Source organism: Pseudomonas sp. EA_65y_Pfl1_P113 (genome assembly GCF_963970525.1).
GTDB classification, from domain to species: domain Bacteria; phylum Pseudomonadota; class Gammaproteobacteria; order Pseudomonadales; family Pseudomonadaceae; genus Aquipseudomonas; species Aquipseudomonas tritici.
The window spans coordinates 1-56,763 of the sequence record NZ_CAXAQM010000005.1; the positions used below are offsets into that span (position 1 = coordinate 1).

At 60.2% G+C, this 56,763-nt stretch carries 50 protein-coding genes, 8 tRNA genes, 3 pseudogenes and 1 riboswitch (1 of these 62 only partly in view); of the genes and pseudogenes, 17 read left to right on the forward strand and 44 right to left on the reverse strand.

The window, feature by feature from the left end; translation table 11 throughout:
• Positions 1-124 precede the first annotated feature (124 nt).
• Positions 125-628 (reverse strand): annotated as a pseudogene (locus AACY52_RS06555) (5-oxoproline transporter, DUF969 family subunit); the annotation flags it as partial.
• A gap of 338 nt (positions 629-966) precedes the next feature.
• Here AACY52_RS06555 and AACY52_RS06560 point away from each other — a divergent pair.
• Positions 967-1,512 carry a hypothetical protein gene (locus AACY52_RS06560; RefSeq protein WP_339420615.1) on the forward strand — a complete coding sequence of 182 codons (546 nt, stop codon included), beginning with the start codon at positions 967-969 and terminating at the stop codon, positions 1,510-1,512.
• A gap of 9 nt (positions 1,513-1,521) precedes the next feature.
• Positions 1,522-1,707, forward strand: a complete 186-nt coding sequence (locus AACY52_RS06565) for a hypothetical protein (RefSeq protein ID WP_339437348.1) — start codon at positions 1,522-1,524, stop codon at positions 1,705-1,707.
• 625 nt (positions 1,708-2,332) lie between these two features.
• On the opposite strand, the gene AACY52_RS06570 is transcribed toward AACY52_RS06565, so the two are convergent.
• Positions 2,333-2,409 (reverse strand) — tRNA-Val (locus AACY52_RS06570).
• Positions 2,410-2,593: 184 nt separating this feature from the next.
• Here AACY52_RS06570 and AACY52_RS06575 point away from each other — a divergent pair.
• The gene (locus AACY52_RS06575) at positions 2,594-3,877 is read left to right on the forward strand and encodes an FAD-binding oxidoreductase (RefSeq protein ID WP_339560361.1); all 1,284 of its coding nucleotides are present in this window, start codon (positions 2,594-2,596) and stop codon (positions 3,875-3,877) included.
• Between the two features lie 221 nt (positions 3,878-4,098).
• On the opposite strand, the gene AACY52_RS06580 is transcribed toward AACY52_RS06575, so the two are convergent.
• The 19 genes from AACY52_RS06580 to leuC all read right to left on the reverse strand — a co-directional run bounded on the left by AACY52_RS06580 (position 4,099) and on the right by leuC (position 23,088).
• Positions 4,099-4,175, reverse strand: a tRNA-Asp gene (locus tag AACY52_RS06580).
• 105 nt (positions 4,176-4,280) lie between these two features.
• Positions 4,281-4,357: transfer RNA gene (locus AACY52_RS06585), tRNA-Asp, on the reverse strand.
• Positions 4,358-4,412: 55 nt separating this feature from the next.
• A tRNA-Val gene (locus AACY52_RS06590) sits at positions 4,413-4,488 on the reverse strand.
• A 162-nt stretch (positions 4,489-4,650) separates the two neighbouring features.
• Complete coding sequence (locus tag AACY52_RS06595) at positions 4,651-5,415, reverse strand: SDR family oxidoreductase (protein WP_339420613.1); 765 nt, start codon at positions 5,413-5,415, stop codon at positions 4,651-4,653.
• A gap of 11 nt (positions 5,416-5,426) precedes the next feature.
• Positions 5,427-6,638, reverse strand: a complete 1,212-nt coding sequence (locus tag AACY52_RS06600; RefSeq protein ID WP_339437350.1) for an O-succinylhomoserine sulfhydrylase — start codon at positions 6,636-6,638, stop codon at positions 5,427-5,429.
• 65 nt (positions 6,639-6,703) lie between these two features.
• Positions 6,704-8,209 carry an amidophosphoribosyltransferase gene (gene purF / locus AACY52_RS06605; RefSeq protein ID WP_339420611.1) on the reverse strand — a complete coding sequence of 502 codons (1,506 nt, stop codon included), beginning with the start codon at positions 8,207-8,209 and terminating at the stop codon, positions 6,704-6,706.
• Positions 8,210-8,250: 41 nt separating this feature from the next.
• Positions 8,251-8,808, reverse strand: a complete 558-nt coding sequence (locus AACY52_RS06610) for a CvpA family protein (RefSeq protein ID WP_003192538.1) — start codon at positions 8,806-8,808, stop codon at positions 8,251-8,253.
• A 257-nt stretch (positions 8,809-9,065) separates the two neighbouring features.
• Positions 9,066-9,728 carry an SPOR domain-containing protein gene (locus AACY52_RS06615; protein ID WP_339420610.1) on the reverse strand — a complete coding sequence of 221 codons (663 nt, stop codon included), beginning with the start codon at positions 9,726-9,728 and terminating at the stop codon, positions 9,066-9,068.
• Complete coding sequence (gene folC, locus AACY52_RS06620; RefSeq protein WP_339437351.1) at positions 9,712-11,019, reverse strand: bifunctional tetrahydrofolate synthase/dihydrofolate synthase; 1,308 nt, start codon at positions 11,017-11,019, stop codon at positions 9,712-9,714. Before folC ends, AACY52_RS06615 begins: the two co-directional genes overlap by 17 nt.
• The gene (gene accD, locus AACY52_RS06625; RefSeq protein ID WP_339420608.1) at positions 11,016-11,936 is read right to left on the reverse strand and encodes an acetyl-CoA carboxylase, carboxyltransferase subunit beta; all 921 of its coding nucleotides are present in this window, start codon (positions 11,934-11,936) and stop codon (positions 11,016-11,018) included. The genes folC and accD overlap by 4 nt, the downstream gene beginning before the upstream one ends.
• Before the next feature lie 244 nt (positions 11,937-12,180).
• A complete protein-coding gene (locus AACY52_RS06630; RefSeq protein WP_339439314.1) occupies positions 12,181-12,813 on the reverse strand; it encodes a phosphoribosylanthranilate isomerase in 633 nt (210 codons plus the stop codon).
• A 63-nt stretch (positions 12,814-12,876) separates the two neighbouring features.
• On the reverse strand, positions 12,877-13,701 hold the full coding sequence (gene truA, locus AACY52_RS06635) for a tRNA pseudouridine(38-40) synthase TruA (RefSeq protein ID WP_065874106.1): 825 nt from the start codon (positions 13,699-13,701) through the stop codon (positions 12,877-12,879).
• A gap of 141 nt (positions 13,702-13,842) precedes the next feature.
• A complete protein-coding gene (locus AACY52_RS06640) occupies positions 13,843-16,386 on the reverse strand; it encodes a FimV/HubP family polar landmark protein (protein WP_339560362.1) in 2,544 nt (847 codons plus the stop codon).
• Between the two features lie 161 nt (positions 16,387-16,547).
• Positions 16,548-17,558, reverse strand: coding sequence for an aspartate-semialdehyde dehydrogenase (locus tag AACY52_RS06645; protein ID WP_339420605.1), 1,011 nt, complete (start codon positions 17,556-17,558; stop codon positions 16,548-16,550).
• A 231-nt stretch (positions 17,559-17,789) separates the two neighbouring features.
• Positions 17,790-18,902 (reverse strand): aspartate-semialdehyde dehydrogenase, encoded by a 1,113-nt coding sequence (gene asd, locus AACY52_RS06650; protein WP_339420604.1) that lies wholly within the window; start codon positions 18,900-18,902, stop codon positions 17,790-17,792.
• 64 nt (positions 18,903-18,966) lie between these two features.
• Positions 18,967-20,049 carry a 3-isopropylmalate dehydrogenase gene (gene leuB, locus AACY52_RS06655; protein ID WP_017530190.1) on the reverse strand — a complete coding sequence of 361 codons (1,083 nt, stop codon included), beginning with the start codon at positions 20,047-20,049 and terminating at the stop codon, positions 18,967-18,969.
• A 53-nt stretch (positions 20,050-20,102) separates the two neighbouring features.
• Positions 20,103-20,867: a class I SAM-dependent methyltransferase gene (locus AACY52_RS06660; protein WP_339439312.1), complete on the reverse strand. Its 765-nt coding sequence runs from the start codon at positions 20,865-20,867 to the stop codon at positions 20,103-20,105.
• A gap of 147 nt (positions 20,868-21,014) precedes the next feature.
• Entirely contained in the window at positions 21,015-21,659 is a 645-nt protein-coding gene (gene leuD, locus AACY52_RS06665) for a 3-isopropylmalate dehydratase small subunit (RefSeq protein ID WP_339439311.1), read from the reverse strand.
• 10 nt (positions 21,660-21,669) lie between these two features.
• Positions 21,670-23,088: a 3-isopropylmalate dehydratase large subunit gene (gene leuC / locus AACY52_RS06670; protein WP_339420602.1), complete on the reverse strand. Its 1,419-nt coding sequence runs from the start codon at positions 23,086-23,088 to the stop codon at positions 21,670-21,672.
• Between the two features lie 140 nt (positions 23,089-23,228).
• On the opposite strand from leuC, the gene AACY52_RS06675 reads away from it, so the two are divergent.
• The gene (locus tag AACY52_RS06675; protein WP_339437354.1) at positions 23,229-24,119 is read left to right on the forward strand and encodes a LysR family transcriptional regulator; all 891 of its coding nucleotides are present in this window, start codon (positions 23,229-23,231) and stop codon (positions 24,117-24,119) included.
• Positions 24,120-24,185: 66 nt separating this feature from the next.
• On the forward strand, positions 24,186-27,482 hold the full coding sequence (locus AACY52_RS06680) for an EAL domain-containing protein (protein ID WP_339560363.1): 3,297 nt from the start codon (positions 24,186-24,188) through the stop codon (positions 27,480-27,482).
• On the opposite strand, the gene AACY52_RS06685 is transcribed toward AACY52_RS06680, so the two are convergent.
• The 3 genes from AACY52_RS06685 to AACY52_RS06695 all read right to left on the reverse strand — a co-directional run bounded on the left by AACY52_RS06685 (position 27,479) and on the right by AACY52_RS06695 (position 31,615).
• Entirely contained in the window at positions 27,479-29,410 is a 1,932-nt protein-coding gene (locus tag AACY52_RS06685) for a hypothetical protein (protein WP_339437356.1), read from the reverse strand. The two genes, AACY52_RS06680 and AACY52_RS06685, sit on opposite strands and share 4 nt — an antisense overlap.
• 68 nt (positions 29,411-29,478) lie before the next feature.
• The gene (locus AACY52_RS06690) at positions 29,479-30,156 is read right to left on the reverse strand and encodes a hypothetical protein (RefSeq protein ID WP_339427457.1); all 678 of its coding nucleotides are present in this window, start codon (positions 30,154-30,156) and stop codon (positions 29,479-29,481) included.
• A gap of 418 nt (positions 30,157-30,574) precedes the next feature.
• Positions 30,575-31,615 (reverse strand): hypothetical protein, encoded by a 1,041-nt coding sequence (locus tag AACY52_RS06695; RefSeq protein WP_339560364.1) that lies wholly within the window; start codon positions 31,613-31,615, stop codon positions 30,575-30,577.
• A 164-nt stretch (positions 31,616-31,779) separates the two neighbouring features.
• On the opposite strand from AACY52_RS06695, the gene AACY52_RS06700 reads away from it, so the two are divergent.
• Positions 31,780-32,136: a hypothetical protein gene (locus AACY52_RS06700; protein WP_339456968.1), complete on the forward strand. Its 357-nt coding sequence runs from the start codon at positions 31,780-31,782 to the stop codon at positions 32,134-32,136.
• Positions 32,137-32,154: 18 nt separating this feature from the next.
• Here the strand turns inward: AACY52_RS06700 and AACY52_RS06705 are convergent, their stop codons facing one another.
• From AACY52_RS06705 to uvrB, 10 genes are all read right to left on the reverse strand, one after another.
• Positions 32,155-33,114: a tRNA-dihydrouridine synthase family protein gene (locus AACY52_RS06705; RefSeq protein WP_339560365.1), complete on the reverse strand. Its 960-nt coding sequence runs from the start codon at positions 33,112-33,114 to the stop codon at positions 32,155-32,157.
• Between the two features lie 55 nt (positions 33,115-33,169).
• Entirely contained in the window at positions 33,170-33,604 is a 435-nt protein-coding gene (locus tag AACY52_RS06710; RefSeq protein WP_339416350.1) for a thioesterase family protein, read from the reverse strand.
• Between the two features lie 39 nt (positions 33,605-33,643).
• Positions 33,644-34,477 carry an alpha/beta fold hydrolase gene (locus tag AACY52_RS06715; protein WP_339560393.1) on the reverse strand — a complete coding sequence of 278 codons (834 nt, stop codon included), beginning with the start codon at positions 34,475-34,477 and terminating at the stop codon, positions 33,644-33,646.
• Between the two features lie 15 nt (positions 34,478-34,492).
• On the reverse strand, positions 34,493-35,032 hold the full coding sequence (locus tag AACY52_RS06720; RefSeq protein WP_339416351.1) for a TetR/AcrR family transcriptional regulator: 540 nt from the start codon (positions 35,030-35,032) through the stop codon (positions 34,493-34,495).
• A 182-nt stretch (positions 35,033-35,214) separates the two neighbouring features.
• A tRNA-Glu gene (locus AACY52_RS06725) sits at positions 35,215-35,290 on the reverse strand.
• A gap of 80 nt (positions 35,291-35,370) precedes the next feature.
• Positions 35,371-35,446 (reverse strand) — tRNA-Ala (locus AACY52_RS06730).
• 50 nt (positions 35,447-35,496) lie between these two features.
• A tRNA-Glu gene (locus AACY52_RS06735) sits at positions 35,497-35,572 on the reverse strand.
• Between the two features lie 56 nt (positions 35,573-35,628).
• A tRNA-Ala gene (locus AACY52_RS06740) sits at positions 35,629-35,704 on the reverse strand.
• 147 nt (positions 35,705-35,851) lie between these two features.
• A complete protein-coding gene (gltX, locus tag AACY52_RS06745) occupies positions 35,852-37,333 on the reverse strand; it encodes a glutamate--tRNA ligase (RefSeq protein WP_339560366.1) in 1,482 nt (493 codons plus the stop codon).
• Between the two features lie 739 nt (positions 37,334-38,072).
• Positions 38,073-40,088, reverse strand: coding sequence for an excinuclease ABC subunit UvrB (gene uvrB, locus AACY52_RS06750; RefSeq protein ID WP_065880879.1), 2,016 nt, complete (start codon positions 40,086-40,088; stop codon positions 38,073-38,075).
• A gap of 341 nt (positions 40,089-40,429) precedes the next feature.
• Here uvrB and AACY52_RS06755 point away from each other — a divergent pair, with 341 nt between their 5' ends.
• Positions 40,430-41,626: an amino acid aminotransferase gene (locus AACY52_RS06755; protein WP_339416357.1), complete on the forward strand. Its 1,197-nt coding sequence runs from the start codon at positions 40,430-40,432 to the stop codon at positions 41,624-41,626.
• Between the two features lie 110 nt (positions 41,627-41,736).
• Positions 41,737-41,946, forward strand: a complete 210-nt coding sequence (locus AACY52_RS06760; RefSeq protein ID WP_038442076.1) for a hypothetical protein — start codon at positions 41,737-41,739, stop codon at positions 41,944-41,946.
• Positions 41,947-42,048: 102 nt separating this feature from the next.
• Here the strand turns inward: AACY52_RS06760 and AACY52_RS06765 are convergent, their stop codons facing one another.
• Positions 42,049-42,921, reverse strand: coding sequence for a LysR family transcriptional regulator (locus tag AACY52_RS06765; RefSeq protein WP_339416359.1), 873 nt, complete (start codon positions 42,919-42,921; stop codon positions 42,049-42,051).
• A gap of 103 nt (positions 42,922-43,024) precedes the next feature.
• Between AACY52_RS06765 and AACY52_RS06770 the strand changes: the two genes are divergently transcribed.
• Positions 43,025-44,407 carry an aldehyde dehydrogenase family protein gene (locus AACY52_RS06770; protein ID WP_339560367.1) on the forward strand — a complete coding sequence of 461 codons (1,383 nt, stop codon included), beginning with the start codon at positions 43,025-43,027 and terminating at the stop codon, positions 44,405-44,407.
• A gap of 73 nt (positions 44,408-44,480) precedes the next feature.
• On the opposite strand, the gene AACY52_RS06775 is transcribed toward AACY52_RS06770, so the two are convergent.
• A complete protein-coding gene (locus AACY52_RS06775; protein ID WP_339560368.1) occupies positions 44,481-44,786 on the reverse strand; it encodes a protealysin inhibitor emfourin in 306 nt (101 codons plus the stop codon).
• Between the two features lie 14 nt (positions 44,787-44,800).
• Positions 44,801-45,865, reverse strand: a complete 1,065-nt coding sequence (locus AACY52_RS06780; protein ID WP_339427453.1) for a M4 family metallopeptidase — start codon at positions 45,863-45,865, stop codon at positions 44,801-44,803.
• A gap of 127 nt (positions 45,866-45,992) precedes the next feature.
• Here AACY52_RS06780 and AACY52_RS06785 point away from each other — a divergent pair, with 127 nt between their 5' ends.
• From AACY52_RS06785 to AACY52_RS06800, 4 genes are all read left to right on the forward strand, one after another.
• The gene (locus tag AACY52_RS06785; protein ID WP_339416364.1) at positions 45,993-46,937 is read left to right on the forward strand and encodes a DNA/RNA non-specific endonuclease; all 945 of its coding nucleotides are present in this window, start codon (positions 45,993-45,995) and stop codon (positions 46,935-46,937) included.
• 360 nt (positions 46,938-47,297) lie between these two features.
• A riboswitch (cobalamin riboswitch) is annotated at positions 47,298-47,493 on the forward strand.
• A 114-nt stretch (positions 47,494-47,607) separates the two neighbouring features.
• Positions 47,608-48,618, forward strand: a complete 1,011-nt coding sequence (locus AACY52_RS06790) for an ABC transporter substrate-binding protein (protein ID WP_339416365.1) — start codon at positions 47,608-47,610, stop codon at positions 48,616-48,618.
• An 8-nt stretch (positions 48,619-48,626) separates the two neighbouring features.
• Positions 48,627-49,631, forward strand: coding sequence for an iron ABC transporter permease (locus AACY52_RS06795; RefSeq protein WP_339416751.1), 1,005 nt, complete (start codon positions 48,627-48,629; stop codon positions 49,629-49,631).
• Entirely contained in the window at positions 49,628-50,392 is a 765-nt protein-coding gene (locus AACY52_RS06800) for an ABC transporter ATP-binding protein (RefSeq protein WP_339560369.1), read from the forward strand. Before AACY52_RS06795 ends, AACY52_RS06800 begins: the two co-directional genes overlap by 4 nt.
• Before the next feature lie 96 nt (positions 50,393-50,488).
• On the opposite strand, the gene AACY52_RS06805 is transcribed toward AACY52_RS06800, so the two are convergent.
• From AACY52_RS06805 to AACY52_RS06820, 4 genes are all read right to left on the reverse strand, one after another.
• On the reverse strand, positions 50,489-50,713 hold the full coding sequence (locus tag AACY52_RS06805) for a hypothetical protein (protein WP_065874145.1): 225 nt from the start codon (positions 50,711-50,713) through the stop codon (positions 50,489-50,491).
• 107 nt (positions 50,714-50,820) lie between these two features.
• Entirely contained in the window at positions 50,821-51,360 is a 540-nt protein-coding gene (locus AACY52_RS06810) for a hypothetical protein (RefSeq protein ID WP_339416368.1), read from the reverse strand.
• A gap of 34 nt (positions 51,361-51,394) precedes the next feature.
• Positions 51,395-52,339: an alpha/beta hydrolase fold domain-containing protein gene (locus tag AACY52_RS06815; RefSeq protein ID WP_339560370.1), complete on the reverse strand. Its 945-nt coding sequence runs from the start codon at positions 52,337-52,339 to the stop codon at positions 51,395-51,397.
• Complete coding sequence (locus AACY52_RS06820) at positions 52,339-52,779, reverse strand: TspO/MBR family protein (RefSeq protein WP_339495120.1); 441 nt, start codon at positions 52,777-52,779, stop codon at positions 52,339-52,341. The genes AACY52_RS06815 and AACY52_RS06820 overlap by 1 nt, the downstream gene beginning before the upstream one ends.
• Positions 52,780-52,942: 163 nt before the next feature.
• On the opposite strand from AACY52_RS06820, the gene chrA reads away from it, so the two are divergent.
• The gene (chrA, locus tag AACY52_RS06825) at positions 52,943-54,157 is read left to right on the forward strand and encodes a chromate efflux transporter (RefSeq protein ID WP_339427450.1); all 1,215 of its coding nucleotides are present in this window, start codon (positions 52,943-52,945) and stop codon (positions 54,155-54,157) included.
• Here chrA and AACY52_RS06830 read toward each other — a convergent pair.
• Positions 54,146-54,718 (reverse strand): nucleotidyltransferase family protein, encoded by a 573-nt coding sequence (locus AACY52_RS06830; protein WP_339560371.1) that lies wholly within the window; start codon positions 54,716-54,718, stop codon positions 54,146-54,148. The two genes, chrA and AACY52_RS06830, sit on opposite strands and share 12 nt — an antisense overlap.
• A gap of 50 nt (positions 54,719-54,768) precedes the next feature.
• Between AACY52_RS06830 and AACY52_RS06835 the strand changes: the two genes are divergently transcribed.
• Entirely contained in the window at positions 54,769-55,005 is a 237-nt protein-coding gene (locus tag AACY52_RS06835; protein WP_339560372.1) for a hypothetical protein, read from the forward strand.
• Positions 55,006-55,354: 349 nt separating this feature from the next.
• Positions 55,355-55,441: pseudogene (locus AACY52_RS06840) on the forward strand (DUF6124 family protein); the annotation flags it as partial.
• A gap of 3 nt (positions 55,442-55,444) precedes the next feature.
• Here the strand turns inward: AACY52_RS06840 and AACY52_RS06845 are convergent.
• Positions 55,445-55,678: a hypothetical protein gene (locus AACY52_RS06845; RefSeq protein ID WP_339416375.1), complete on the reverse strand. Its 234-nt coding sequence runs from the start codon at positions 55,676-55,678 to the stop codon at positions 55,445-55,447.
• 115 nt (positions 55,679-55,793) lie between these two features.
• Here AACY52_RS06845 and AACY52_RS06850 point away from each other — a divergent pair.
• Positions 55,794-56,186 (forward strand): annotated as a pseudogene (locus tag AACY52_RS06850) (FAD-dependent oxidoreductase); the annotation flags it as partial.
• A 39-nt stretch (positions 56,187-56,225) separates the two neighbouring features.
• Here AACY52_RS06850 and AACY52_RS06855 read toward each other — a convergent pair.
• On the reverse strand, positions 56,226-56,763 hold the 3' portion of the coding sequence (locus AACY52_RS06855; RefSeq protein WP_339437382.1) for a glutathione S-transferase. The gene runs 89 nt beyond the window's last position; 538 of the gene's 627 nt are visible here — the last part of the coding sequence; the start codon falls outside the window, past its right edge; it ends in the stop codon at positions 56,226-56,228.

Genomic DNA, 56,763 nt, shown 5'->3' on the forward strand with positions numbered 1-56,763 from the left:
AAAAGGGAAGAAAAGTATTAATATCACGCATAAGAACGCCGGTTTTTTAGATGTGTTTGCTCGCACGAACATCATCCATCAAATCGGCGTTCTTGTTTCTGTCTTTCCCGTGATTCCGTGAAGAACCAAAAAAAAGCCCGACGTTGTCTGTCGCGGCGCACATGGCCAACACCTTGTGACGCAATTTGTCTGGCAGCTTGCCGTAGCGTTTTTCCGCCGCACCCTCGGCCATTGGCGCCAGTAACGGGCGCACCATCTGCGGGTGCCCGCCCAGACTGGTCAAGCCCATGGCGGCCGTGGATTCGCGCACAAACAGGTAAATGATCAACAAGCGCCCGACCGTGGCGCGCTCGAACCGTGCAATCCAGTTCTGCGCATGCAGGCGCAGCCCATGGCGCTCCAATAGGCCGATGACCGCCAGGGGCAACAACAGAATCAACTGCAGAGCTCGGGTCTGAAGGAAGCCATCGCCCATGGTGGCAAGGATTTTCTCCAGTGGAAAATGGGCGGCAAAACCGGTGGCGATAGCGGCGGCGGTGACCACCAGCAGAGGGTTGATGCGCAAGACAAAGCCAACCACGATCACAAGTACGCCGATCAACGGCCATAAGTTCACAACAGTTTGCATGGCGGAGAGGTCCTTTAGTGCGCGCTGCGGCGCCATTACAGCAGGATGTGAACAAAGGGTTCACAGCAAGAAGTGGCGTGCAGTCGGCTCGGTTTTTATTGTTGACCCGGAAGGTCGAGCGTCAGTGGCGGCAACTTTGCTGGCTGGGGCGGGAGGTGTCCAACAAGAAAAATTGTTGCTGCAAACCAATAAATTTTGTGGGTGATTGAGTCGCGCGTACGTAGCAAGGTGTGGACAGACCGGGAAGGATTCGCGCATCTTAGCGCCGCCCGTTTATCAGCCGTGTGCTGGCAACCCGCGCACGCTTCACTCAATACTGCTGTGGATATGGAAATTCAATGAAAGCCCAAAAAATCCTGATCGCCCTCTCCTGCGCCGTTGCTTTATCCATGCTGGGTGGCTGCGCCGCCAAGGTAAAAAGCGGTGGTAGCGCCGCGCTGACCCTCTCGGATTCCGCCAAACACAACCTCGTGGTGAGCATCAAGGGCGAAGGCCCGGTCGAGCAAAATCCGGACTGGAACCTACTCAAGCGCGACTGGAACAACGCGCTCCAGGTAGAAGCCCGCCAGGCCGGTTTCAATGTCACGGAAAGCCCTGCTGTAGCACCGAGTGATGAGGAAGGTGTCGCCATCAGCATCAACGTGAGCAAGTTCCGCTACATCGAGCCGGGTTCGCGGTATGTCGCCGGGGTGTTGGTCGGTAACGCCTGGGTCTTCTCCCGCGCCGACTACTCCGACCTGAAATCCGGCGCACCGATTGGTTCGCGCACCTACGACACCTCATCGTCCGCCTGGGAAGGCATTGCCTCGGCCATGACGCAGAAGCAGGTGCAGGCGATTGCCAAGCAGATGATCAGCGATATCAAGAGTGCCAAGGCGAAGTAAGCCGTCCTTGTGAGCGAATTTTTCGAGCTGACCTGGAAGCTGATCGACCTGGTGCTCAGATATCTAGATATCGCAAGCGACCGCACCCCGCCACGGCGAAAACGCGTGTTCTCATTCGGATTCGTAATGTTTTTACTGTTGGTCGCGGTGGTTGAACTGGTGGTGCTGCAGGCATTTCTTGGAGGGAACGGCTGAGGCTGTCGCTTCGGTTTCCAGCGGCGCGACTGACCTCAAAAACCCTGTTTATAGTGGCGGGACACTTGCGGGGTTCAACATGCAAAAAGCCCAGCGATTAGCTGGGCCTGCATTGAAACACCTACGCTGCAGGTGACTCAGAGGCTGGCGAAACCACCTTGAGTGTGAGCTTTGGATCAGCCACCTCCACCCAGCCCTTCTTCAAAGACTCATCCGCCACAATTTTACGCATCAAAAAGCAGTAGATGATTGGCAAACCGGCACTTAGGATTGCCATCCAAGGCGGGCCTGCGATAAAACTCAGCCCTATGACGACCATCCAGATAAACAAATGCCGCCAGAGTCCGGCCAAGCGGAGATCAGGGAAACCCAGAAACTATATCGCCAGAACCTGAAACGAATCGACGTCTTCAATCTGGTCACTGCCTGGACGTTTGAAGTAGCGGGCCACTGCACTGCCCTTTTGGGTTTAACCCAGCGAATCCAGCACTGTAAGCCCGGGACGAACAAGGCTGCGCGAGACGGGAGCTCGGTGTATAGAGCACGCCGAAATGCGACACAAAAACAAAAAAGGGCCCACCTTTCGGTGAGCCCTTCTAGACCGCCCAGCAGAGCGGATTTTGTTTGGTAGGCGCGATTGGACTCGAACCAACGACCCCCACCATGTCAAGGTGGTGCTCTAACCAACTGAGCTACGTGCCTGCTGTGAGGCGGCATTTTACGGAATTCCGGAGGGGTGTCAACATCTTTTTTGCAGCTAACCCTATGAATATGCGAATTTTTTATTGGCGTGGAGCCCACGCGTGAATTTCGGGTGGCTGGCAGGCAATTTTCAACTCAGGTAGGATCAGCGCACTCGTAAAAAATATAAAACAGAGGTTCCAGGATGGCGAACACCCCCTACCCCCAGTCGTATTACGCCGCTTCCGCGAATACCGTTCCACCTCGCCCGGCACTGCAAGGCGAGGTCGAAACCGACGTGTGCGTGATTGGCGCCGGCTATACCGGTCTTTCCAGCGCGCTGTTTCTGCTGGAGAACGGTTTTCGCGTGACGGTACTGGAAGCCGCCAAGGTGGGGTTTGGCGCCTCGGGCCGAAACGGCGGGCAGATCGTTAACAGCTACAGCCGTGATATCGACGTGATCGAGCGCAGCGTCGGGCCGCAGCAGGCGCAGTTGCTGGGGCAGATGGCGTTTGAGGGCGGCAGGATCATTCGTGAACGCGTCGCCAAGTATCAGATCCAGTGCGACCTGAAGGACGGCGGGGTATTCGCCGCACTTAACAGCAAGCACATGGGCCACCTGGAGTCGCAAAAGCGCCTGTGGGAACGCTACGGCCACACGCAGCTTGAGTTACTGGACGAACGCCGCCTCCGCGAAGTGGTGGCCTGTGACAACTACGTCGGCGGTTTGCTGGACATGAGTGGCGGGCACATCCACCCGCTCAACCTGGCCTTGGGCGAAGCAGCAGCGGTTGAATCGCTGGGCGGAACGATCTACGAGCAATCGGCAGCTGTGCGCATCGAGCGCGGCGCCAACCCAGTGGTGCACACCGCCGAGGGTAAGGTCAGGGCCAAGTTCATCATCGTCGCGGGCAATGCCTACCTGGGCAACCTGGTACCGGAACTGGCCGCCAAATCAATGCCGTGTGGCACGCAAGTAATCACCACGGCGCCGCTGGGCGATGAGTTGGCGATGACGTTGCTGCCGCAGGATTACTGCGTCGAAGACTGTAACTATCTGCTCGACTACTACCGCCTCACCAGCGACAAGCGCCTGATCTTCGGCGGTGGCGTGGTGTATGGCGCACGCGACCCGGCAAACATCGAGGCAATCATCCGCCCGAAGATGCTCAAGGCCTTTCCGCAGCTCAAAGACGTGAAAATTGACTACGCCTGGACCGGCAATTTCCTGCTGACCTTGTCGCGCTTGCCGCAAGTCGGTCGGCTGGGCGACAACATTTACTACTCGCAAGGCTGCAGCGGCCATGGTGTGACGTACACGCACCTGGCGGGCAAGGTACTGGCGGAGGCGCTGAGAGGCCAGGCAGAGCGTTTTGATGCGTTTGCGGACCTGCCGCACTACCCGTTCCCGGGTGGGCAACTGCTGCGCACGCCGTTTGCGGCGCTTGGGGCCTGGTATTACGGGCTGCGCGACAAGTTGGGCTTCTAACGCTATCCAACTGTGGGAGCGGGCTTGCTCGCGAATGCGGTGGTTCAGTCACTGGAAATATTGACTGACGAACCGCCTTCGCGAGCAAGCCCGCTTCCCACATAAGCCAAATCCCAGACACAAAAAACCCCGGTCTTTCGACCAGGGTCTTTGCTATCGAATCAAAGTAGCCAAAGGCTTTCTTTGTGCTTCAAGGCGTTCAGTGGGCCTTAAAGCAGATATGGCGCAGCGGACGGGACTCGAACCCGCGACCCCCGGCGTGACAGGCCGGTATTCTAACCGACTGAACTACCGCTGCGTATCGCTTGACCAGTTGAACGTAAACCCTCAACTGTCTTTAAACATCTGATCGATCAGCCTTGGCTGTTCAATCTCAAGCCTGACAGATCAAGCCTGGAAAATATGGCGCAGCGGACGGGACTCGAACCCGCGACCCCCGGCGTGACAGGCCGGTATTCTAACCGACTGAACTACCGCTGCGCGTCGGTGCAACCTTTAACGTTGCGTCTTGCCCTGGAGCAAAACTCTCAAGAAGTGGTGGGTGATGACGGGATCGAACCGCCGACCCTCTGCTTGTAAGGCAGATGCTCTCCCAGCTGAGCTAATCACCCTTTGCTTCGTTGAGGCCGCGAAATTTACGCAGGTAGCGGACCTAAGTCAATAGCAGGATTGAGTTTTTTTCAAAAACAGCTGTAAGTTGCAAGCTTCAAGCTGCAAGTTAAAAGCTACCGAAAACCGGCTTTCACTTACAGCCTGAAGCTTGCAGCTGCCACTCACTGCTCATAGACCATCTTCTTGCTCATGCCACCGTCCACCACAAACTCTTGCCCGGTGACAAACCCCGCTTGGCGCGACAGCAACCACGCCACCATCGCCGCCACGTCCTCGACCGTACCCACCCTGCCCGCCGGATGCTGGGCGTGATCGGTATCACTCAGCGGCTCGGCGCGACGGGCTGCGGGATCACGCGCATCGATCCAGCCAGGGCTGACCGCATTGACCCGCACTTCCGGCCCAAGGCTCATGGCCAAGGCGTGAGTCAGCGCCAGCAGGCCACCCTTGCTCGCCGCATAGGCTTCGGTGTCCGGCTCCGACTGGCGAGCCCGCGTCGACGCCAGGTTGACGATGGCACCGCCATGGGCACGAAGATACGGCGCACAGTGCTTGGCCAATAACATCGGCCCACTGAGATTCACAGCCAGCACCCGATTCCAGTAAGCCAGATCCAGGCTTTCCAGGGTAATGTTGCGCGGGTCAGCGACCGCCGCATTGCACACCAGCGCGTCCAGGCGCCCGAACTGCCCGAGCACTTCGGCGACGCCCTGGGCCACTTGCTTCTCGTCGGCCACGTCCATGGTGATAAACCAGGCGTTTTCGCCCAGCACCTTGGACACCCTGGAACCGCGCTCGCGGTCCAGGTCGGTCAACACGACTTGCCAGCCTTCGCTGATCAGCCACGCGGCAATCCCGAGGCCAATGCCCCGCGCCGCGCCTGTCACCAGCGCGACACGCCCGTTACTGGCTGCCGCCGTATCCATGGACCACTCGATCACAAGGCCGCCAGCCCGCGAGCCAGGTCAGCCTGCAAGTCGGCAACGTCTTCCAGGCCCACCGCAACGCGGATCAGGCTGTCACGGATACCCGCCGCCTCGCGCTCCTGTGGCGCCAGGCGCCCGTGGGAGGTGGTGCTCGGGTGAGTAATGGTGGTCTTGCTGTCACCCAGGTTGGCAGTGATGGAGATCAGGCGAGTGGCATCGATAAAGCGCCAGGCGCCGTCTTTGCCGCCCTTCACTTCGAAGCTCACCACGGCACCGAAACCACGCTGCTGGCGCTGGGCTAACGCGTGTTGCGGGTGGCTCTTGAGACCGGCGTAGTGCACTTTCTCGATACCGTCCTGTTGCTCCAGCCACTCGGCCAGGGCCTGGGCGTTGGCGCAATGGGCCTTCATGCGCAGGCTGAGGGTTTCCAGGCCTTTGAGGAAGATCCAGGCATTGAACGGGCTCAAGGTCGGGCCAGCGGTGCGCAGGAAGCCGACGACCTCTTTCATCTGCTCACTGCGACCGGCGACCACACCGCCCATGCAACGACCCTGGCCGTCGATGAACTTGGTGGCCGAGTGCACAACAATGTCCGCGCCCAGCTTCAACGGCTGCTGCAGCGCCGGGGTGCAGAAGCAATTGTCGACCACCAGCATCGCGCCCTTGGCGTGAGCGACTTCGGCCAACGCGGCGATATCCACCAGCTCAGCCAAAGGGTTGGATGGCGACTCGACGAATAGCAACTTGGTGTTGGCTTTGATCGCAACGTCCCAGCCGGACAGGTCTGCCAGGGGCACGTAGTCCACTTCAATGCCAAAGCGCTTGAAGTACTTTTCGAACAGACTGATGGTCGAGCCGAACACGCTGCGCGACACCAGCACATGGTCGCCGGCGCTGCACAGGCTCATCACCACCGCCAGGATTGCCGCCATGCCGGTAGCGGTGGCCACCGCTTGCTCAGCACCTTCAAGCGCGGCGATACGTTCCTCGAACGCGCGCACGGTCGGGTTGGTGTAACGCGAATAGACGTTACCCGGCACTTCGCCAGCAAAGCGCGCAGCGGCGTCGGCCGCCGTGCGGAACACGTAGCTGGACGTGAAAAACATCGGATCACCGTGCTCACCTTCCGGCGTGCGGTGTTGGCCGGCGCGCACAGCCAGGGTATCGAAAGCTACGCCATCGAGGTCGCTGTCCAACCGACCGGCATCCCATTCCTGACTCATGCTGCCACTCCTTACTCAATTCTTTATTTAAGATACAAAACCGGCCCCTCAGGGCCGGTTGTCACTCAGTTGTTGTACAGGTCGATGATCGCGCTGACCGCCTGGGTCTTGATCTTCGACGAGTCATTACGCGCCTGCTCGATCTTGTTCAGGTAGGCATCGTCGACATCCCCGGTCACGTACTTGCCGTCGAACACGGCGCAGTCGAACTGGTCGATCTTGATCTTGCCACCGCCGACCGCTTCGATCAGGTCCGGGAGGTCCTGGTAGATCAGCCAATCCGCGCCGATCAGGTCGGCAACATCCTGGGTCGAACGGTTGTGGGCGATCAGTTCATGGGCGCTCGGCATATCGATACCGTACACGTTCGGGTAACGCACGGCAGGCGCGGCAGAACAGAAGTACACGTTCTTAGCACCGGCTTCGCGGGCCATCTGGATGATCTGCTTGCAGGTGGTGCCACGCACGATGGAGTCATCCACCAGCATCACGTTCTTGCCGCGGAACTCCAGCTCGATCGCGTTGAGCTTCTGGCGAACCGACTTCTTGCGCGCCGCCTGGCCCGGCATGATGAAGGTACGGCCGATGTAGCGGTTTTTCACGAAGCCTTCGCGAAACTTGACACCCAGGTGGTTGGCCAATTCCAGCGCAGCGGTACGGCTAGTGTCCGGAATCGGGATTACCACGTCGATGTCATGCTCAGGACGCTCGCGCAGGATCTTCTCAGCCAGCTTCTCGCCCATGCGCAGGCGTGCCTTGTACACCGAAACGCCGTCGATGATCGAATCCGGACGCGCCAGGTAGACGTGTTCGAAGATGCACGGGGTGAGTTTCGGCGCCACGGCGCACTGGCGGGTGTGCAGCTTGCCGTCTTCGGTGATGTACACCGCTTCGCCCGGCGCAAGGTCGCGAATCAAGGTGAAGCCCAGCACGTCCAGGGACACGCTTTCGGAAGCGATCATGTACTCGACGCCTTCGTCGGTGTGGCGCTGGCCGAACACGATCGGGCGGATGCCGTGCGGGTCGCGGAAGCCAACGATGCCATAACCTGTGATCATGGCGACAACGGCGTAACCACCGACGCAACGGTTGTGCACGTCAGTCACGGCAGCGAACACATCCTCTTCGGTCGGCTGCAGCTTGCCGCGCTGGGCCAGCTCGTGGGCGAACACGTTGAGCAGCACTTCCGAGTCAGAGTTAGTGTTGACGTGGCGCAGGTCAGATTCGTAAATCTCCTTGGCCAGCTGTTCAACGTTGGTCAGGTTACCGTTGTGCGCCAGCGTGATGCCGTAAGGCGAGTTGACGTAAAACGGCTGAGCTTCGGCCGACGTCGAGCTGCCGGCAGTCGGGTAACGCACATGGCCAATGCCCATGTGCCCGACCAGGCGCTGCATGTGACGCTGGTGGAACACGTCACGCACCAGGCCATTGTCCTTGCGCAGGAATAACCGGCCGTCGTGGCTGGTCACAATACCGGCAGCGTCCTGGCCGCGGTGCTGGAGGACGGTTAGCGCGTCATACAGCGCCTGATTGACGTTCGACTTACCGACGATACCGACGATGCCACACATGCGACGCAACCCCTACTTAATGAATCTTGACTGAACCCAGCTTACTGAGGCGTTTTGGCCGGTAAGAGGTGTTCCTTGAACGGAAGATCAGCGGGTACGCTGATTCCGCTGGCCAGCCACTGACTGCTCCACCCCAAAATGAGGTTCTTGGACCAATCTGCAACCAATAGAAATTTTGGCACGAGTACCGACTCCTGCCACCACGAATCCTGCTGTACCGGCCCCAGGCTCAACAGCCCGACTGCCACGACCACCAGCAACGCACCACGCGCAGCGCCAAAGGCCATGCCGAGAAATCGATCGGTCCCGGAGAGGCCGGTGACACGTATCAACTCGCCAATAAGATAATTGACCATTGCCCCCACCAGCAGCGTGGCGATGAACATGATGGCGCAGCCCGCGATGACACGGGCCGAAGGTGTCTCGATGTATCCAGCCAGGTAGACCGACAATGAACCGCCGAACATCCAGGCTACGACTCCTGCGATGATCCAGGTCAGCAACGACAGTGCTTCTTTTACGAAGCCGCGGCTTAGACTGATCAAAGCGGAGATGGCGACAATTGCAACAATCGCCCAATCAACCCAAGTAAATGGCACAGTGCAGCCTACGGACAGATGAGGCGGCGCATTTTAGCAGAGCGCTGGGCTGTCGGTAAGCTGTGATTGCGGCTGCTTTGCAAATCAATAGTTTGTGGCGAGCCAACGTGATTTCAAGCCAACCACAAAACGAATGCGGGAGCTGACTTGCCTTCGATGGGGCCGGCACATTCAACATCACTGTTGATTGATCCGGCGTCATCGCCGGCAAGCCAGCTCCCACGTTTGGCTTGCATCCCTACCAAGTGCTGCTGGTATCAGCCGCGCTCAGGCTGGAAGCGAGTCACAAAACCCTTGAGGTTCTGCTGGCGATCCAGCAAGTCCCGCAGGCGATCCGCTTCGGCACGCTCGATCAACGGCCCGACAAACACGCGGTTCTTGCCGTCGGCGCTACGGATATAGGCGTTATACCCCTGGCTACGCAGCTTCTTTTGCAAGGCGTCGGCGCCCTCGCGACTGCCCAGGCTGGCCACTTGAATCGACCAACTGATCGGCAAGCCATTCGGATCGATACGACTCTGGCCCACATCCGGCTTGCCCGGTGCGGCGGGCTGCGGTGCTACCGGCTTGGGCGCAGGTGCAGGCGCGACGGGCTTGGCAGCGGCGACCGGCGCAGCGGGTGCCGGCTTGACCACTGGCACGCTTGGCTGCACCGGCATCGACGGTGCTTGCTGCGCAGCCACTTCATCATCCGTCGGCACAGGCTCCTCTTCCGGCAAGGCCTGGGGCTCAGGCACGACCACAGGCTCGACCTGAACCTGCGGCACCGCCGGGGCTTGTGGCGCGGCCGGAGCCTCAACCACGACCTGGCGCTCTTCGTCCTGACGAGAAAACAGCATCGGCAGGAAAATCACCGCCAGCGCTACCAGAACCAAGGCTCCGACCATTCGCTGCTTGTACGCGCTATCCAGTAATGCCATGTGCAGCTTCCTCCGTGGAGCGCCGGGCTAACCACTCAAGCGCCTCGGCAACGCAATAAAATGACCCGAACAATAGAATTTCATCGTCGGGCGTAGCAACGGCGCACTGCGCTTCAAGGGCCTCGGTGACGCTTGTATACGACGCCACAGGTGCACCAAGGTTCTGCAACGCCAGTTCCAGCTCAGCAGCCGGGCGACTACGCGAAGTATCCAGCGGCGCCACAGCCCAGGCCTGGACACTGCCCAACAAGGGCGCGACCACGCCATCCAGGTCCTTGTCCGCCAGCAGACCGAATACGGCAAGGCGACGACCGACCGACGGCGTGCGTGAAAGGCGCTGAGCCAGGTACTCGGCCGCATGGGGGTTGTGCCCCACATCCAACAGCAAGTTCAGGCGCTTGCCCTGCCATTCGAACGCACGACGATCCAGACGCCCTACCACGCGAGTCGCCAGCAATGTGGCAGCAATCTGCTCGGCATTCCACGGCAGATCCAGCAGCAGATAGGCTTGCAGCGCGAGCGCGGCGTTTTCCAATGGCAGGTTCAATAGCGGCAGGTCACGCAGTTCCACCGCCTGGCCACGGGCATCGAGCCCACGCCATTGCCAGTGCTGCTCAACGATCTCAAGATTGAATTCGCGGCCGCGCAGGAAGAACGGGCAACCCAGCTCGCGCACCCTGTCCAGCAAGGTGTGCGGCGGATTTAGGTCACCACACAGCGCAGGCTTGCCCTGGCGGAAGATACCGGCTTTTTCATAAGCCACGGACTCACGGGTGTTACCCAGATAGTCGGCGTGGTCCACGCCAATGCTGGTGACCAGCGCAAGGTCGGCATCCACCACGTTGACCGTGTCCAGACGCCCGCCCAGACCGACTTCCAGCACCACCACATCCAGTTGCGCACGCTCAAACAGCCAGAACGCCGCCAGGGTGCCCATCTCGAAATAAGTCAGGGAAATCTCGCCTCGGCCCGCATCGAGTGCGGCGAAGGCTTCGCAGAGTTGCGTATCAGTGGCTTCGACGCCATTGAGTTGCACCCGCTCGTTGTAACGCAGCAGGTGCGGGGAATTGTAGACGCCGACTTTCAGCCCTTGGGCCTGGAGCAGCGCCGCGACAAAGGCACAGGTAGAGCCTTTGCCGTTGGTACCGGTTACCGTGATCACGCGCGGCGCCGGACGACCCAACCCGAGGCGGGCCGCTACCTGTTGCGAACGCTCCAGGCCCATGTCGATGGCGGAAGGATGCAACTGCTCAAGGTAGGCAAGCCATTCGCCCAGGGTGCGCTGGGTCATAGGTTTGCAGGCACCGGCGGCACCACAATCGGCTCGACTTTAGGCGCGACGTAGACAGGCGTCGGCAGGCCCATCATTTGCGCCAGCAGGTTGCCCAGGCGCGGGCGCAGCTCACTGCGCGGGATAATCAGGTCGATAGCACCGTGCTCCAGCAGGAACTCGCTGCGCTGGAAACCTTCGGGCAGCTTTTCGCGTACGGTCTGCTCGATCACGCGCGGGCCGGCAAAGCCGATCAGGGCCTTTGGCTCGCCGACGATCACATCACCCAGCATTGCCAGGCTGGCGGAAACACCGCCGTAGACCGGATCAGTGAGCACGGAGATGAACGGGATGCCTTCTTCGCGAAGACGCGCCAGTACCGCGGAGGTCTTGGCCATTTGCATCAGGGAAATCAGGGCTTCTTGCATACGAGCCCCACCGGAGGCGGCGAAGCAGATCATCGGGCAACGGTTTTCCAGGGCATAGTTGGCCGCGCGGACAAAGCGCTCACCGACGATGGCCCCCATGGACCCCCCCATGAAGGAGAATTCAAACGCCGACGCCACAACTGGCATGCCGAGCAATTTGCCGCTGACGGAAATCAGCGCGTCTTTCTCGCCGGTCTGCTTCTGCGCACCGACCAAGCGGTCCTTGTACTTCTTGCTGTCACGGAACTTGAGACGGTCAACCGGCTCCAGGTCAGCGCCCAGCTCGTTGCGGCCGTCAGCATCCAGGAAAATGTCGATGCGGGCGCGCGCGCCAATACGCATGTGGTGGTTGCACTTGGGGCAAACGTCCAGGGTCTTTTCAAGCTCGGGGCGATACAGCACCGCGTCACAGGATGGGCACTTGTGCCACAGACCTTCAGGAACCGAGCTTTTCTTCACCTCGGAACGCATGATCGAAGGGATCAGTTTGTCTACTAACCAGTTGCTCATGCTTTCTTTCTCCAGTACCGGTGGCTTGAACACAGCCCCGCGTATGCCCTTGAGCTAAATTCATATGTGGCGATGACACATACTGGACGGGGTCAGACGTTCGACCGGCCATTTCCTGCATGCACCCTCAGCCTTCCAGACAACCTGCCAGCGCAGGGTTGCCACTTCATTTCCGGGCCACCCTGAGGCGGCGCCGGGCTGTTTTACACAGTGGTAGTTATGGACGGCGGCAGACTGCCAGCCGTCACATCCCACCACCGCTGTTGCGCACGGCCCGCATGAATGCGCGAATCTTGCTGTGGTCCTTGATGCCCTTGCCCTGCTCTACCCCACCACTGACATCCACGGCATACGGCCGAACCTGTTCGATCGCGGCCGCGATATTCGCAGGGTTGAGCCCGCCAGCCAGGATGATCGGCTTGCTCAAACCTTCGGGAATCAGCGACCAATCAAACGCTTCGCCGGTGCCGCCGGGCACGCCTTCGACGTACGTGTCGAGCAGAATCCCGCGAGCGCCACCATAGGCGGCACACGCCGCCGCGATGTCATCCCCGGCCTTGACGCGCAACGCCTTGATATACGGGCGCTGATAGCTTTCACATTCTTCCGCCGTTTCGTCGCCATGGAACTGCAGCATGTCCAACGGTACGGCATCCAGGGTTTCGTTGAGCTCACACCGGCTGGCGTTGACGAACAGACCCACGGTGGTCACGAACGGCGGCAATGCGGCAATGATCGCCCGCGCCTGCAACACACTCACCGCCCGCGGGCTCTTGGCGTAAAACACGAAACCGATGGCATCCGCGCCCGCCTCGACCGCCGCCAGCGCGTCTTCTATGCGGGTAATCCCGCAAATCTTGCTGCGAACGGCTGACATGTCGTGAAAACCTCGGGGTTGGAACCAGAAAGTCCCGGATGGTAACAAAAGCTTTTCCGGGCGTCAGCCGCCAAGTTCGCTGAAACCTGTGAGGAAGTGTGGCCCGATGAAACGTTCCGGCAATTCGAACTCGTCGCGGTACTCCACATCCACCAGGTACAGGCCGAACGGATGTGCCGTGACCCCGCCCGTGCGGCGAATGCGGCTTTCCAGTACTTCCTTGGCCCACTCCACCGGGCGCTCGCCCGTGCCGATAGTCATCAGCACCCCGGCAATGTTTCGAACCATATGGTGCAGGAAGGCCCCGGCGCGAATATCCAGCACAATCATCTTGCCGTGACGGGTCACCCGCAAGTGGTGGACCTCCTTGATCGGCGACTTGGCCTGGCACTGGCCGGCACGAAAGGCGCTGAAATCATGCACGCCCACCAGGTGCTGCGCCGCTTCGGCCATGCGTTCGGCATCCAGCGGGCGGTGGTTCCAGGTAATTTCTTCGTTGAGGTGCGCCGGGCGGATCTGATCGTTGTAGATCACGTAGCGATAACGCCGGGCGATCGCCTTGAAGCGTGCATGAAAGTGCGCCGGCATCACCTTGGCCCAGCTGACACTGACGTCATGGGGCAGATTGATATTGGCGCCCATCACCCACGCTTTCATTGACCGTTCAGCCTGGGTGTCGAAGTGCACTACCTGGCCGCAGGCGTGCACGCCGGCGTCGGTGCGCCCGGCGCACATCAGCGATACCGGCGAATCGGCGACTTTGGACAGGGCCTTTTCCAGGGTTTCCTGCACCGTCAGCACACCGGAGGCCTGGCGCTGCCAGCCGCGATAGCGCGAGCCTTTGTATTCCACGCCAAGGGCGATGCGGTAAAAGCCTGCGGCCGCCATTTCGGCGGCCGCGTTATCTATATTTGCCAAGAACTGAGAGCCTGATGAGTTGCGCAGAGGGGGTCATTATGCCGGTTTGTGTGGGAGCCCACAAAAGCAAAACGGCGCCCCGAAGGGCGCCGCTGCTTTAACAGTCGACGATCACGCCAGCCGGTCGAGCATTTCCTTAGCCTCGCCGCGCTGGGTCTCATCTCCTTCAGTCAGCACTTCGGAGAGGATGTCCCGCGCGCCGTCCGCATCGCCCATGTCGATATAGGCTTGGGCCAGGTCAAGCTTGGTGGCCACCTCATCCGTGCCGGAGAGGAAGTCGAATTCCGGCTCATCATCGCCCAGTGCCGCGTCTTCCGCGGTAAAGGACGGCTCGATGGACGGATGTTCCAGGCTCTGGGACAGGCGGTCCAGTTCGGCATTGACGTCATCCAGCTCCGACGCAAAAGCATCAGGCTTGGCGCTTGCTTGCGGCTCGTCGGCCAGGGACAGGTCGAAATCTTCCGGCAGATCGAAATCGTCCAGCGCCGCAGGGGTCAGGGTCGGCGGTTCGACAGCAGGCACGTCCTTCATCTGCTCGTCCAGGCCCGAGAGGAAGTCGTCATCGGATTGCGCCGAAGCCGGTGCATCAGGTTGCAGGTCCAGGTCGAAGTCCGACAGATCATCCGGAGCGGCCTTGGCTTCAGTCTGCTGCAGGAGCGACTCGAATGTGTGCTGATCGTCCTTGACCTCAGCCGGGGATGCCGCTTCCAGATCGTCCAGGCTCAAATCGAAATCGGTGTCGAAGGTCTCTGGCGCAGGCTCAGCCGGCTTGTCTTCGAGCAAATCCTTGACGTATTGAGCGTCCAGCGCGGCGGCGGCAACCGCAGCGCTGACGCCCGCCGCCAAAACGGCCATGGCCGGGAAGCGGCTTTTGAGCTGCTCGACCTGGGCGTGGTTTTCACCATTGGCTACCAGTTGACGCTCTTGGGTGACGAAGCCGTCCTTGTCGCTTTGCAGGCCGTAGACTTCCATCAGCTTCAAACGCAGGTCGCTGCGCTTGGGCTCATGCTTAATTGCCTGCTCCAGCACATCGGCGGCCTGGTTCAGGTGGCCGCGGTCGATATGGGATTGGGCCTGGGCCAGTGAATCGCTGGAGTTTTCCGGGGCCACAGCAACAGCCAGCGGCGCAAGTACAGAGGCAACGGTCGGCACAACAACTGCCGGCTCAACGGCTGGGGCCGTTGCTGGAGCGGCGGCCAACTTGACGCTTGGCGGCGGCACTTCGAGGCCTTCGAAACTGTCCGGCGGCAGGTCGTGGTCGATGTTGGAGGCGAACTCCGGCTCTTCAGCCAGGGCTCGCGCCATGCGCAGGTGCTTTTCCTCTTCGCGGCGAGCATTTCGATGGCGCGCCCACAACAGCAGGAGCGACAGCACCAACAAAATAGCCGCACCGCCGAGCAAGCCGAGCAAGGCGGGGCTAGTCAGCAGGTCGTTGAATTTGCCCTCGGTGGTGGCAGGCGCTGCATCAGCTTCGACCGGTTCAGCCGCTGGCACAGGCGCTGCTGTCGCTGCATCGGGCACTGAAGGGGCAGCAGCCGGCTCACCCGCCAACTGAGCGGGCATTGCTGCAGTGGCCGGAGCGACCGGAGCCCCCTTTTCAGCCTGTAAACGGGCAAGCTGATCGTTTTTCAGTTGAATCAGTTTTTGCAGCTTGTCCAACTGGCTTTGCAGGTCGGCCGCGCGGCTTTTCAGCTCTTCGTTGTCGCGACGAGTGGTGTCCAGTTGCTCCTGGGTCATTGCCAGTTTGTCGCTCAGAACCGCGCTGTCGCCAGCCTTGCCTTTGGCGCCCTTCTTGGCCGCCTCGGCCGAAACCAGGCTCAAGTTGTCCTTAGCGTTGGTAGTCGCTGGCGCGTTGCCAGCTTGGGCGCGCTTGGTGGCGTCCAGTTGCTGCTTACCCGCCGCAGGGTTGGTGGCGACGCGCCGACCCTGGCGCCAGGCGTTATTCTGCGCGCGGACTTCGGCTATCGCCTGGGGTTGCGGCAGCGCGGTGCTTTCTACGGTATCTGGCAGGCGCAGGACCTGGCCGGTTTTCAGGAGGTTGATATTGCCGTCGATAAACGCGCCCGGGTTGAGCGCCTGGATCGCCAGCATCGTCTGCTGGACCGAGCCGCCATTGCGATTCTTCGCGGCAATTTCCCACAAGGTGTCGCGGGAGGTGGTGGTGTACTGCGCCGGCTTGCTCACGGCTGGCGCGGTGCTGGCCGGCGCCGCCACACGCGAGGCAGGTGCGGCGGCCGTCGGTGCCCGCTGGTCGAATTTGGCCGGGTCGAGCAATACGCTGTAATCGCGCATCAGACGGCCATTGGGCCATTGCACCTGCAGCAGGAAGCGTACGTAGGATTCCGGCAGCGGCTTGCTTGAGGTGACACGCACCACGCTGCGGCCATTGGGATTGACCACCGGGGTAAAAGTCAGGTCATTGAGGAACGCCTGGCGATCGACACCCGCGTCCACAAACGCCTGAGATGAGGCCAGGCTCGGCGTGATCTCGGAAGCCGTGAGGCCACCGACATCGAGCAATTCGATCTCCACCGCCAACGGCTGGTTCAACTTCGACTTGAGGGTCATCTCCCCCAGCTGCAGCGCCTGCGCCATACCGGAGGACAGCGCCGAGGCGGCCGCTATTGCTAACACCAGTTTGCGAACTTGAACCATAGCCTCATCCTTTGTTTGAACACTCCCCGGCCTGCGAGAAGGTTGGTAACCGCTGCCATAAGGCATGGCGAGCCGATAGGTTACCGACGCGCTTCTGTTCTGCTTTGGACCAAGCATAGCGCCTGGCTAGAATCAATCTACAAATTGCCGCCAAGTATCTTTTACACAAGGTCTTTTATCAACAACTGCGCCAACTGTACGGCGTTCAGTGCGGCGCCTTTGCGTACGTTATCTGACGTCAACCACAGATTTAGTTCCGCCGGGTCATCCACACCCTTACGGACCCGCCCTACATAAATAACATCCTGGCCTACCGCGTCGCCCACTGCGGTGGGATAGTCCCCCTCATCCACGAGCTCTATACCTGGAGCTGTGTCGAGTGCGCGGTTCACGGCGGCGAGATCCACCGCTGCGCCCAATTGCAGAGACACAGTCAGGCTATCGCCAAAAAACACCGGGGCTTGAACGCAAGTTGCGGAAATCTTTAGCAAAGGTAATTCCAGCACTGCACGCAGTTCATGGACCAGGCGTTTTTCCAAGGCTGTATGACCCTGGGCGTCTGGCGCGCCGACTTGCGCCAACACATTGAACGCGACCTGACGATCAAAGAACGTCGGTTCCAGCGGGCGCATGTTCAGCAGCTCAGCGGTTTGACGTGCGAGCTCGCTGACCGCCTCGCGCCCCTGGGCCGACATTGCCAGGTTGGCGGTGACGCTCACGCGTTGGATATCCAACAGGCCACGCAAGGGCGCCAGTACCACCGCCAGGTTGGTCGCCGATGGGCTTGGGCTGCCGAGCTGGAACGGTTTTTTCAGGCCATCAAGCACATGGGCGTTGGCTTCCGGCACCACTTGCGGCGCTTGCGCGGCCGGCAAGGCGCCAGACAAGTCGATCACCGAGCAACCCGCCGCGGTGGCACGCGGGGCGAAACTCAAGGTAACCGCCGGTCCCGCCGCAAAAAAAGCCAGTTGCACTTTGCTGAAGTCGAACTCATCGACTTCCCTCACCCGCACGTTCTTGCCGCGAAACGGCACGGATGCGCCAGCCGAGTTGTTGCCCGCCAGCAAATGCAGGGTGCCCACCGGGAAGCTCAACTCTTCAAGGATCTGCACCAGGGTTTCGCCAACGGTGCCGGTGGCGCCGATTACGGCGATATCAAAGGTCTGGGTCATGGGGGCTGCCTCGGGCATTGCGGGGGAGCGGCACTTTACCGGGTGGTGGGGGGTGAGGCAATTAACCCAGCGTTTGTGGTGTGACTGATGGCCTCTTTGCAAGCAAGCCCCACATTCGACCGAGTTAAATGCAATCAAATGTGGGGCTTGCTCGCGAAGAGGCCCAAAAGCACAACAAAAAAAACCCGCGCCTGTCAACAGAACGCGGGTTTCTCATCTTGCCTCAAGCGATCAACGCTCCAGCAGAATCCGCAGCATACGACGCAACGGCTCAGCCGCACCCCACAGCAGTTGGTCGCCAACGGTGAACGCGCCCAGGTACTGGGTGCCCATGTTCAGCTTGCGCAGACGACCCACCGGCACATTCAGGGTACCCGTGACCTTGTTCGGGCTCAGCTCCTGCATGCTGATATCACGGTTGTTCGGCACAAGCTTGACCCACGGGTTGTGCTGGCTGATCAGCCCTTCGATATCGGCAATCGGCACATCTTTGTTCAGCTTGATGGTCAGCGCCTGGCTGTGGCAGCGCATCGCGCCGATGCGCACGCAGATGCCATCCACCGGGATCGGGCTCTTGAAGCGACCGAGGATCTTGTTGGTCTCGGCCTGGGCCTTCCACTCTTCGCGGCTCTGGCCGTTCGGCAGTTCTTTGTCGATCCATGGGATCAGGCTGCCAGCCAATGGCACGCCGAAGTTCTCGGTCGGGTACGCATCGCTGCGCATGGCTTCGGCCACACGACGGTCGATATCGAGGATCGCGCTGGCCGGGTCCGCCAGTTGATCGGCGACGGCTGCGTGGGTCGCGCCCATTTGCTTGATCAGTTCACGCATGTTCTGCGCGCCGGCACCGGAAGCCGCCTGATAGGTCATGGCGCTCATCCACTCGACCAGGCCGGCTTCAAACAAACCGCCCAGGCCCATCAGCATCAGGCTGACGGTGCAATTGCCACCGATGTAGTTCTTGGTGCCGGCGTCCAGTTGCTGGTCGATGACCTTGCGGTTCACTGGGTCCAGGACGATTACCGCGTCATCCTGCATACGCAGGCTCGAGGCGGCGTCGATCCAGTAGCCCTGCCAGCCGGCTTCGCGCAGCTTGGGGAAGACTTCGCTGGTGTAGTCGCCACCCTGACAGGTCAGAATCACGTCGAGGGTCTTCAGCTCTTCAATGTTGTAGGCGTCTTTGAGCGGGGCAATATCCTTGCCCACGGACGGCCCTTGGCCACCCACGTTCGACGTGGTGAAAAACACCGGCTCAATAAGATCGAAATCCTGCTCTTCCAGCATCCGCTGCATGAGCACGGAACCGACCATACCGCGCCAACCGATCAGACCTACACGTTTCATCGCAACTACACCTTGTTAAAAAGTGGGCCGCCTTGCAGCAACAACTGCAAGCGGGCCCGAGAGATTACAGATTCCGCAGCGCGGCGACTACTGCGTCGCCCATTTCTTGCGTACCGACCTTGGTGCAACCCTGCGACCAGATGTCGCCAGTGCGTAAACCCTGGTCCAGCACCAGGCTCACGGCTTTCTCGATGGCGTCTGCAGCGTCGCTCAGGTTGAAGCTGTAACGCAGCATCATCGACACCGACAGAATCGTCGCCAGCGGGTTGGCAATGCCCTGGCCCGCGATGTCCGGCGCCGAGCCGTGGCAAGGCTCGTACATGCCCTTGTTGTTGGTGTCCAGGGACGCCGATGGCAGCATGCCGATGGAACCGGTGAGCATCGACGCCTGGTCGGACAGAATGTCGCCGAACAGGTTGTCGGTGACGATCACGTCGAACTGCTTCGGCGCGCGCACCAGTTGCATGGCGGCGTTGTCGACGTACATGTGGCTCAGTTCGACGTCCGGGTAGTCCTTGGCCACTTCTTCAACAATTTCGCGCCACAGCTGGCTGGAAGCCAATACGTTGGCTTTATCCACCGAGCAAACCTTTTTGCCGCGCACGCGGGCCATGTCGAAACCGACACGGGCGATACGACGGATTTCGCTCTCGCTGTACGGCAGCGTGTCGTAGGCCTGGCGCTCACCATTCTCCAACTCACGCACGCCGCGTGGCGAGCCAAAATAGATACCGCCGGTCAGCTCACGCACGATTAGGATATCCAAGCCCGCCACCACTTCCGGCTTGAGGCTCGACGCGTCGGCCAGTTGCGGGTAGAGGATCGCCGGGCGCAGGTTGCCGAACAGGCCCAGTTGCGCGCGGATTTTCAGCAGACCGCGCTCAGGGCGGATGTCACGTTCGATCTTGTCCCATTTCGGGCCACCCACGGCGCCGAGCAGTACGGCGTCAGCCGCGCGAGCGCGGTCCAGGGTTTCGTCGGCCAGCGGCACGCCGTGCTTGTCGATGGCCGCACCGCCGATCACGTCGTGGCTCAGTTCAAAGCCCAGGCTGTACTTGCTGTTGGCGAGTTCCAGGACCTTGACCGCTTCGGCCATGATTTCCGGACCAATACCGTCGCCAGGGAGAATCAGAATCTGCTTGCTCATGCGTTCCTCATTTCATCAAGCGACCCGCCCGTGGGCAGGTCGGGGAAAATCAATCAGCGTTCGGCCCAGACCACCAGCACGTCGGTGCTGAAGGTGCCGTCGGCCTGAATTTCGTAGTAATCGCGCACTTCCTGGCCCATCGCCGTTTGCAGCTCGAGGATTGCGGCGCGCAATACCGCTGGCGTGCGCATGCGCTCGACCCACGAGGTGTATTCCAGGCGCAGGCGCTGACGGCTGCTGTTGCGTACGTGCAAACCGGCTTCGCTGAGCTGACGCATCCATTCGGCGGCGGAGTAATCACGCACGTGGCTGGTGTCGCGCAGTACTTCGACGGTTTGCAGGTAAGTGTCCAACAGCGGGCTGCCCGGTGACAAGACGTCCACGAAGGCCGCCACGCCGCCTGGCTTGAGCACCCGGCGTACTTCACGCAGGGCCAGGCCGAGGTCGCTCCAGTGGTGGGCCGAATAGCGGCTGAACACGTAGTCGAACTCGCCGTCGGCGAACGGCAGGCGTTCAGCGGCGCCCTGTACGGTGCGAATGTTGTCCAGGCCGCGGTCTAAAGCTGCGCCGGCGACTACGTCGAGCATCTGTTGGGAGAGGTCGTAGGCCACGACTCCTTTGACCAGCGGCGCCACGTGAAAACTGACATGACCGGCGCCGCAGCCCAAATCCAGCAGTCGCGCACTGCCCTGCCCGGCCAGTTCGGCCTGGAGCAGCGCGAATTCGGTGCCTTGGGCGTGCACGGCACTGCTCAGGTAGGCCGAGGCTTGCTCACCGAATTGTTTTTGCACGACTTGGGTGTGGGCGGTGCGTGTCATGGTGGTTTTCCTTGGGACTTGTGTTGTTTTTACTGCCGCTTTCGCGAGCAAGCCCGCTCCCACATTCGACCGAGTTCCTTCAGTTGAAATGCAGTCAAATGTGGGAGCGGGCTTGCTCGCGAAGGGGCCAGTCCGGCTTACATAGAATCAGGCATCGCGAAACAACCATGGCTGGCTAGCCCGGTGCTTGGCCTCAAACGCGGCAATCGCATCACCGTCCTGCAAGGTCAGGCCGATATCGTCCAGGCCGTTGATCAGGCAGTGCTTACGGAAAGCATCGACTTCAAAGTGATACACCTTGCCGTCCGGACGGCTCACGGTTTGCGCGGCCAGGTCAACCGTCAACTGGTAGCCCACATCGGCTTCCACTTGTTTGAACAGTTCGTCGACTTCTTCATCGGTGAGGATGATCGGCAACAAGCCGTTCTTGAAGCTGTTATTGAAGAAGATGTCGGCATAGCTCGGCGCAATGATGCTGCGAAAGCCATATTCTTCCAGCGCCCACGGCGCGTGTTCACGGCTGGAGCCGCAGCCGAAGTTTTCCCGGGCGAGCAACACGCTGGCGCCTTGGTAACGCTCGGCGTTGAGCACGAAGTCCTTGTTCAGCGGGCGCTTGGAGTTGTCCTGGTAGGCGTAGCCCACGTCCAGGTAGCGCCACTCGTCGAACAGGTTCGGGCCAAAACCGGTGCGCTTGATCGACTTCAAGAACTGCTTGGGGATGATCTGGTCGGTGTCCACGTTGGCACGGTCCAACGGCGCGACTAAACCTGTGTGTTGTGTAAAAGCACGCATCGGGTATTCCTCAGATCAATTCGCGAACGTCGATGAAACGACCGTTGACGGCAGCCGCAGCGGCCATGGCCGGGCTGACCAGGTGGGTGCGCCCACCGGCACCCTGGCGCCCTTCGAAGTTACGGTTGGAGGTGGACGCGCAATGCTCGCCCGACTCCAAACGGTCCGGGTTCATCGCCAGGCACATCGAGCAGCCCGGCTCACGCCACTCAAAGCCGGCCTCGAGGAAGATCTTGTCCAGGCCTTCCGCCTCGGCTTGCGCCTTCACCAGCCCCGAACCTGGCACCACGATGGCTTGCTTGATGGTCGAAGCGACTTTGCGGCCTTTGGCGATCACCGCTGCGGCGCGCAGGTCTTCGATCCGAGAATTGGTGCATGAACCGATGAACACGCGATCCAGTTGAATGTCGGTAATCGCCTGGTTGGCTTTCAGCCCCATGTACTTCAAGGCGCGCTCGATGGAACCGCGCTTGACCAGGTCAACCTCTTTGGCCGGGTCTGGCACGTTCTGATCGACGGCCAGAACCATTTCCGGCGAAGTGCCCCAGCTGACTTGCGGTTTGATCTGGGCAGCGTCGAGCTCAACCACAGTGTCGAACACTGCATCGGCGTCGGACACCAGGTCTTTCCAGGCTTCTACCGCAGCATCCCAATCGGCGCCTGCTGGCGCGAACGGACGGCCTTTTACGTAGTCGACGGTCTTCTCGTCCGCCGCCACCATGCCCACACGGGCACCGGCTTCGATGGACATGTTGCAGATGGTCATGCGGCCTTCGATGGACAGGTCGCGAATCGCACTGCCAGCGAACTCGATGGCATGGCCATTACCGCCGGCGGTGCCAATCTTGCCGATTACCGCCAGCACGATGTCTTTAGCGGTCACGCCGAACGGCAATTTGCCCTCAACGCGCACCAGCATGTTCTTCATCTTTTTGGCGACCAGGCACTGGGTGGCGAACACATGTTCAACCTCAGAAGTACCGATGCCGTGGGCCAAGGCGCCAAACGCGCCATGGGTGGAGGTATGGGAGTCGCCGCAAACCACGGTCATGCCCGGCAAGGTCGCGCCCTGCTCCGGGCCGATCACGTGGACGATGCCTTGACGCACGTCATTCATCTTGAATTCGGTGATGCCATATTCGTCGCAGTAGTCGTCGAGGGTCTGCACCTGCAAACGCGATACGGTGTCGACGATGGCGTCGATGCCGCCCTTGCGCTCAGGGGTGGTCGGTACGTTGTGGTCCGGGGTAGCGATGATCGAGTCGACGCGCCAGGGCTTGCGCCCGGCCAGTCGCAGGCCTTCGAACGCTTGGGGCGAGGTCACTTCATGGATGATGTGACGGTCGATATAGATCAGCGACGAGCCATCGTCGCGCCGTTTCACTTCATGGGAATCCCAAAGCTTGTCGTAAAGCGTTTTGCCGGCCATCAGTCGGTCCTCATCATCGGTGCTTCTATACGCCGGGCTTTTCAATAACCCTTTGGCTTGTGAGGCTGATGGTATGGCGCTACATTAAATAACTCAAATTCATATTTTTTATGCTTTGGATTACCAACTGGAATACCACCATGGACCTGGCCAACCTCAATGCTTTTATCGCCATCGCCGAGACTGGCAGCTTCTCCGGCGCCGGTGAACGCCTGCACCTGACCCAACCCGCCATCAGCAAACGCATTGCCGGCCTGGAGCAACAACTAAAGGTGCGATTGTTCGACCGCCTGGGTCGTGAAGTCGGCCTGACGGAAGCCGGGCGGGCCCTGCTGCCGCGCGCCTATCAGATCCTCAATGTGCTGGACGACACGCGCCGCGCACTCACTAACCTGACCGGCGAAGTCAGCGGTCGCCTGACCCTGGCCACCAGCCACCATATCGGCCTGCACCGCCTGCCGCCTGTGCTACGCACCTTTACCCGGCAATACCCCAATGTGGCGCTGGATATTCAGTTCCTCGATTCGGAAGTGGCCTACGAAGAAATCCTCCACGGCCGCGCCGAAGTGGCAGTAATTACCCTGGCGCCCGATCCGCACAACCTTGTACGTGCCACCCCGGTGTGGGACGACCCACTGGATTTCGTGGTGGCGCCGGAGCACAGCCTGATCAGCAATGACCGCGTCAACCTGGCCGATATCGCCCGCCACCCGGCGGTTTTCCCGGGCGGTAACACCTTTACTCACCATATTGTCAGCCGGCTGTTCGAGGCTCAGGGCCTCACGCCGAACATCGCAATGAGCACTAACTATTTGGAAACTATCAAGATGATGGTGTCGATCGGCCTGGCCTGGAGCGTTTTACCGCGCACCATGCTCGATGAGCAGGTGGCAAGTATCGCTTTGCCGGGCATACAGCTCAGTCGCCAGCTAGGCTATATCGTGCACACCGAAAGGACGCTGTCGAACGCTGCGCGGGCTTTCATGAGCCTATTGGATGCACAGGTCGATCTGCCAGGGGTACCGGCATGACACTGTGCGGCCTCAAGGTCTGAAAGAACCCGCGCTTTCCGCCCATCGAGCCAAGGCCCTTTGATAATGCGCAACCCCGCCGATTCCGTGCCCCCCCTGCCCCGCATCTACGCCCTTGATCCTCAAGAGGCGGAGCAAAGCTGGGACAGTGCCCCGCAGTTGCTGGCAGCGCTCAATGCCGCCCGGCTAGGTGCATGGTGCTGGGAGATCGACAGCGGCAGGATAAGCTGGTCGCGGGGCACTCAGGCGCTGTTCGGCTTTGACCCGCGCCAACCACTGTCCAAGGACCTGGATTATCTCGACCTGCTGGCGCCACAGGATCGCGCCCGAGTGGTGCGGGCCTTTCACGCCGTACTGGCCGGCGAGCCATTCGAGCAAGCCATGCACCACCACATCCAGTGGCCGGACGGCACCCATCACTGGCTGGAAATCAACGGCAGCCTGGCGCCCGATAAAGCCGGTCGGCGCCGCATGATTGGGGTTATCCGCGAGACCACCCGCCAGCGCGAACGCGAGCACGCCCTCAGCCACTCCGAAAAACGCTTTGCCACCTTGTTCCACCTGTGCCCCAACATGGTATTACTGACCCGCCAGTGCGACGGTTTGATCAGCGAAGCCAACCAATATTTCGAAATGCTCTTTGGCTGGCCGCTGGCCGATGCCATTGGCCGCACCACTCCGGAGCTCGGCCTGTGGCGCCGCCCGGAGCAACGTGCGTTGCTGGTCAAGGCCACGCAGCGCAAGGGCCGGCCCATTACCATGGAGGTGCAGTTTTGTGCCAGCAACGGCCAGGTACACGATGGCACCCTCAGCGCACAAAAGGTCGAGTTGGAAGGTGAGGCGTATTTACTCAGCACCTTTCTCGACACCACCGAGCGCAAAAACGCCGAGCAAGCCCTCAAGGACAGCCAGGAACGCCTCGACCTGGCCCTGGATTCTGCGCAACTGGGCACCTGGGACTGGCACATCCCCACCGGCATGCTCTACGGCTCGGCACGCTCCGCCCAATTGCACGGCCTGCCGCCCGAACCGTTCCATGAGTCCTTCGATGCGTTTTTCGAAGGCATGCCCCATGAAGAACGCGACAGCATGCGCGACGCCTACCGCACCCTGCGCGAGGGGCCAGCCGGCAATTATCAACTGACCTACCGCGTGCCCATGGAAGACGGCAGCTCGCGCTACCTTGAAAGCCGTGCCCGCCTGTATCGCGATGACAAAGGCGCGCCGCTGCGGATGGCCGGCACCTTGCTGGACATCACCGACCAGGTGGAGCGCGAACAACGCCTGACCGCCTCCGAAGAAAAATTCGCCAGCCTGTTCCAGGCCAGCCCGGATCCAATCTGCGTGACCTGCCTGAACAGCGGCGCATTTATGGAGATTAACCCTGCCTTTACCCAGACCTTTGGCTGGACCGCCGCTGAGGTGATCGACAAAAGTGCCGAGCAGATCGGCCTGTGGGACGAGTCGAGCAAACGCCTGCAGCGAATCGAGCGGGTAATCCGCGAGCATACGCTGAGCAATGTGGCGATCGTGGCGCATCACAAAAACGGACAAAGCCTGACGTGCGTGATTTCCAGCCGTTTGATCAAGGTCGGCGACCAGCCATGCATCGTCACCACACTGCGGGACATCACTCAGCAACAACGCTCGGAAGCTGCACTCAAGGCCAGCGAGGAAAAGTTCGCCAAGGCCTTCCATTCCAGCCCCGACGCGATTTCCATCACCGAGCGCGACACCGGCCGTTATGTGGAGGTCAATGACGGTTTCTGCCGCCTGACCGGCTATCGCGCCAAGGAAGCCATAGGCCTGACCCTTTACCAAATCGGCATCTGGGCCGATGAAAACCAACGCGCCGCGCTATTGGCCGAATTGCAGATCAAAGGCCGCATCCACCACCTGGAAATGCTCTGGCACAACAAACGCGGCGAGTTGCTGGCGGTGGAGGTCTCGGTGGAGCCCATCACCCTGAATGAAACCCCGTGCCTGCTGCTGACAGCACGGGACGTGAGCCTGCTGAAAAACGCCCAGGCACAGATCCGCCACCTGGCCTACCACGACCCGTTGACCAACCTGCCCAACCGCGCCCTGTTGATGGACCGCCTAAGCCAGCAAATTGCCCTGCTCAAGCGCCACAATTTGCGCGGTGCGCTGCTGTTCCTGGACCTTGACCACTTCAAACACATCAACGACTCCCTCGGCCATCCGGTCGGCGACTCGGTGCTGAAGATCGTCACCGCACGTCTGGAGGCCAGCGTGCGTATGGAAGACACCGTGGCGCGCCTGGGCGGCGATGAGTTCGTGGTGCTGCTCAGTGGCCTGGATGGTTCGCGCATGGAAGTCAGCAATCAGGTGCAAGAACTGGCCGACACCCTGCGCGAATTACTCTCGGAGCCGATGTTCCTCGATGGCCATCGTTTGCAGGTCACGCCGAGTATTGGCGTGGCGCTGATTCCCGACCATGGCACCACGCCGGCGGACTTGCTCAAGCGCGCCGACATCGCCCTGTATCGCGCCAAGGACTCAGGGCGCAACACCACGCAGATGTTCCATAACAGCATGCAAAAAACCGCCAGCGAACGCCTGCGCATGGAGACCGACCTGCGCCTGGCGCTGTCGCGTGGCGAGTTCAGCGTGCATTACCAGCCGCAAGTGGATGCACGCGGCAACAAGATCGTCGGCGCCGAGGCGTTGGTGCGCTGGCAGCACCCGCAACTGGGCGCGCAGTCGCCGTCCGAATTCATCAAGGTACTGGAGGACAGCGGCCTGATCCTTGAAGTCGGTACCTGGATCCTTGATGAAGCCTGCGCGGCCTTTCAACAACTGGTCGCGGAAGGCCTGGTAGACCCGTTGAACTTCAGCCTGTGCGTGAACATCAGCCCTCGGCAGTTCCGCCAGAACGATTTTGTGGAGCGGGTGGAGCGCAGCCTCAAGCAGCACCAATTGCCGTTCAACCTGCTGAAACTGGAAATCACCGAAGGCATTGTGATCCAGAACCTGGACGACACCATCAGCAAAATGCGCCGCCTGAAAAAACTCGGCGTGAGCTTTGCGATGGATGACTTCGGCACCGGTTACTCATCGCTCACTTACCTCAAGCGCCTGCCGGTGGATGCGCTGAAGATCGACCAATCCTTTGTGCGTGACGCCACTCACGACCCTAACGACGCCGAAATCATTCGCGCCATAGTGGCGATGGCTCGCAGCCTGAACCTGGTGGTGATCGCCGAGGGTGTGGAAACCCAGGATCAACTGGCATTCCTGCAGGGCTTGGGTTGCCATTTGTACCAAGGCTATTGGCACAGCCGACCACTGCCGATGATCGGATTCAGGGAGCTGTTGATCGCCGACAAGGGTGGGGTTTAAACCAGTTTCAGTGCGTGCCCGCCCTTTTCCATCCAGCGCGAGTGGTTCAAGTCGCGCTTGGCGCCATATTCATCGACAGCGCCGTCGACAACGACCACGGAATGCCCGAAGTTCGCCAGAGTACCTGGCACGCCTGACGCCAGTTCCTGCACGCTGCTCTGGCGAGTGAAGGCGTACAGGCCCAAGCGGCGCAGCGCGTCGCCAGGCACCTCACCGTCATTCAGTGTTTTGAGGGCGACGTCAAAGCCGGCACCGGCGCGGAATTCGTGGTCTTCCAACTGTGCACGCTTGGCGCTCGCGGCATAAAGGAACACGGCGTCCTCAACCAGGCCTTTATCCGTACCGTAGAAGTTAGCCGCCGCGCGTGCCATTTCCAGCTCGACGTAGGTGAGGCGCACCGTGCAGCCATCGCGCATGGTAACGGTGAAACCGTCCGGCGTTTCGTCGACACGCTTGAAGATCCCCAAAGGGTTTTGCCCGTATTTCATCATCGCCGCCTTGATCGCCGACACCGTGACACAGTTACCTTCCACGCCTTGATAGAAACCGCCCCAGATATCGACTGGCTTGACGCCGACGGGGGGCGCCGGAAATTGCGCTGGCTTTGCGTTGCGCGCTCGGGCAACGTCCGCGGCAAGCTGGTAGCCATAGTCCTTTACGATGGCCTGTTTCTCACCTTCGCGATGCTTGATGCCATCCACTACCAAAGCGCTTGAATAGTTGAAGGCAGGGGTGACGCCAACGCGGGTTGGATCGCGCAGCTTGTCGGGCGGAACAACCCGTAGAAAGCCGGTCAGGCCCATCCCCTTCAAGACATTGTAAGTGTGCTCTCCGCGCAAGGTGCTCAATAACGCTGCCTCGAACTGAGCATTGCGTTCAACCTGCTTGCGCTTGGTAAAGGCGGCCAGCATGAAATTGGCGTCGATGACCATGTGCGCGTCAGGGCCGGTAAACCGCGAGGCTTCGGTAGTGCGCTGCAGTTCCTGTGTTGACAACGTCACTTCAAAACCATCTTTCATGGTGACGCTGTACCCATTCTCCGTGGTCTCGACATTGTTAAACATCTCGGAGGGCGATTGGCCAAACCTGAGCATCATCATCTTGATCACTGCGGCATGGCTGCTCAGGTCGAATACTTCGCCAAACGCTCGCGAGGCCGCAGTGAAACCCTGCAGAACCTCGGCGACCTGGGGGCGAACACTCGTCGTGACCTGTTCAACCTTGGGCACGACGATCGGCGAGACGGGGGCTGGAGCCCTGGGGGGCTTCGGCGCGCTGTCATTAACCAGCGTATACATGTAGGTTCGATCGGGAGAACTCTGCCTGCCGAAGCGCTGCACCTTGCCGGCGTAAATCAGCGCTGAACCAGCGTCATAACTGTCTACCACCCCTTTCCCCCCTTCACCGACAACCGCTGCAGTGGGTAGGTATTGGAAATGACCGGACAAGCCCATGCCTTTGAGCATGTTAAAGGTCGTTTCACCTTGCAGAGATTGAGTCAGCACCGAGGTAAAACTTGGCAAATCAGCGGCGCTGCCACTGCCCAGCTGTTTGCGTTTAATGAACACCGCCAGAGCGAAATTTGCACTGCCCAGTACCACGTTGTCCTGACCCGTAAAACGCGATGCGCCCCCTGCCCGTTGCAACTCCTGCCGGGAAAGATGCAGCCTGTAACCATCTTTCATGGTCACCTCATAACCATCGCCATTGCTCCGCACATTGCTGAACATATCGCCAGGGCGCTCTCCAAATGTGAGCATCATCAGTTTGATGACGGCGCTGTGCGAACTCGCATTGTAATGCTCGCCGAAACCACGCTCAGGGGCATCAAATGCAGTGAGGAGAGAAGTGTCTTTTTCCGGGTGCTTCGATAACTGCAACGCTATAGGATGTGAGCGAGCAGAAGATCCAATTGCGAACGTACTCATATCGTTCACTCTTAAATGAAATAGTTGGACGCGGCCGCGATAGGAAACGATTAAACTTCATAGCCCAATCAGCGTAATGCTATGGCTTGACCATCGCGCGGCCTGCCCCCCCTATTACCCCACAACTCTTCATGCCCGCCGATGACCGCAACCGAATGTGTGTCCGTATTCACCATGCCCAACTGCCCGCTTGCCAACTCACTGACCGAGGCCTTTTTCAAATAATTGCCCAGGCCCAAGCGCTTGAGTGCCTCACCGGTTTCTTTCTCGTCTTCACCATCATTAAGGCTACTTATTGCCGCCCTGAAGCTTGCACCCGCCTTGCCATCATTGTTCTCCTCCTGTGCTCGTTTGGCGCTTACTGCAAACAGGAAGTTGGCGTCCTTGAGCATCCCAATATCCCGCCCCGTAAATTTGGCACCGCGGGCAGCCTGCGACAATTCCTGATCGGATAAACGGAGGTGGTAACCGTCACGCAGCGTCACGCTATATCCCTTCGCCGTCTTCTCGACCTTGGCAAAGATGCTTTTTGGACTTTGGCCAAACCTGGCCATTGCCACCTTTATCGCTGCAACGGTGACGCAGTTACCCTCATCGCTCTGTCGAAAACCACGCCAGATATCATCCGCCTTAACTCCAATTGTCTTCTTGGAAAGACCTGAACGTTCATCAACCTCCGCGCTCTGCGATGGCCGAAAAGGAAACAACGTGGCGCTGAAGGGGACACGGGGTACAGCGGCGGGCATAACAAGGAGCCGTCCGGCCGCTCTGCCACTTATACCGTTAAATGGGTATGCCGTTGTAATGAAGGATGCCGCCTGATTATCCCCGCGCCTGACAGCCGGGCAATCCACCCAACCCTCGCGATAACCCGTGTTCTTTTTTCCAGTTGCCAGCGCAGACACATCAGTCGAATCAACACTAGGCTGAAGTGTTTGCCAAGGTGTCTGACTGACGCCCCTGGATATAATCGAATCTACTACGTAGTGCTCATCCCTGAGTCCTGTCACCCTAGTATTGAATACTGAAAACATGGACCCCTACCTTGTACAGGACTCCCCAACTGCACTCGCAATCGGGGAGTATTGATCAGCAATTAGCTCTTGAAGATGACAATGGCCGCATCAAAAATTCATGCTGGATACTGCCGCTTGTCAGCCGTTGTCATAATACGCGCTGATTGACGGCGCCGAGACGCTGATGGATAGGGTGTCCAGCACCTGGAGCCGGAGATGTAATTCCGGTGCGGACCTTGGACTCCTGATCTTTCTGGATCTCAATCTTTGGCTTAATACCGACCTTAATCTCATCGTCTGTTTTACCACCCGTCTTCACCTTTGCGACTGGCGTACCGCCGGTCGTCACCTTTGCACTTGTTTCAGCAACGGGTTTCGCCTCTGCACTGATCTTGGTAGCGGTCTTAGCCTCGATTGCTGGCGGCGTGCTGCTGCTTACGCCCACGTTTGGCTCATCGACAATCAATCGCGGCTTCAGCGACGAACGCGGGCCTGACCAATCCTCCGAACTTACCCTTACCTGAATACCGGCAGCCAAACTAATCTTAAAATGCTTACCTTTATCTGGCGTCAGGCTCACCTGCGTGCTGCCATCAGGCAAGACCGTGACCTTAGCATCACCCTCGGCCCCGACTTTTACCGGTGCACCTTTCTCACCATTCGGCAGCGTCGATTCGGTGGCATTTCCTTTCAAACCAATCTGCACGCTACCGTCGGTGCCGACCTTCACCTGCGCACCTTTCTCACCCGTTGGCCGCTTCGATTCAGTACCGTTGCCTTTCACGCCAACCTGCACGCTACCGTCGGTGCCGACCTTCACCTGCGCACCTTTCTCACCATTCACCGGCGTCGCCTGTTTGCCATTGCCTTTCACGCCAATTTGCACGCCAGTGCCAACGTCAACTGGCAACTTGGCGCTAAACCCCCTACCCGATAACACGCTGCGCATTGCTTTGAAGACGAGTTCAAACATTTCAAACAATTTTTCCAAAGCATCGGCATTAACCGTAATGTCCTTGGCGGCCTCTTTAGGAGAGTCGTTGCGCGGAAGCGCGTTACTTCTTGAACTAAGGCCTGCCAGCGAACCACTGGCCTTTTCTATGTCCTTCAAGGTGTCCGCTGTGGGCGAGTTTGCCGTATGGAGCGCTGGTTTAAAAGCCGAAACATTATTCATCGGTATATTGGACATCTGCTTAATCTCACCTTTAGTTTTGCGCCGCCCTAAAACAACTTACTAACATCGGCAGCAATAGAATAGAACCGGAAGCAACCGTCATCACTTCACAGTCCTTACTTTCGTGGGGCGCAGAGCTATCGAGTTCCAAAAACCCATCTTCACATAAGGAAACCAAAATGGAAAATCAGACTTCGCCTCATAGACCATCAAGAAAATCAAAGCCTCGACCCTATGCACCACCCACAGCACAGATACACAAGGTAATAAACAGCCCCAACCTTAAACTAATGAAATCATTAAGCCAGAACAACTTTAGTCCATTCATGTTAGTTCGTACACACGCGCACAAACCAAACAACGTGCCCCCCCCCGGAGAAAACCCAATGCAACAAAAACACAAACACCGACCACTTGCCCAGTTATCACCTCATGTAAAAAATAAACGTCAACATGCCAATGCCCCGCTCCAAGAAAGCACCGTTAAACCATTTAAAAAAAAGAGCGCCGATGGCGCCCCTCTTGAGGTGTTTTAAAGCAGTATCAATATAAACTTAATCTTTCAGAACGGGTGCCATCCCAAGCAAGAGACCCACCTTGTCCAGCTCGGTCTCGCGGCGCATCGCATTGAACAATTCCACCGCCTCCGGGTAATTACGCGTCAGCATCGCCAACCATTGTTTCAAACGCCCAGGCGCCTGACGCTCGGTCAGTTGCACCACCGACTGGGTCCAGAAGTCCTGGAGCATCGGCTGCATGTCTGCCCAGGTCATCTCAACCACTTCCTCGCCCGCCCGCGCCGCGGCGATCTGCCGCGCCAGGTCCGGCCGTGCCACCAGGCCACGGCCCAGCATGATGTCTTCGGCACCGCTGACTTCGCGACAGCGCTTCCAGTCTTCGACGCTCCAGATATCACCATTGGCGAATACCGGCACCTTGACCACATCCTGTACCCGCGGGATCCATTCCCAATGGGCCGGCGGCTTATAGCCATCGGTCTTGGTGCGCGCATGCACGACGATATGCGCCGCGCCGCCTTCGGCCAAGGCGGTGGCGCAGACCAGGGCGCCGTCCGGGCTATCGAAACCCAAGCGCATCTTGGCGGTCACCGGGATGTGGGCCGGTACAGCGCGCCGGACGTGCTCGACGATCCGGTTGAGCAGCTCCGGCTCCTTGAGCAGCACCGCGCCGCCACGGGACTTGTTGACGGTCTTGGCCGGGCAACCGAAGTTCAGGTCGATCACTTGCGCACCGAGCTCATAGGCGAGGGCGGCGTTTTCTGCCAGGCACACCGGGTCGGAGCCCAGCAATTGCACACGCAGCGGTACGCCCGCGGCGGTGTGGGCACCGTGCAGCAGTTCCGGGGCGAGCTTGTGGAAATACGCAGGGGTGAGCAGGCGGTCATTGACGCGGATGAACTCGGTCACACACCAGTCAATACCGCCGACGCGGGTCAGCACGTCCCGCAGGATGTTGTCGACCAACCCCTCCATGGGCGCCAAAGCAATTTGCATGGAAAACACTCAACAAAAATCGTGGCGCAGTTTACTGGGTTTCCCTCAGCAACCGTTAACCCCCTGTCAGGGCGGGGCCATAACCGTCGAGAAACGCCGCTGGCATGCGCTTGGGCTTGCCAGTGGAGAGCTCAATGCAGACAAAGGTAGTGTGTGCGCGTAGCAAGGTGACGCCGTCACGCGGGCGTACCAGTTGGAAGCGCCGGGTCATCTTCAGGCGCTGGTCCCAGTCGACGATCCAGGTGGCCAGTTGCAGCTCATCGCCTTCGTAGCCTGCGGCCAGGTAGTCGATCTCGTGCCGCACCACGGCCATGGCGCGGTCCAGTCGACGATATTCGGTCAGGTCAAGCCCCAGGCGCTGGGAATGGCGCCAGGCGCAGCGCTCCAGCCAAGACACATACACCGCGTTATTGGCGTGCCCCAGGCCGTCGATGTCTTCAGCGGCGACCTGCAGATCGATGATAAACGGCGCTACCAAATCCCAGCCCATGCCTTGCTCCAGTTGATTAATGTCGGCGGGAGGAGTGTATCAGGCGCTTTGCCGCTCCTGTAGACAGCGGCCGGCCAGCAATGCCAGCACACCGTCGATCACCCGTGGATCGGCGAGCACTTTCTGGTGACCGCCCTGCTCCAGGCGCAGCAGGCGGCTGTCGAACCAGGCTTCGTGAATGGCTTGCGACGCCTTGACCGGGACGAACGTATCGTCTTCGGCGTGCACGATCAGGCCGGGGATATTCATCTGGTAGTGGGCCACATCCAAGTGTTTGAGCGGCATGCCGAACGTCAACTCGACTTCCTGGATAAACGCCGACCGTGCCCGCGCTGGCAAACCGACCCTCCTGGTAAAGTCGCGTAGCGCATCCAGAAAGCGTGACGGCGCGGCAATACTCACCAACGCCTCGGTACGCAAGCCTAACTGCACTGCCAGCATCGCACTGGCACCGCCCATTGAATGGCCGATCACGGCATGCAGCGGCGGCAACTCCGCCGCCGCCTCAAGCATGGCCCGAGCAAAGAGCAGCACATGGGCTTCGCGCCCCGGCGAACGGCCATGGGCGGGACCGTCCAGGGCAATCACCGAATAACCATTGTCGACCAACGCACTGATCAGGCTCGCGAACTGGGTGGGCCGCCCTTCCCAGCCGTGCATCAACAGCAGCGCAGGCCCCTGCCCCCAACGCAAGGCAGACAAACCGAAACGCAAGGTGATGCGCTCCGACTGCGCCAACAGCGGCAGCTCCCAATCGCGCGGCGGTAGATGGCGCGGCGTCATGAAGGCACGACGCATCTTGTTGGCCACCATTTGCGGAGCCAGGTGCCCCAACGTACCGTTGAAGCGACGAATCCAGGTTAGCGTGCCCATCATGAGAGCCCTCTTCTAGCGCACCGCCGACTTGGCGGCACGCAGCACACGGTCAGACAATTCACCAGGACCAAGCGCGCGGGCCAAGGCCAGGCCACCGATCATCAGCGCCATGTCAGCCAGGGCTTTGTCGGTGTCTTCAGGGCTGGCGGCGAGCTGCGCAGCCATCAGCTCGCAGTGCTCATTGAGTGCCTGGCGGAACTCATCCGGCAGACGGCTCATTTCGCCCACAGTGGCCGGGATCGGGCATGCCTGGGCGGTTGAGTCACGGTGCTTGCGCGACAAGTAGAACGCCGCCACCAGGCTTCTGCGCTCTTCTCCGGTCAGCTGTGGATCGATGTCGTCAATCGAGGCGCGACGCTTGGACAGCAACTGAGTAAAGGCCTCCAGCATCAGCGCGTCCTTGCTTTCGAAGTGCGCGTAGAAACCACCGACGGTCAGCCCCGCGGCGCCCATGACCTCCCCCACACTTGGCTCTGCCGGGCCACGCTGGATCAACGCGGCGCTGGCTGCCTGCAGAATGCGTTCGCGGGTTTGCGCTTTTTTATCGCTCATCACTGCCTCCGATGTTAATGAGTTGAATATTATTACCATGATAATATTTGGCAAGCGACAGGCATGACCATTGGTCAGAAGAGAAAAAGCGAGTTGAGAGAGGGATCGGCCAAACGCCAGACAAACAAAAGGGCCATTCAATAATTGAATGACCCTTAAAAATCCCGCAGAGCGGGTAATCGTGGCGTCCCCTAGGGGACTCGAACCCCTGTTACCGCCGTGAAAGGGCGGTGTCCTAGGCCACTAGACGAAGGGGACACAAACCTTCTATACATTGATCAGCGCTGAGAACTGATCGATTCAAGGACCGAGTGACCGCAACCTTGAACCTGTAAAATTGGTGGAGCTAAACGGGATCGAACCGTTGACCTCTTGCATGCCATGCAAGCGCTCTCCCAGCTGAGCTATAGCCCCGGATTTTTCGTCTCGCGACGCAGCATACCTTTCGAAATGCTTGTTTAAACTGGCGTCCCCTAGGGGACTCGAACCCCTGTTACCGCCGTGAAAGGGCGGTGTCCTAGGCCACTAGACGAAGGGGACAAAACCTTCTGCACATCAATTCAAGGACGGTGTGGCCAGACCTTGAACCTGTAAATTGGTGGAGCTAAACGGGATCGAACCGTTGACCTCTTGCATGCCATGCAAGCGCTCTCCCAGCTGAGCTATAGCCCCTCATCGGTGAGGACGGGGCGAATCTTAATGGCGCTTTAGAAGTGTGTCAAATTTATTTTCAACAATTTCTAAAGTTTTTTGCCGGGATAACAATCACTTACCGGTGAAACCCCGGAAAACCGGGGTTTCACCGTTACAGCAGCCTGCTTAGGCGATAGCAGCCAGCAGTTTTTCCCACTCTTTGTTTTCTTTCTTCGACACACCACCAAGCAAATCAAGGGCTTGGCGCAGACGGAAACGCGTCAGGTCCGGGCCGAGAATTTCCATCGCATCCAGCACCGACACCGAACTGGCCTGCCCGGTGATCGCGGCAAACATCAAAGGCATGGCATCGCGCAGCTTCAATTCCAGGGACTCCACCACCGCCTGGATCGTCGCGGTGATCGCATCCTTCTCCCACTGACGCAGGCTTTCGAGCTTCCACAGGATCAACTGCATCAACTGGCGAACCTGATCACCGGAGAGCTTCTTGGACTCAAACAGCTTGGGGTCCGGGTTCACGCCACCGGCAAAGAAGAAGCTGGCCAACGGTGCGACCTGGCTGAATGTTTCCACCCTGCCCTGCACCAGCGGCGCGATCTTCATCATGTACTCAGGGTTCAACGCCCACTGCTGCACTCGGCTGGCGAACGCTTCCACCGGCAGGTCACGCAGCCATTGGCCATTGAGCCACGACAGTTTCTCGATATCGAAGATCGGCCCGCCCAGGGACACGCGGGACAGGTCGAAGTTGTCGACCATTTCCTGCAGCGAAAACTTCTCGCGCTCGTCCGGCATCGACCAGCCCATGCGGCCCAAATAGTTGAGCATCGCTTCCGGCATGAAGCCCATGCGCTCGTAGAAGGTCACCGAGGTCGGGTTCTTGCGCTTGGACAGCTTGCTCTTGTCCGGGTTACGCAACAGCGGCATGTAGCACAGCTGCGGCTGTTCCCAGCCGAAGTACTCGTAGAGCAGGATCAGTTTCGGTGCCGACGGCAGCCATTCTTCACCGCGCAGCACGTGAGTGATGCCCATCAGGTGGTCGTCGACTACGTTTGCGAGGAAGTACGTCGGCAGGCCGTCGGTCTTCATCAGCACTTGCATGTCCATGCGGTCCCACGGGATTTCGACGTCACCGCGCAGCATGTCCGGCACCACACACACGCCTTCACTCGGCACGTTCATGCGGATAACGTGCGGTTCGCCAGCGGCCAGGCGGCGGGCGACTTCTTCTTTCGACAGCAGCAGCGCACGGCCATCGTAGCGCGGGGTTTCGCCACGGGCCTGTTGCTCGGCGCGCATCTGGTCCAGCTCTTCTGCGGTGCAGAAGCACGGGAATGCATGACCCATGTCGACCAATTGCTGGGTGTACTGCTTGTAGATGTCGCTGCGCTCGCTTTGGCGATAAGGACCGTGCGGGCCGCCGACGTCCGGGCCTTCCGCCCAGGTAATGCCCAACCAGCGCAGGGCATCGAAAATCTGCTGTTCCGACTCACGGGTAGAGCGCAGTTGGTCGGTGTCTTCGATCCGCAGGATGAATTCACCGCCGTGCTGCTTGGCAAAGCAGTAGTTGAACAAGGCGATGTAAGCAGTGCCGACGTGGGGATCCCCAGTAGGCGATGGCGCAATGCGCGTGCGGACGGTGGTCATGGCAGGTCTCGAATGGGCGATAAAGCTGAAAATTGAAACAAGGGAGGAATGGTAACAGCCTGGGGTGGTTGGGCTCCAGCCTGGGTGATTCTGATGGACCGCGTCGCCCCCATCGCAGCATGGGTATCTACACAACTTTCGGTGTTGTGTCCGACCAGTGGCGAGGGAGCTTGCTCCCGTGGCGGCTTGATAGTCGCTCGAGCCCTATTGGGTGTAAACCGATCAAAATGTGGGAGCTGGCTTGCCTGCGATGGCGGCCTCTGGGCTGACCATGCGGTGTGGTTGGAATGAGTACATATCCATTTCTGCGGTAACGGCTACTTAGGGTTTCGCCCTTACGGCGAGTCACTTTTGGAAGAGCGCCAAAAGTAACCCAAAACGCTTCGCCCCACCACTCGGCACCTCGCTTAAGCTCGGTGTGCCAGAACGAAGGCTTGAATCCGTGGGCCGCCGCAATGGGCCATCCTTGGCCCAGTGCGGCTAACCCGGCGTCCTGCCGGGTTACCCACGGACTCAAGCCTGCGTTCGGCCAGCGTGGTTGATGGGGCGCCTGAGATCAAAATCAAAAACAGATCAAAAGCCAGAGCAACCGCTGCTCAGCCGAGCTCGGGCATCGGGCGGAAAGTTGTGTAGATACCTATGCCCATCGCAGGCAAGCCAGCTCCCACCTTGAACGGTTAACGCGGTCAAAATGTGAGAGCTGGCTTGCCTGCGATGGGGCCAGGTCAGTCAACGCAAATCAAACAGCCAGCAACCGCTCACGCAACTTGCCAATCTCATCGCGCATCTGCGCCGCCGCTTCAAACTCCAAGTCCCGCGCCAACTGGTACATCTTCTCTTCCAATTGCCGAATGCGCTTGGTGATTTCACTCGGCGAGCGCAGTTCGTTCTCGTACTTGGCGCTTTCCTCGGCAGCCTTGGCCATGCCCTTGCGCTTCTTGCTGCGCGAGCCCGGTACCACGGCGCCTTCCATGATGTCGGCAACGTCCTTGAACACACCCTTGGGCGTGATGCCATGTTCCAGGTTAAAGGCAATCTGTTTGTCGCGGCGGCGCTCGGTCTCGCCAATCGCCCGCTCCATGGAGCCGGTAATGCGGTCCGCGTAGAGAATCGCCCGCCCATTGAGGTTACGTGCCGCGCGGCCGATGGTCTGGATCAGCGAGCGTTCGGAACGCAGGAAACCCTCCTTGTCCGCATCGAGGATCGCCACCAGCGACACTTCCGGCATGTCCAGACCTTCACGCAGCAGGTTGATCCCCACCAGCACATCAAAGGTGCCCAGGCGAAGGTCGCGGATGATCTCCACGCGCTCTACCGTATCGATGTCCGAGTGCAGGTAGCGCACGCGCACGCCGTGGTCGGCGAGATAGTCAGTCAGGTCTTCAGACATGCGCTTGGTCAGCGTGGTGACCAGCACCCGCTCTTCCAGGGCCACGCGTTTGCCGATCTCCGAGAGCAAGTCATCGACCTGGGTCAACGCGGGCCGGATTTCGATTTGCGGGTCGACGAGACCCGTCGGGCGCACCAACTGCTCAACCACACGGCCCGCATGCTCGGCTTCGTAATTACCCGGCGTGGCCGAGACAAAAATCGTCTGCGGGCTGATGCTTTCAAACTCGTCAAAACGCATTGGCCGGTTGTCCAGCGCCGACGGCAGACGGAAACCGTATTCCACCAACGTCTCTTTACGCGAGCGGTCACCTTTGTACATCGCGCCGACCTGCGGCACGCTGACGTGGGACTCGTCGATCACCAACAGCGCGTCGTCCGGCAAGTAATCAAATAGTGTAGGCGGCGCCTGCCCGGAATCACGACCCGAGAGATAGCGCGAGTAGTTTTCGATACCGTTGCAGTAGCCCAGCTCCAGGATCATCTCCAGGTCGAAGCGGGTGCGCTGCTCAAGGCGCTGGGCTTCCACCAGTTTGTTGTTGGACCGCAGGTACTCCAGGCGCTCGGCCAACTCGGTCTTGATGCCCTCGATGGCGCCCATGAGGGTTTCGCGCGGGGTCACGTAGTGGCTTTTCGGATAGAACGTGAAGCGCGGCAGCTTGCGGATTACCTCGCCGGTCAACGGGTCGAAGGCCGACAGGCTCTCGACTTCATCGTCAAACAGTTCGATGCGGATCGCTTCCAGATCGGATTCTGCCGGGTAAATATCGATGACATCGCCGCGCACGCGGAAGGTCGCGCGGGCAAAGTCCATGTCGTTGCGGGTGTATTGCAGGCTCGTCAGGCGACGCAGCAACTCGCGCTGGTCGAGTTTGTCGCCGCGATCAACGTGCAGCACCATTTTCAAATAGGTTTCCGGGCTGCCCAGGCCGTAGATGCACGACACCGTGGTGACGATGATCGCGTCCTTGCGCTCGAGCAGCGCCTTGGTCGCCGACAGCCGCATCTGCTCGATGTGGTCGTTGATCGACGCGTCCTTCTCGATAAAGGTATCGGAGGACGGCACATAGGCTTCGGGCTGGTAGTAGTCGTAGTAGGAAACGAAGTATTCCACCGCGTTATTCGGGAAGAACGCCTTGAACTCGCCATACAACTGCGCGGCCAGGGTCTTGTTGGGCGCCAGCACCAGCGTGGGCCGGTTGATCTGCGCGATCACGTTGGCGATGCTGAAGGTCTTGCCCGAACCGGTCACCCCGAGCAGCGTCTGATGGGCCAGGCCGGCTTCGATGCCCTCGACCATCTGGCGAATGGCTTCTGGCTGATCGCCAGCGGGTTCAAAGCGGGTGACGAGTTGGAAATCCGACATAAGTACCTCGTGTAGTCACCCCAGACTGTAAACCCGTCGAGGACGAAATAGACCACAACCCGCGAAGATTCAGAGCGGACAGTAGGAAAAAACCATGATAGCTATAGAAGTGGTGGCGAATGTGTCGGGTTTCAAGGCAATCCTCCTACGCGACCTTTCCGATCACGGTTGCAATAAGACTAACGGCCAGCAAATAAACCTAAAAACTTGGCCGAAAAGCCGTTTCGGCTGTCGCCCTCAGCCGTGATGGCCTCTATACTAGCTCCCCGTTTGTGCACCGCTCTAGTGCATTCGGCTGGAGCGCGACACGTCCCTCCCTTCCCCCATAGAGCTGCCGCAAAATGAGCCTGTTCTCCGCTGTCGAAATGGCACCACGCGATCCTATCCTGGGCCTCAACGAAGCATTCAACGCCGATACACGAACCACCAAGGTCAACCTTGGCGTGGGCGTTTACTGCAACGAAGAGGGGAAGATTCCACTCTTGCGTGCCGTTGCCGAAGCGGAAGCCATTCGCGTGGCGCAACACGCAGCCCGAGGCTACTTGCCGATCGACGGCATCGCGGCGTATGACAAGGCCGTGCAAACGCTGCTGTTCGGTGCTGAGTCGCCACTGCTGGCCGCGAGTCGCGTCGTGACCGTCCAGGCCGTTGGCGGAACCGGCGCCCTGAAAATCGGTGCCGACTTCCTCAAGCAACTGCTGCCAGACGCCGTTGTCGCCATCAGCGACCCAAGCTGGGAAAACCACCGCGCCCTGTTCGAAACTGCGGGTTTCCCGGTGCAGAACTACCGCTACTACGACGCCGCCACCCACGACGTAAACCGTGCAGGCCTGCTCGAAGACCTCAACGCCCTGCCGCCACAGTCCATCGTGGTGCTGCACGCCTGCTGCCACAACCCGACCGGCGTCGACCTGAGCCCGGCCGACTGGCAGAATGTGCTGGATGTGGTCAAGGCCAAGAACCTGGTGCCGTTCCTCGACATGGCCTACCAGGGCTTTGGCGACGGCATCCACGAAGACGCCGCTGCCGTACGTCTTTTCGCTGAGTCGGGCCTGACCTTCTTTGTGTCCAGTTCGTTCTCCAAGTCGTTCTCGCTGTACGGCGAACGTGTGGGCGCGCTGTCCATCGTTAGCGACTCCAAGGAAGAAAGCGCGCGCATCCTGTCCCAGGTCAAGCGTGTGATCCGCACCAACTACTCCAACCCGCCGACCCACGGCGCGGCAATTGTTGCAGCGGTGTTGAACAACCCTGAGCTGCGCGCCCAATGGGAAGCCGAACTGGCTGAAATGCGCCTGCGCATCCGTGGCATGCGCGAGCAGATGGTCGCCGAACTGGCCAAGGCTGCTCCGGGCAAGGACTTCAGCTTTGTCGGCCGCCAGCGCGGGATGTTCTCCTACTCAGGCCTGACCGTTGAGCAAGTCACCCGCTTGCGCACCGAGTTTGGGATCTATGCACTGGATACCGGGCGTATCTGTGTGGCGGCGCTGAACCAGTCGAACATTGATGCGGTCACAAAGGCGATTGTTCAGGTTCTCTAACTTGGCGGCGCCGCCAGAAGGGAAGCCACGGCTTCCCTTTTTAATGCCTGTCAGAAAATGCCCTGCTCCCCTAGACTGAACCCTGATTGCCCCTTCGCTGTGAGAGCCTTATGAGAAACGATGACCTGGACCTGCGTGCCGACCGCGACGAGCTGGACCACTTCACCCCACGCGCGCCGCAAGCCAAGCGCCAGAAGAGCTTGGTGTTGCAGGTAGCGCTCGGCGTGTTCCTCGGAGGCTTGGCACTGTGGCTGGTGCAATTGGGTGCCACCGCGTTAATGGCAAAGCTGGCGATGGGCACCCTGCAATTCGGCGGCTGATAGAGATCAAAATGTGGCTGGCTTGCCTGCGATGCCAGCACCTCGGCGTATCAGGCAAAACGGGTTGATGCTATCGCAGGCAAGCCATATACAACATTCGATCTACTGGGTTACCAGAGCGCGTTCCTCCAGCAACTTCACAAAACTGTTCAAACTCTGCGAGACAGTGCCCCGCCGCCAGATCAGCCAAGTGTGCAATATCCGGAAATTTTCCGTCAGCGGCCACACACTCACCGCCGCAAACCCCGGCATGCTTTCCAGCATGCTGCGCGGCATCAGTGCCACCCCGGCCCCGGCGCTGACGCAGGCAAGCATGCCGTGATAGGACTCGATCTCGAAGATCTTGCCCGGTACCGCGCCGTCCTGTGAGAACCAGCGCTCAAAGTGATGCCGGTACGAGCAGTTCGAGCGAAAGGTGTAGATGTTCTCGCCGTTCACCTCTTGCCCTCGTGTGATCGGCGCGTGATGCAGCGGCGCAATCACCACCATCTCTTCTTCAAATACCGCTACGCCCTCAAGGGTGCTGTGCAGCACCGGGCCATCAACAAACGCCGCCGTCAGTCGACCCGACAGCACGCCTTCAATCATCGTGCCCGATGGCCCGGTGCTCAAGTCCAACTCGACCTTGGTGTGTTTCTGGTTGTAGGCCGCCAGCAATGCGGGTATGCGCACCGCCGCGGTGCTTTCCAGCGAGCCCAGGGCAAACGCGCCCTGGGGCTCCTCCCCCGCCACCGTCGCGCGGGCTTCCTGCACCAGGTCGAGGATGCGCCGCGCATAGCCGAGGAAATTCCACCCGGCCGGCGACAGGCGCAGGCGGCTTTTCTCTCGGATAAACAGTTCCACGCCCAGATCCTGCTCCAGTTGCTTGATGCGCGTGGTCAGGTTCGACGGCACCCGATGAATCAACTGCGCGGCGGCGCTGATGCTGCCCTGCTCGGCAACGGCCTTGAAGATTTCCAGCTGCACCAAATCCACGTCATTCTCCAATCGTGAACGTATTGCTTAATATTATTCAGTTTCCAGGAAAGAGATAGCCCCTTAGGCTGAACTCAACGTATTCATTCAGCAGGACGGCGCCATGAACGCAACCACCCATGCCCTCTCGATTAACCCGGTCAACGGCGAAACCGTCGCCAGCTATCCCTACGAAACCCATCAGCAACTGGACGCCGCCCTCGATCGCGCCACCCGCGCGTTCCGCACCTGGCGCCGCCAGCCAGTGAGCCAGCGCGCCGAGTTGCTGCTGAACCTGGCCAGCGCCCTGCGTGACCAAGCCGAAGAAATGGCCCAGACCATCATCCTGGAAATGGGCAAACCCATCGCCCAAGCCCGTGCCGAAATCGAAAAATGCGCGCAACTCAGCGAATGGTACGCCGCCCACGGTCCGGCCATGCTCGCCCCGGAACCGACCCTGGTGGACAACGGCAGCGCCCAGATCGAATACCGCCCGCTCGGCCCTATCCTGGCGGTAATGCCGTGGAACTTCCCAGTATGGCAAGTGCTGCGCGGCGCCGTGCCGACCATGCTTGCCGGCAACACCTACGTGCTCAAACACGCACCGAACGTGATGGGCAGTGCCTATCTGATCCAACAAACGTTTAAAAAGGCTGGCTTCGCCGAAGGGCTGTTCGAAGTGATCAACGTGGCCAACGAAGGCGTGACCAAAGCCATCGCCGACCCACGCATCGCCGCCGTTACCCTGACCGGCAGCGTGCGTGCCGGCATCGCCATTGGCTCCCAGGCCGGCGCTGCACTGAAAAAATGCGTGCTGGAACTCGGCGGCTCCGACCCGTTCATCGTACTCAACGACGCCGACCTCGACGCCGCCGTGCAAGCCGCCCTGATCGGCCGCTTCCAGAACAGCGGCCAAGTCTGCGCCGCCGCCAAGCGCCTGATCATCGAGGCCGGTGTGGTGGACGCCTTCACCGCCAAATTCCTCGAAGCCAGCCGCGCCCTGATAATGGGCGACCCGACTTGCGCCGCCACCTACATCGGCCCGATGGCGCGCTTCGACCTGCGCGACGAACTGCACGACCAGATCCAGGCCACCCTGGAAGAAGGCGCAACCCTATTGCTGGGCGGCAACAAAGTACCCGGCGCCGGCAACTTCTACGCACCGACCGTACTGGCAAACGTCACCGACCAGATGACCTCATTCAAGCAGGAACTGTTCGGCCCCGTGGCCTCGATCATCACCGCCCGCGACGCCGACCACGCCGTGGCCCTGGCGAATGATAGCGAGTTCGGCCTCACCGCCAGCATCTTCACCACCGACCCGGCGAAGGCACGCGATATCGCCAACCAGTTGGAAACCGGCGGGATCTTCGTCAACGCCTTCAGCGTTTCCGACCCTCGGGTGGCGTTTGGCGGCGTGAAAAAAAGTGGGTTCGGCCGCGAGTTGTCGCACTTCGGCGTACGCGAATTCTGCAACGCGCAAACGGTGTGGCTGGATCGCAAATAAGTCGAGCATTACCTGTGGTGCGGGCGCTTGCTCCCGTGGGGCTGCGCAGTAGAGCTGTAGAGCTAAAGCGGCCTCAACACCGAATATGCCTGCGTACGCACTGCACCAGCCCGTCCAGTGCCTGGGACTTCACCGGCGCCAGCACGCACACCGTGTGCTCGCGCTGGCCCTCTGTCACGGTCAGGGTGTAATGCACCTGGCCTGGCTTGCCGGGCTCCGGGACGGTGCTCTGCGGCAACTGAAAAAAGTCTGAAGCCGCGATCAGTTGCCGCAACTCCTGCTGATCCTGCTCAGGCAGCGCGTCCAGCTTCACCGTACGGGGCTGGGCCAAACCGGGGAAAAATGCCGATCCGCCGTTTTCCTTGATCGAAATCTGCATGGTTGCTCCTCACGTCAAACCGAAATGCCGACCGCTTTCCAACCTTCCTTGACCGCCTTCTGCTCATCCTTGTTCGCGCCGTAGAGTCGACCGGCAATATCGTAGGTGATGCGCGCAAAGCGCAGAAACCCCGAGTTGGGCCGCAGCCGCGCATCGCGCAACGCGTCATACCAGATACGCCCGGCGTGCTCCCAGGCGAACCCGCCCAACTTCGTCGCCACTTGGTAGAACGCATGGTTGGGGATGCCGGAATTGATATGCACCCCTCCATTGTCCTCGTAGGTCTGGACAAAATCATCCATGTGCCCAGGCTGAGGGTCCTTGCCCAGCAGTTCGTCGTCAAACGCGGTGCCGGGGGCTTTCATCGAACGCAGGGCGGTGCCTTTGATCTTTGGCGTAAACAGCCCCTTGCCGATCAGCCAGTCGGCGTCTTGCGCCGATTGCTGCAGTGCATATTGCTTGATCAGTGAGCCGAACACGTCCGACAGCGACTCGTTCAACGCGCCGGACTGGTTGAAGTACATCAGCTTGGCCTCATCCTCGGTGACGCCATGGGCCAGCTCATGGCCAATCACGTCGAGCGCCACTGTGAAGCGATTGAACAACTGCTCATCGCCATCGCCAAACACCATCTGGGAAGAGTTCCAGAACGCATTGTTGTAGTTCTGGCCAAAATGAACGGTCGCATCCAATGCCATGCCGGCATCATCGATGGAGTTGCGGTCGAAGACCTGCTCGAAAAAATCAAAGGTGGCGCCCAAGCCGTCATAGGCCTCGTCCACCGCCGCATCACCGCTGGCGGGCTGCCCTTCGCCACGGACCAGCGTTCCCGGCAGGCTGTCGGTGCCCTCGGCGCTGTAGATCGAGCGCCGCTTGCCTGCGGCCATGGCCAGTGCCATGTGAGCGGGCCCTTTGGCGGGCACCGCGACCATGCGCAGCGAACGGAACGTGCTGTCTTTAGCGCGGGTGCGCAACGCGATTTCCCGCTGCGCTTTATCACCGTTGCGGGCGATCTGGTCGAGCATGTAGGGCGGGATCAGGCAGAAAATCGGATTGCGATGCTGCTGGCGAACACACATTGGCTGGCTCCATTTGGCATGTGACAACGTCCGGGTATCGATTCAGGATAGCTCCATGGGGTTAACGCGTGTCATCAATTGTCATTAACCTATGTTGCAGTCGTGCTTATCCAAGGAGGACTGACCGATGCCCGCACGCAAAACCAAAATCGACCTTTCGTACCGCCCACGGCTCGCCGACCTGCGCCCGCTGCTCGCGCCCAGCCCCACTCTGCTTGAGGCCAAGGCGGCGACGCCACGCGTCACTGCGGCCAAGGACTTCAAGGACCGGAGCGGCTACGCCGAGGATTTTCTCGGCAGCTTCGTGGTGCCCTGGCCCACCGTTGAGGGCGCGATTGCGGATGATGTACAGACGCTGAAAGAGGGCGGCGACCGCCTGGACTACACGCACTTCTCGGTGACGATGTCACGCTCAAGGCGCCTCGCGCTGTACGTGGGCGCCAATATCGACGGGGGGCTGCATGTGGACGTTGCCCGCAGAAACGACATTTGGGCCTACGATGGCCGCCTGCCCATCGACGCGCAGGTGGGCGAAGACCTCTACGCCAGCAATGGCCTTGATCGCGGCCACCTGGTACGCCGACAGGACCCCAATTGGGGCGACGAGGCGAAAATCGCCAACGTCGACACATTCCACTTCACCAACTGCTCGCCGCAGATGAGTGGGTTCAACCAGAAGACCTGGCTGGAACTCGAAGACTATATTCTCGATAACACACAACGTTGGAAAGCCCGCGCCACCGTGTTTACCGGGCCGGTGTTTGCCGACGACGACCGTGTGTACCGGGGCGTTAAAATCCCCAAGGCCTTCTGGAAAGTCGTCGCCTACCTCGGCGACGACGGCAAGCCTTGCGCGAGCGCCTACATGATTGACCAGAGCCGCGAGTTGGGCCGGCTCGAGCTGGTGTTCGGCCAGCTCAGGACCTACCAACGCAGTGTGATCCAGATAGAACGGCTGACCGGCATCCGTTTTGCCAACCTTGCCGACTACGACGGCTTCAGCAACGAAGAACGCGCCACCGGCACGCGGATTGAAGCGTTGATACAAGGTCCGGAAGACATTCGTCTCTGACCGACGCTTCAAATGCACCACGTGTGGGAGCACAGGTATCTACACATTTTTGATGTGATAACGCGTAGCAGAGTGCTCGCTCAAGATGTGGAGATACTTATGGCTATCGCAGCAGCTCGACAAGCCAGCTCCCACATTTTGATCTGTGGTGATTGGCCGAATCAGTCGAGCTTCGGCCTTCACGCTGAACAACCGCGCCAGTCCACCCAGACGGCTCAAGGTGCGAGCGATCATTGCGCATTGATGTAATGAAAATGCGCCCGGGTCTTCTCAACGGCCGCACGCACTTTGTCGGCCCCCGCCAGAGCTACCACCATCTTCATGCCCCGCGTCTTTGGAGCTCCCGCTGACGCGCCTGATCGACTACCATACCGCGCCGGTTCCCAAACGGGACTAATAGGGAATCCGAAGCGCGCTACACCCGCGCCAATCGGAACTGCCCCCGCAACTGTAGGTGCTGAGCCTGCTCCTTAATGCCACTGGATCACGTCCGGGAAGGCTGGAGCGTGGCGACGACGCATCAGTCAGGAGACCTGCCGGCTTAAGCTCAATCACTAACCGGCGGGGTGTCCGGGAGGACACGCTTGCCTGTCTCCACCACAGTGCTCAAGGGTGTGTTTCCGAACCGTACCTCCCCAGTTCGACGTACGGTTCACTCGGAGATTGCCCCATGCTGCCACGCGTTACCGCCCTGCTCGCCGGCGTCAGCTTCTGTGCCCTGGCCCAAGCCGCACCCACCCACTACCCACTGACCGTGGAAAACTGCGGCAGCCGCCTGACCTTCCAACAGGCTCCCGCGCGCAGCGTGACGATTGGCCAGGCGGCTACCGAGATGCTTTACGCGCTGGGCGTGGGCGATAAAGTGGTTGGCACTTCGTTGTGGTTCAACAGCGTATTGCCGCAGTTCAAGGCGCAAAACGACAGCATCGAGCGCCTGGCCAACAACGAGCCGAGCTTCGAAGCGGTGATCGCCAAGCGCCCGCAACTGGTGGCCGCCGAGCTGGAATGGGTGGTCGGGCCACAAGGCGTGGTCGGCACCCGCGAGCAATTCCATGAGCTGAAGATCCCCACCTACCTGCTGCCCTCCGACTGCGAAGGCAAAGACAACCTGGTGGGCGCCGATGGCACGCGGCTGGAGCCTTTCCGCATCGCGACGATCTACAAAAGCATCAGCCAGTTGGCGCAAATTTTCGACGTACAGGATCGCGGCGAACAATTGAACGACGAACTCAAGGCGCGCCTGGCCAAGTCGGTCGCCACCGTGCAAAGCAAAGGCCTCAAGCACGCCAGCGCGTTGGTGTGGTTCTCCAGTTCCGAGATGGCCAGCGAGCCGTACGTGGCCGGCCACAAAGGCATTCCCGAATTCATGTTACAAACCCTCGGCCTTTCCAACGTGGTGCAGTCCGATGAAGAATGGCCCGCCGTCGGCTGGGAAACCATCGCCAAGGCCAACCCGACCTTTTTGATCATCGCACGCATGGACCGGCGCCGTTACCCGGCTGACGACCATGAAAAGAAACTGGCCTTTTTGCGCAGCGACCCGGTCACGCGCAACATGGACGCGGTGAAAAACAACCGCATCATCATCATCGATGCCATGGCGCTGCAGGCCAGCATTCGTACGTTCGACGGCCTTGAACAACTGGCGGCCGCCATCGACGGCTACGACCTGCACAAATGACTGCCAGCCTGATCCGGACCCTACTGGCCCTGGCCTTGCTACTGATCGCCGTGCTCGCCGGCGTGGCCATCGGTGAAACCGCCATCTCGCCGCACGTCGTGCTCCAGGTACTCGCCAATAAACTGTGGGCGGCCGGCTATGCGCTGGACCCGATCGATGAGGGCGTGGTGTGGAACTACCGCCTCACACGTGCCCTGGTAGCCGCCGCGTGCGGTGCGGGACTGGCGACGTGCGGGGTGATTCTGCAGTCGTTATTGCGTAACCCGTTGGCCGATCCGTACCTGCTGGGCATCAGCGCCGGCGCCTCGACTGGCGCGGTGCTGGTGGCGCTGATGGGCGTGGGTGGCGGGCTGATCTCGTTGTCGGCCGGTGCGTTTGTCGGCGCGGTGGCGGCGTTTGCCTTGGTGATTCTGCTGGCGCGCGCCAGCGGTTCGTCGAGCGGCACCGGCCAGATCATCCTCGCCGGCATTGCCGGATCGCAGCTGTTCAATGCGCTTACCGCGTTCCTGATCACCAAGTCGGCCAGCTCCGAACAGGCGCGCGGCATCATGTTCTGGCTGTTGGGCAACCTCAGCGGCGTGCGCTGGCCGTCGGTGTGGCTGGCGGTGCCGGTGGCGGTTGTGGGCTTGGCCGTGTGCCTGTGGCATCGTCGGGCGCTGGATGCGTTCACCTTTGGCAGTGACTCGGCGGCGTCCCTTGGTATCCCCGTGCGCCGCGTGCAATTTGTGTTGGTGGGCTGCGCGGCACTGGTGACGGCCGTGATGGTGTCGATTGTCGGCGCCATCGGCTTTGTCGGGCTGGTGATCCCCCACGCCGTGCGTCTGTTGCTCGGCACCGGGCACTCACGCTTGCTGCCGGCCAGCGCACTCGGCGGCGCGCTGTTTTTGATTGCAGCGGATGTGCTGTCGCGCACGCTGATCAAGGGCCAGGTGATTCCGGTCGGCGTGGTCACGGCGCTGGTCGGTGCGCCGGTGTTCGCGCTGATCCTCATTGGCCGGAGGAACGCGCGATGACGGTTTTAAGCTGCACGGGGTTGGGCTTCAAGGTGCGTGAGGCTGAGTTATTACGCGATATTCACCTGGACGTGCAGTTGGGTGAAACCTTGGGAATTGTCGGGCCAAACGGTTCCGGTAAATCCACCTTGCTCAAACTGCTGGCAGGCTTGCGCGCGCCGGCATCTGGCGCAGTGTTGTTGGGCGGCCAGCCTTTGGGTGACCTGTCTCGCCGCGCCATCGCGCAGCAACTGGCCGTGGTGGAGCAACAGGCTGACACGGACGATGCCATCCGCGTGTTCGACGCCGTGGCGCTGGGCCGTACGCCGTGGTTGTCGGCGCTGAGCCCGTGGTCCAGCGAAGACGATGCCATCGTGAACCAGGCCTTGCATGACGTCGACGCCACTCACCTGAGCAAACGCGCCTGGCGCAGCCTCTCGGGCGGTGAACGCCAACGCGTGCACATCGCCCGCGCATTGGCGCAACGGCCACAGATACTGCTACTGGATGAGCCGACCAATCATTTGGATATCCAGCATCAGCTGGCGATCTTGAAGGGTGTGCAAGGGCTGCCGGTGACCACATTGATTGCGCTGCATGACCTGAATCAAGCGCTGACCTGTGATCGGCTGGCGGTACTGGATCGTGGACGGCTGGTGGCGCAGGGCAGGCCGATGGAAGTGCTGACGCCGCAGCGCTTGCAGGAGACGTTTGGGGTGCAGGCGCACTACCTGACAGACCCGTTTGATGGCGCGCAGATACTGCGGTTGCGCCCGAACTGAGTAACGCCGGTTACGACAACACCAGAAATCCAATGCTGGCTTCGGCTCTACAGCACAGGAATACAGCCGTGACCGCCTGAATCCGTCGGTTTTCGCTCATACAACCTCAATCTGCGTAATGCCCACCACCTGCGCCTGCTCCAGAATTTCCTCCGGCGTCGCATCCGCAGGGGGCAGGATCAAGCCATTCTCGGCATCGCCAAAATGCAATTGCAGCAAGTGCAACGCCGCCTCATGCACCGGCAATTCGGGCTGCTTGAATTCGAACACATGGGTGCGCAATTCTTCGTTGAAGCGGTAGTTGAGCGTGTATTGGCGCATCGTGGAGTCCTCATGATGAGAGAAGAGCAGCTGATTAACCTGACTCTTTGATCAAGTTTTTAGTTCAATGGATCAGCCTTTCAACGGCCTCAAATCACAGGTACCACTCACTGGCGCAACTCACAGACTGCACTGCCCTTCATCCCCGACGCATGCACGCTCACGTGGCGTACGGTAAACCCTGGTTTCTCGACAAGCTTCTTCTCTTCCCAGACGCCGCCGTTTTCGACTTGATAACCGACAGTGCCATCTGCTTGCCAGGTCAGCCGTAGGGTGTACACGCCGTTATGGTCGGGAGCTCGATGGAAGAAGGTATCGATGATTGGCTTTGCCTTGTTGAAAGTGCGCAGCTGGAATAGCCGCACGTCGCTGTCGGCGGGCGTATAGCTGGACAGGAACAGCGTATCGTCTTGCGCAGCATCCTCGGCGGCCGCAAGAATGACCGAAGGCACCCACTTTGCGCCACGGTCCTGGGTGTCGGTGGCGACCTTGCAGGTCAACTGGCCTTTGCCCGTGACGTCTTGGCGCAAGGCAGTCTCGTAATAGCCGTAGGGCACGTCGAAGCGCAGTGTCTTCTCGGTGACTTGCTCACAGCCGGCCAGCAAATAAAGCGCCGATAACCCGATGAGTCCTTGAAGAACCTTCACGTGCTTTCCTTGGCTTGAATGGGGGAGCGAAAGGTTATCCGGACGAAGGAAGATTGAGTACTCCCCCGCCCATTCTTTGACTGATCCACTGGCGGCTATAGGCAAGTACACCCTGCGCCATCACCAACGGAAAATGGATAAAACCATGGGCCGACTCCGGTAACAGATGCGCCTCAGCCCCGGGCCACTGCTCAGCAATCAACAAGGTGTCATCTTTCAACGGGTCTAACTCCCCGACAAACATCAACGCTGGCGGCAACCCGCCGAAGTCGCCATACAGCGGTGACAACGGCGCCTGCCGACGCTCGCCCTCACTCAACTCTGGCGTCAACATGCGCAGCGCTTCGACCATGCCAGGCCCGTCCAGCAACAAGGTTTCGGGCCCCGCCGCGCGCACGCTGGGGGTGCCGGTCAAATCGTAAACGCCGTAGTACAAAACCGCCCCGCTTACCCGTTTGAGCAAATCGGGCCACTGTTTCAACGCTAGCAGTGTCGCCGCCGCCAGATGCCCGCCCGCCGATTCGCCGACGACGAACACCGGCAACTCGGCAAACTCATCCGTGGTCAGCAACCAACGCGCGGCCGCGAGGCAGTCGTCCATCAGCCCTTCGACCGGCGTGTCGACCGCCAGCCGATAATCCACCGACACCACCGCCACGTCGCACGCGTTGACCATGCCCAGATTGAGGTCGTCGTCCATCTGCGCATTGCCAATCACCCAGCCACCACCGTGGATATCCAGTACCACGCCTTTGGGTTTGCCGCTCGGCCGCAGGATGCGCACAGGCACTGAGTCGACCACCTTGCACTCCGCATCCGGCCCTTTCCTGACCTTTTGGCTGACGCGCAACAGCGCCTGAATCAGACGCGGTGTAACCCGATTGCGGATTTTAAAGCGCGGCATCCACGCGAGCTTTTGATTGAAGCGGCGCATCTCGGCCAGTTCAGGTTCACTGGCGGGCCAGAGCTTGTGGGTCATCAGCGGTTATTCCGCAGGATCGAGAAATTCAACGCCGCCGCGACACACAGCCACGCCAGGTAGGGGAACAGGATCAAGCCGGTGATCAGGTCCAGGCGCACGGCGAGCACTACCATCGTGGCCACGGTGACCCACAGCAACGCGATAATCACCATGCTGGCGAAAATCCGATGCGCGCCGAAGAATACCGGGGTCCACAGCGTGTTAAGCGCAATCTGCGCCGCCCACAACGCCAGCACGATTTCGCTGCCCGGGATCAGGCTCAAGCGGTAGCCGGCCCAGGCCAGCAGCAGATAGATAATCGTCCAGGCCACGGGGAACAGCCAGTTTGGCGGGGTGAAGCTGGGCTTTACGAGGGATTCGTACCAGGCGCCTGGTTTGAAAATGATGCCGGTGCTGGCAGCCGCCGCGCAGGCCAGCAGGAAAATAAAAAAGGTCATCGTCTGTCCTTGCTGTCGTCAGTGTTAGTGATGGGAAGGCTTTCTGCGTGCATCCTTCAATGACTCAAATGCCCGCGCAAAAATTCCATCACGCGTTGCAATTGGCGTAAACAGAGGCCTCTTCTTCACGTCATCAAAATTCGCTAAGGTGGCACAACACCTCATGAGACCTCGCCCCTTGGCCCACTCCTGTGCTGATCATCCCGGCAGCCCCTGGTCGGTATTCCTGATCTTCCTGCGCCTGGGCCTCACCTCGTTCGGCGGCCCGATTGCGCACCTGGGTTATTTTCGCGAGGAGTTCGTCACACGGCGACGCTGGCTGAGCGAGCGCAGTTACGCGGAATTGGTTGCGTTGTGCCAATTCCTTCCTGGCCCGGCCAGCAGCCAGGTCGGCATCGCGCTGGGCCTGTCCCGCGCCGGTTACGCTGGCGCCGCTGCTGCCTGGGCCGGGTTTACACTGCCGTCAGCCATCGCGCTGATTCTGTTCGCCCTGGGCCTTTCCCACTATGGCAGCGCCCTCCCCGACGGCGCGCTGCATGGCCTCAAAGTCGTCGCCGTGGCCGTGGTCGCCCAAGCCGTCTGGGGCATGGCGCGCGCCCTGTGCCAAGGCCTGGCGCGTGTGATGCTGATGCTGATTGCGGCGTGTATGGTGCTGCTGGAACCGTCCGCCTGGGCCCAGGTCGGGGTGATTTGCGCCGCAGGCGTGGCCGGTCTGCTGCTGTTCAAACATGAGCCGAGCGCCGAGCCTGACACGCTGCCGGTCGCCATCAGCCGCCGCTCGGGCGCCCTGTGGCTGGGGCTGTTCCTCGTGTTGCTGGCGGGCCTGCCGATGCTGGCCGGCTGGCTGCCCAATCCCACGCTGGCCTTGGTAGATGCCTTTTACCGCACCGGCTCGCTGGTGTTCGGCGGCGGCCATGTGGTGCTGCCGTTGCTGCAAGCCGAAGTGGTGCCACCGCACTGGGTGAACAATGACGTATTCCTCGCGGGCTACGGCGCCACGCAAGCCGTGCCCGGCCCGCTGTTCACCTTTGCCGCGTTCCTTGGCGCCTCGATGAACCATGCCCCGAACGGCTGGATGGGAGGTGTGATCGCCCTGCTGGCGATCTTTGCCCCGTCATTTTTGCTGGTGATGGGTGCACTGCCGTTCTGGGCAACCCTGCGCCGCAGCCCACGCACCCAGGCTGCGCTGGCCGGCGTGAACGCGGCAGTGGTGGGGTTATTGCTGGCGGCGCTGTATCAGCCGGTGTGGACCAGTGCGATCTTCACTGCGCTGGACTTCAGCTTGGCACTGGTCGCGTTGGTGGCGCTGATGTTCTGGAAGCTGCCGCCCTGGTTGGTGGTGGCCGCCAGCGCCGTGCTGGGAGGGTTACTGGGCTGAACCCGGCGCCACAATCTTCAGCCACGGCCAACGCGCTTGATAACGCTTGGCCTTGTGCATGAACAACGCCGGCTCCGCATGCAGCGGGTTGATGCGCAGCACGCCGTGTTCCACGTCATCCAACCCATAGGGCGCGTACACCTCACCCGTCGCGACATCCAAGCCGATGCACGTACCTGCCACCAGGTAACGATCCACGCCCTGCTTGGCCGAGTGCAACTGCGGATAGGGCCGACCAAACCGCTCGCCGTACCAAAGGTGCACCCGCGCCTGGTTCTTCACCTCCACATTCACGCCCAGGTCCTGGAACAGCGCCTCGGCAGAACGAATCACCGCATCTTCCGCCTCGTAGGACACGTCTGTGTCGAAGTAAAAAACGTCGTAGTCTTTCACGCCCTGAGCGGCGGGAAGATTCACTTGATGGTTCCACACTGCCTGGAACAGACAGCCGGCGGTGAGCATGCATTGGTCCACGCCGAGGTCGGGCAGGCGTGCGGTGATTTCGGCGTTGATGGGGTTGGCCATGGCCAGTTGGAGTAGGGTCTCGACCGTCAATGTCATGCTCAATCCTTCGTTGTGAGGCCAGTTCCAGGAGGCAATTCTATAGCGTATTGGATGGCGGTCTGCTCGCCAAAAGCGATAAGACTTACAGCCTCACCGACCCTGGCCGCGCTGCTTACGTGGAACAAGCACCTGGCTTTTGTTACTCACAAGGCTATGAAACCGCCAAAATCGAGGCCATCTCCCCCAACACCGGCGCAATGGGCGCCGCCGTGGATAAATCCTGGATCGTGACGGTGGACATCCGCCAGAAACCCATCGCCGCCAGGGCCAAACCCCAGCGATAGAAAAGCTGGCGCGCAACCCGGAAAACCTCTCCGACGTGCCGAAGACCTGCCACGTGACCGTGGGCCGGGGTGGCCGTCTCTAAGGTTGCCTGGTCGCCGACTTCTCGGGGATCGGGTTTAGTAGCCTGAGTTGGGTATTGAAAGTGCATGAGCTTCATCAGTCAGACATTGCGTCTGAGCTTGATGGTGGCTGTGCGTAGGGCGCCTTCGGGCGCGCCGGCTTTGATATCCACCGGTCTACTAACCTGCGTACAGCTGCCACCTTTTTGTTTAGTCGCGACGAGGTGACGGCCCTAATCTGGATATCGTCATGTCTCAGGCAAAACCTGATCCATCCGCCCTATTCAGCGTCGCCCTGGCTATCCACCAACTGAGCGAACTGGGCGTGTTGCTCACGACCAAACTCCTTGACCGCGAAGCACCCTACCCCGGCTGATTGTTAGCCCTTCAACTCACCCGCCCGATTACTCGCCGCGTCGTCGTAGGCCACATACAACGACTCGGCGATTTGGCTCTTGATGGTTTTGGTGGACTCAAGCCCCAACACAAACCCCTCAGCCTTACCGCCGGCGCGGTTGAGTTCTTCATGGGTTGAAGCGCCGGTGATGGCTTCGAGGAGCTTGATGGCGTGAGGGCCTAAGCCTTTGGGAAGGGAGATTTGGTCGATGGACATTGCGGTACCTTTTAAGAATGGGGTCGGTAGCGCGTTAACCACTGCCGGGGGTTGGCATGGTAGACCGGTTGTGAAAGAAAGGGGGCGCTTTCGGCCGAAATAGCCATTGGAACATACCAATTACGGTTTCCCCGCGTTGCCCGGCGAGGGCAGTTTGAAGATAGCCACGGCGCAGTACCACACTTCGTCAACGCCCGAGACACTCGACCGCACAGTCTCGCCTGCGCAAGAGCGCGAGATATACGAACAACAGGTGCAGGGCCGTCTCTGCGGGGTGACGGCCAAGGTGGTCAAGTCGGCGGTGTGCGCCTACACCGTGACGCCGGACCACCATTTCATCATCGACCAGCCCCCCACGTTGCAGCACACCCTGGTGGTGTCGCCGTGTTCGGGGCATGGCTTCAAGCATTCGGCGGCGCTGGGGGAGGCGTTTGCGCAGTGGTGCATCCGGGGGGCGAGCGAGCTGGATTTATCGTCGTTTTCGTTGAGGCGTTTCGAAGGTCAATAACTGCAAAGAATGGGGGCAAAGCTGCCCCCCTAAGCCACGCTATTTCGCGAACGCGTACTCCCCGCCCTGCTCCACCGCTTTGCGATACGCAGGCCGCGCCTGGAATTTTTCCACCCACGCGGCCAGGTTCGGGTAGGCCTGCAATTTGCCTTGGGCGCCGGCGACTTCACCGATAAAGCTCATCTGGATATCCGCGCCGCTCAATTCATCGCCGACCAGGTAAGGCGTCTGCCCCAGTACATCGTTCAAGTAACCCAAATAATTGGCCACCTCCGATTCGATACGCGGGTGCAACGGCGCGCCTGCTTCGCCGAGGCGGCCGACATAGAGGTTGAGCATCAACGGCAGCATGGCCGAGCCTTCGGCGAAATGCAGCCATTGCACGTAGCTGTCGTAGGTGGCGCTGGCGGGATCAGGCTGCAGACGGCCCTGGCCGTGGCGGCGGATCAGGTAGTCAATGATGGCGGCAGATTCGATCAACACCTGGCCACCGTCTTCGATTACCGGAGATTTGCCCAGTGGGTGGATGGCCTTGAGTTCAGGCGGCGCGAGGTTGGTTTTTGGGTCGCGCTGGTAA

Bases quoted from the DNA above. Each gene is read 5' to 3' on its own strand.
- leuC (WP_339420602.1), bottom strand. From the start codon at position 23,088: ATGGCCGGCAAAACGCTTTACGACAAGCTTTGGGATTCCCATGAAGTG.
- AACY52_RS06780 (WP_339427453.1), bottom strand. From the start codon at position 45,865: ATGTGTGTTCGCCAGCAGCATCGCAATCCGATTTTCTGCCTGATCCCG.
- AACY52_RS06660 (WP_339439312.1), bottom strand. From the start codon at position 20,867: ATGACACGCACCGCCCACACCCAAGTCGTGCAAAAACAATTCGGTGAG.
- AACY52_RS06690 (WP_339427457.1), bottom strand. From the start codon at position 30,156: ATGCCCGCCGCTGTACCCCGTGTCCCCTTCAGCGCCACGTTGTTTCCT.
- leuB (WP_017530190.1), bottom strand. From the start codon at position 20,049: ATGAGCAAGCAGATTCTGATTCTCCCTGGCGACGGTATTGGTCCGGAA.
- AACY52_RS06595 (WP_339420613.1), bottom strand. From the start codon at position 5,415: ATGGATACGGCGGCAGCCAGTAACGGGCGTGTCGCGCTGGTGACAGGC.
- AACY52_RS06785 (WP_339416364.1), top strand. From the start codon at position 45,993: ATGCCCGCACGCAAAACCAAAATCGACCTTTCGTACCGCCCACGGCTC.
- AACY52_RS06815 (WP_339560370.1), bottom strand. From the start codon at position 52,339: ATGACCCACAAGCTCTGGCCCGCCAGTGAACCTGAACTGGCCGAGATG.
- chrA (WP_339427450.1), top strand. From the start codon at position 52,943: ATGAGACCTCGCCCCTTGGCCCACTCCTGTGCTGATCATCCCGGCAGC.
- truA (WP_065874106.1), bottom strand. From the start codon at position 13,701: ATGGCGGCCGCAGGCTTTTACCGCATCGCCCTTGGCGTGGAATACAAA.
- folC (WP_339437351.1), bottom strand. From the start codon at position 11,019: ATGACCCAGCGCACCCTGGGCGAATGGCTTGCCTACCTTGAGCAGTTG.
- AACY52_RS06775 (WP_339560368.1), bottom strand. From the start codon at position 44,786: ATGCAGATTTCGATCAAGGAAAACGGCGGATCGGCATTTTTCCCCGGT.
- AACY52_RS06805 (WP_065874145.1), bottom strand. From the start codon at position 50,713: ATGCGCCAATACACGCTCAACTACCGCTTCAACGAAGAATTGCGCACC.
- AACY52_RS06680 (WP_339560363.1), top strand. From the start codon at position 24,186: ATGCGCAACCCCGCCGATTCCGTGCCCCCCCTGCCCCGCATCTACGCC.
- AACY52_RS06700 (WP_339456968.1), top strand. From the start codon at position 31,780: ATGGAAAATCAGACTTCGCCTCATAGACCATCAAGAAAATCAAAGCCT.
- uvrB (WP_065880879.1), bottom strand. From the start codon at position 40,088: ATGTCGGATTTCCAACTCGTCACCCGCTTTGAACCCGCTGGCGATCAG.
- AACY52_RS06685 (WP_339437356.1), bottom strand. From the start codon at position 29,410: ATGAGTACGTTCGCAATTGGATCTTCTGCTCGCTCACATCCTATAGCG.
- AACY52_RS06820 (WP_339495120.1), bottom strand. From the start codon at position 52,779: ATGACCTTTTTTATTTTCCTGCTGGCCTGCGCGGCGGCTGCCAGCACC.
- gltX (WP_339560366.1), bottom strand. From the start codon at position 37,333: ATGACCACCGTCCGCACGCGCATTGCGCCATCGCCTACTGGGGATCCC.
- AACY52_RS06615 (WP_339420610.1), bottom strand. From the start codon at position 9,728: ATGGCATTACTGGATAGCGCGTACAAGCAGCGAATGGTCGGAGCCTTG.
- AACY52_RS06760 (WP_038442076.1), top strand. From the start codon at position 41,737: ATGAGAAACGATGACCTGGACCTGCGTGCCGACCGCGACGAGCTGGAC.
- accD (WP_339420608.1), bottom strand. From the start codon at position 11,936: ATGAGCAACTGGTTAGTAGACAAACTGATCCCTTCGATCATGCGTTCC.
- asd (WP_339420604.1), bottom strand. From the start codon at position 18,902: ATGAAACGTGTAGGTCTGATCGGTTGGCGCGGTATGGTCGGTTCCGTG.
- AACY52_RS06715 (WP_339560393.1), bottom strand. From the start codon at position 34,477: ATGGGCACGCTAACCTGGATTCGTCGCTTCAACGGTACGTTGGGGCAC.
- AACY52_RS06710 (WP_339416350.1), bottom strand. From the start codon at position 33,604: ATGGGCTGGGATTTGGTAGCGCCGTTTATCATCGATCTGCAGGTCGCC.
- AACY52_RS06645 (WP_339420605.1), bottom strand. From the start codon at position 17,558: ATGACCCAGACCTTTGATATCGCCGTAATCGGCGCCACCGGCACCGTT.
- AACY52_RS06770 (WP_339560367.1), top strand. From the start codon at position 43,025: ATGAACGCAACCACCCATGCCCTCTCGATTAACCCGGTCAACGGCGAA.
- AACY52_RS06845 (WP_339416375.1), bottom strand. From the start codon at position 55,678: ATGTCCATCGACCAAATCTCCCTTCCCAAAGGCTTAGGCCCTCACGCC.
- AACY52_RS06640 (WP_339560362.1), bottom strand. From the start codon at position 16,386: ATGGTTCAAGTTCGCAAACTGGTGTTAGCAATAGCGGCCGCCTCGGCG.
- AACY52_RS06705 (WP_339560365.1), bottom strand. From the start codon at position 33,114: ATGCAAATTGCTTTGGCGCCCATGGAGGGGTTGGTCGACAACATCCTG.
- AACY52_RS06830 (WP_339560371.1), bottom strand. From the start codon at position 54,718: ATGACATTGACGGTCGAGACCCTACTCCAACTGGCCATGGCCAACCCC.
- AACY52_RS06600 (WP_339437350.1), bottom strand. From the start codon at position 6,638: ATGAGTCAGGAATGGGATGCCGGTCGGTTGGACAGCGACCTCGATGGC.
- AACY52_RS06695 (WP_339560364.1), bottom strand. From the start codon at position 31,615: ATGTCCAATATACCGATGAATAATGTTTCGGCTTTTAAACCAGCGCTC.
- AACY52_RS06720 (WP_339416351.1), bottom strand. From the start codon at position 35,032: ATGAGCGATAAAAAAGCGCAAACCCGCGAACGCATTCTGCAGGCAGCC.
- AACY52_RS06675 (WP_339437354.1), top strand. From the start codon at position 23,229: ATGGACCTGGCCAACCTCAATGCTTTTATCGCCATCGCCGAGACTGGC.
- purF (WP_339420611.1), bottom strand. From the start codon at position 8,209: ATGTGTGGCATCGTCGGTATCGTCGGTAAGTCGAACGTCAATCAGGCG.
- leuD (WP_339439311.1), bottom strand. From the start codon at position 21,659: ATGCGTGCTTTTACACAACACACAGGTTTAGTCGCGCCGTTGGACCGT.
- AACY52_RS06755 (WP_339416357.1), top strand. From the start codon at position 40,430: ATGAGCCTGTTCTCCGCTGTCGAAATGGCACCACGCGATCCTATCCTG.
- AACY52_RS06575 (WP_339560361.1), top strand. From the start codon at position 2,594: ATGGCGAACACCCCCTACCCCCAGTCGTATTACGCCGCTTCCGCGAAT.
- AACY52_RS06800 (WP_339560369.1), top strand. From the start codon at position 49,628: ATGACGGTTTTAAGCTGCACGGGGTTGGGCTTCAAGGTGCGTGAGGCT.
- AACY52_RS06790 (WP_339416365.1), top strand. From the start codon at position 47,608: ATGCTGCCACGCGTTACCGCCCTGCTCGCCGGCGTCAGCTTCTGTGCC.
- AACY52_RS06630 (WP_339439314.1), bottom strand. From the start codon at position 12,813: ATGTCAGCCGTTCGCAGCAAGATTTGCGGGATTACCCGCATAGAAGAC.
- AACY52_RS06560 (WP_339420615.1), top strand. From the start codon at position 967: ATGAAAGCCCAAAAAATCCTGATCGCCCTCTCCTGCGCCGTTGCTTTA.